The sequence below is a fragment of the Kribbella yunnanensis genome (assembly GCF_039529655.1).
Taxonomy (GTDB): Bacteria; Actinomycetota; Actinomycetes; order Propionibacteriales; family Kribbellaceae; genus Kribbella; species Kribbella yunnanensis.
Genome location: NZ_BAAANF010000004.1, coordinates 97,910 through 154,663 on the forward strand (window position 1 = coordinate 97,910; position 56,754 = coordinate 154,663).

The window sequence follows — 56,754 nt, forward strand, 5'->3', positions numbered from 1 at the left end:
GGAGGTTCGCCTGGAATCTGGGTGGCGGGTGGCGGGTGGCTGACTGGTGGCGGCGCGTGGGGGTGGCCAGGGTGTGGCGTGCAATTTGGCTTGTACAAGAGGTCTTGAGTAATTGCGGGAGGCGCGCGTTCCGTGGAGGGAAGGCGGGGAGGGCTAGTAGTAGCGGCGGACGTGGGGCCAGAGGGTGGGCCAGGGGGTGATGGGGGCGTCGCAGCGGACGAGGGTGGTGCCGTCTTCTTCGTTGGCTACGGGGTTTTGGACGGTGGTTAGCAGGTGGCAGTTGGGGAAGTTGGACTCGAGGGTGGGGGAGCGTTCTATTTGGATCAGGAGGACTGGGCCGGTGGCGGTGGCGGGTGGGTGTTCCCAGTCGGCGAAGCTCATGTGGGGGGAGTAGGCGAGGGGGAGGTTGTGGGCGGGGCCGTAGCGGCGGAGGGCGCCGGCTTCGCCGTAGTTGCCGGCGAGGATGGTGGTGGTGGCTCGTTCGGCTGGGGGGATCGCGTTCGCGACTGTGGTGGTGAGGTTTTGCCAGCCGATTTGTTCGCCTTGCTCCTGGTTGACGGGGATGACGAAGTCGACGGCTGAGGTGGGGAGGACGGGGAGGGTGAAGATGAAGGAACTGACTGCGGTGAAGGCCAGGGCGGTGGCTGCCAGGGCGCGGTGTCGGGTGAACCAGGCGAGGGTGGGTTCGGCGCCGGCTGCGAGTAGGACGTAGAGCAGGGGGAGGGCGTAGTAGGACTTGCCGCCTACGGCCAGTACGGCGATGCAGAGGAGCGGGTAGGCGAGTGCGACCGCGCGTGGCCACTGCAGCTTCCAGAGTCGGCGGAAGCCGGCTACCCACACGGGGAGCAGGAGTGGAGCGAGCTGCAGGATCTGCAGGGGGATGAACATGATGCGGTTCTCGGTACCGTCATCTTCCGCGATTCCACCGGCGATCGTCAGCTGCGGCCAGTCGTGCTGGAACTGCCAGATGACGTTGGGCAGCGCGACGAGGCCCGCGATGGCGATACCCGCGAGCAGCCACCACGAACGCAGTACTCGGCGAGGTCCGACGATCAGCAGCGCGGCAAGGAGGGCTGCGATCGGCAGTACGACGAGGTACTTGTTCTCGAGGGCGATTCCCGCGGTCAGCCCGAGTGCCAGCCACCAGCGACGGTCGTCCGTGCGCAGGAGCTTGACCGCGAACAACGCGATGAGCATCCAGGCGAGCAGGTCGTAGGTCGCGGTCGAGACCATGTGGCCCACGCCAGGCAGGAAGCCCGAGACGGCTGCGCAGACCGCGGCCACCAGCTGACCAGGGCGGTTGCTCCCGAACTCACGGGCCAGGAGCGCGACCACGATCACCGTCGCTGCGCTGGCGAGAGTCGAGATGACTCGCAAGCCCATCGGGGTATTGCCGAACAGCTCGGTGGAGACGCGGGCGATCAACGGCGTCAGTGGCGGTTGGTCGACGTACCCCCAGGCGAGGTGGTCGCCCGCGACCATGAAGTACAGCTCGTCGCGGTGATAGCCGTACCGGCCCGACAGGGCAGTCAGTACGGCGGCCAGCGCCCCGGCGACAGCGAACACGGAACGCGCAGCAAAGGCGGGGGCGGCCGGAATCATGCTCGAATGTTGACAGCACAACGAGGTCAAGACCAGGTCAATTCAGCCATCGCTCAGGCTGCCCCCGATCCAACAGCACGACGCGGCCCGCAGCACCGTCGTCGCGAACAAACCGAACCACCGCATCCGTCACCGCCTCGAGCGGCACCTGCTCCGCACCACGCTCAGCGGCTGGCAGCATCGCTCGCTCCTGGATGCCGCGCTCGGTGGCGACCCAATCCGGTACGACGCAGTTGACGCGGACGCGATGTGTCGCGGCCAGCGGGGCGAGCGTTGCCGTGAAGCGGATCAGCCCGGCCTTCGCGACGCTGTATTCAGGCGAAGAGTGTTCGTCGAACCCGAGCCCGGCGGTCGATCCGATGTTGACGATCGCGCCGCCGCCCGCCTGCTGCATCGCGTCGAGGGCGAGTTGGGTGGCGAGCATCGGTGCGCGGAGGTTGAGGTCGAGCGCGGCCGACCATCGCTCGGCGGATGCCTCGGGGAAGCACGGCGCGAGCGAAGGTCCACCGCCGGCGTTGTTGACGAGGATGTGTGGTTGGCATGACATCAGCTGTGCGACGGCCGCATCGTCGCGCATATCGACTTGGACGAAGCGGGCCGCCGGGCCGATCGACGTACAGGTTTCGACGCCGCCGGCTGGGTCGAGGTCGGCGACCACCACCTCGGCGCCCTCGGCGGCCAGGCGCTGGGCGATGGCTCGGCCGATGCCGACGGCGGCTCCGGTGACGACTGCGCGTTTGCCGTGGATGTCCATGGTTTGCAGGTTGTCACCGCGCACCGACAGTCTTCGGGGATGATTTGATATGCCAACCAGACCGGGCGGCGTGAGGAGGACGGGCGGGTGCTGCTATACGAGGAGATCTGTGCGCGGTTGCTCGACCAGATCCGGCGTGGGGTTTTGGGGCCGGGGGACCGGGTGGCGTCGGAGATGGAGCTGGCGGTGGAGTTCGACGTCAGCCGGATCACGTCGAAGCGGGCGCTCGAGGTGCTGCGGGAGGCCGGGCTGGTCGAGCGGGTCCGGGGTAAGGGCACGTTCGTGGTGCAGCAGTTGCCGGATCTGGCCGGGCTCACGATGCCGCTGCGCGGGCGGGTCGCGACGCCGCGACGGGAGGCGCGCACGATCGCGCTCGTAGTACCGGATGTGTCGGACTCCTATGGCCTCGAGCTGATGTGTGCGATCGAGGAGCGCTGTGCGGAACACGAGACGCACCTGATCGTACGGCGGACGCACGGGCGGCAGGCCGATGAGGAGAAGGCCGTGGACTCGCTGGTGGCGACCGGCGAGGTGGATGGCCTGATCGTGTTCCCGGTGCATGGGGACTTCTACAACGCGAGTCTGTTGCGGCAGGTGCTGGACGGGTACCCGATCGTGCTGGTCGACCGCCACCTGTCCGGGATTCCGGTGGCTGCGGTCCACACCGATAACGTCGCGGCCTCGCGAGCGCTCACCACGCAACTGCTCGACCAGGGGCATCAGCACATCGCGTTCGTGTCGCCGCCGCCGGTCAACACGTCGTCGATCGAGGAGCGGCTCGAGGGTTTCCGGTCGGCGTTTCAGGGGCGCGGGCAGGCCTATGAGCTGACGGATCTGCGCAGCACGCTGCCCGGTTCGATGGAGAGTGTGCAGGGGGATATCGACGCGATTCGTCAGTTCCGGGATCGGTTCCCGGAGGTGACGGCGTATTTCGCGTGTGAGTACAACCTGGCTCGGATGACGGATCACGCGCTGGGTGGCGATCGGGTCATCGCGTGTTTCGACTCGCCGGGGGACTCGATCGGCGGGCCGCCGTACCTGCATGTGCAGCAGAACCAAGGTCAGATGGGTCGTACGGCGGTGGATCTGCTGGTCGCGCGGTTGCGTGGTGAGACGGTGCCCAACCTGTCGTACGTGCCGTTCGAGATCGTTCCCGCCGCGGACCACTGACTTTCGGCAGTACTGCGGGGGCCCGGCGGCTGTGTAGCGTCGGCGGCATGAACTGGCGGCGCTTGGGAGATGTCGGCCTGTGGGCGGCCCTGAGTTTCCCGGTGGTCGCGGAGAGCGGTGCCCGGCAGGATCCGTGGGTGATGCGGCTGGCGTGTATCGCGGTGGTCGGTACGGCGGTGCTGTTGCGGCGGAGCCGGCCCTTGCTCGCGCTGGCGCTGGTTTCTTCGGCGGAGAGCGCGATCTTGGCGTTCTCACTGGGGACCCGGAATGGCGTTCCGATCGCGCTGGTGTTCGCGATGATCGTGCTGAGCTACCTGGCTGGGCGGCGGGAAACGCAGCTCCGGCATTTCGTGATGCTCTGCAGTTGGACGTTGCTCGGGATGCTGGTGCTCTCGTTGGTGGTGCGGCCGGAGGTGCAGAAAACCGAGGCGGTGCTGACCTGGTTGGTCATGCTGCTGCTCGCGTTGCTGCTGGTCGTGCTGCCGTGGCTGATCGGGCGGTACCGGGCGCAGCAGTTGTTGCTGACGTCGGCCGGCTGGGAACGGGCTGAGCGGATCGAACGTGAGCAACAGATGGCGGTCGCCCAAGAACGCCTCAGAGAGCGCTCTCGGATCGCTCAGGACATGCATGACTCGGTCGGGCACGAGTTGAGCCTGATCGCTTTGCGGGCGGCGGCTCTTGAGCTCGACCCTGCGCTTCGCGACGAGCAACGGCAGGCAGCGACCTCGCTCCGGGAGGCGGCCGCGTCGGCGACCGAGCGGTTGGGCGAGATCATCGGCGTACTGCGTGACTCCGAGGCGACGACTGTGCCGCGCGACGAGACGGTGGCGGCGCTGGTGGAGCGGGCGGCCGCGTCTGGTCTTGAGGTGCGGCTGGTCGAGGAGGGTGCGGCGGAATTGGCGCCGATGGTTGATCGGGCTGTGCATCGGGTGGTGCAGGAGTCGCTAACGAACGCGAGTAAGCACGCGCCTGGGGGAGCGGTCTCCGTGAGTGTTCTTCGCGGCGACGAGGTGATCGTGACGGTGGTCGACACGGGCGCTGCACGTCCGGTGCAGGAGCCGTCGGCGTCGGGTGGTCGCGGGCTCGACGGGCTGCGCGAGCGCGTGCGGCTGGTCGGCGGAACCCTGCAAGCGGGTCCGCGCATCGGAGGCGGATTCGAGGTACGCGCCGCGATGCCACACGCAGGAGGTCGCCCCGAACCCGAGCCCTCAGCCGGGGCAGCACCCGGTCCCGAACCGAAGGGCGAAGGCGGGGCTGCGGTTGAGCGGGATCGGGTTCGGCGGCGGGCGCGGCGGGGGTTGGTGACGGCTGTGGTGGCGCCGTTGGGGTTGGGGGCGGTGATCGGGGTGGTTGCTCTGGGCTACTACTTGGTGACTGGGTACAGCTCGATTCTGCGGCCGGCCGCGTACGACGGATTGACGCTTGGGCAGGCGGAGAACGACGTACGGAGAGCGCTCCCTGCGATGGAGATGATCGATCCGCCGTCGGAGAGTTTCACGCCACCTGGTGATTGGGCGTGCCGTTACTATCGGCCGGCTGAGCCGTTCTCGACGAACTACGTGTACCGGTTGTGTTTTGCCGGAGGGGTGTTGGTGGACAAGGCGGTTGTGCAAAGTGGTTCGGTTCCGCCAACTCCGGAGAGCACACGATGATCAGGGTCTTGCTGGCCGATGACGAGCTGATGGTTCGGGCCGGGGTGCGGGCGATTCTCGGTACCGACGACGCGATCGAGGTTGTTGCCGAGGCGGGCGATGGGGTCGAGGCGGTCGAGCTGGTTCGCCGGCATCGGCCGGATGTCGCCGTACTGGATATCCGGATGCCGCGGATGGACGGGCTGGAGGCGGGCGCCGAAATCCGGCGGCAGCACCCGGAGACGGCGGTCGTGATGCTGACGACGTTCTCCGAGGACGCTTATATCGCGCGAGCACTCGGCGACGGGGCGAGTGGGTTCCTGTTGAAGTCGGGTGATCCGCGGGAGTTGATCGCCGGGTTGAAGGCTGTGGCGGAAGGCGCGGCCTATCTGTCGCCAAGGGTGGCGCAGCGGGTGATTGCCGAGCTGAGTGGCGGATCGATGGCCAGGGCGGTCGCGGCCAAGGAGCAGGTCGAGGTGTTGAGTCCGAGAGAGCGTGAGGTGCTCGGGCTGGTCGGTGCCGGGATGTCGAATGCCGAGATCGCGCAGCGGCTGTTCCTGGTGGAAGGAACGGTGAAGGCTTACGTGAGTGCGATCCTGCTCCGGCTGGCGGTCAAGAACCGTGTCCAGGCGGCGATCGTTGCCTATGAAGCCGGTTTGGTGATGACCCCAAGAAAATAGGCACAGGTGCTGCGGGTGGCAGGAACCTGCGACGCTCCGGGTGGTGACATGGCGTGGACACCGGGTCATGGGATAGTGGGACACCTGGGGACCTCACCCCCGGATCGACAGACCAAGCCTGTGGGGCGTTTCCGCCCCTTCTCACAGAAATCGGGGACCCAGGTCGTGACCGACTCGCACAACTCCGGACAGCACAAGGACCGGGAAGCGGCGGCGGCCGAGGTCCGGAGAATGTGGCAACCGACGCCGTCCTGGACCCAGCCGGACCCGAACTCCGAGCCTGCCGCCGACCCGGCAGAGACTCCGGAGCAGACCCCGGACGCCCTGTCCGAGGAGTTCCCGGGCGACTCGTGGTCGCGGCCCGCGGGCCAGGCCGCGCCGTGGGAGAAGCAGCAGCCCCAGCCCCAGCCCGAGCCCCCGAGCCAGCCGGCCCCGTCATGGACGCAGCCGGCCGCTGAGCCGACGGCTTCCTGGACGCAGCCCGCGGCGGAGAAGCCCGACTTCGAGGACGAGAACCTCGACGAGGTCGGCGAGACCGAAGCAGCCGCCGCCACAGAGGTCGAGGAGCCGAGCACCCCGGAACCGGCCTCGCCGGTGTTCGGTGGACAGTCCTTCAACGTCACCAGCCCGCCCCACGGGCAGGGCACCGCAGGCCAGAGCTCAACAGGCCAGAGCTCGGCAGGCCAAGGCTGGGCCGGTCAGAGCTCAGCAGACCAAGGTTGGGCAAGTCAGAGCTCGGCAGGCCAAGGCGGATACCAAGGACACGAAGCCCCGCAGCACGGCGGCCACACAGCCCCCGCGCCGCAGCAGAGCCAGCCGTTGTCCCCGGCCGCCCAGCACTTCTTCCCGCAGGGCATCCCCGGGCAGAACGTTCCGCAGCAGCGCGACGTCTCCTACCGCACCGACGAGCTGATGCAGGCGCTGCCGCTGCCGCGCGAAGCTCCGGCCGAGCGTGGTGTGCGCAGCGTGCTGCGCCTGCGCCCCGGCACCACCGAGCGCACCGAGCGGATCGCTCGCATGACCGCAGCGACCGCGTTCCGCCGCCCGGTCACGATCGTCGTGGCGAACCCGAAGGGCGGCTCGGGCAAGACGCCGACCACGCTCCTGCTGGCCGGTGCGCTCGGTCAAGCGCGCGGTGGCGGGGTCGTGGCCTGGGACAACAACGAGCTGCGCGGCAACATGCACCTGCGCACCCACGACACCAACGCGCGGTCCACGGTGACCGACATGCTGCAGGCGATGGCGATGCTCACCCAGCCGGATGCACGGCTTGGCGACGTCGCGGCATACCTGCGGCACCAGGTCGCGGGGCAGTACGACGTACTGACGTCGGCGACCACGACGTATGCGCAGATCGAGGCGAAGGACTTCGACCAGATCCACCGTCTGCTGAGCCGGTTCTACAAGGTGCTCGTGATCGACACCGGGAACAACGAGGGTTCGAGCAACTGGCGTGAGGCGATGAAGGCGGCCGACGCCCTCGTCATCCCGATCAAGTGGAAGAGCCTGTCCTGCGCGGCCGCCGTACAGATGCTGGAGGAGCTGGACAACCAGGGTCCCGAGGCGCAGCGGCTGATCCGGCGCGCGATCATCGCGGTCTCGAACGGTCCGGGCGACATCAACCGCGAGGTCGAGAAGCAACTCCGCCCGTACTTCGAGTCGCGGGCGGCCGCGGTCGTCGACATCCCGACCGACCAGCACATCGCCGCCGAGGGCCCGCTCGACCACTCCGCGCTGCAGCCGGCCACCCGGCGGGCCGGTCTGGAGCTGGCAGCGAAGGTGTCCGAGCAGATCACGATCGCGCTCAACGTTCCGAGGTGACCATGAGCTCGTCCTCGACCTGAGGCTCGACCTCAGGTTGAGGGCGGCGCTTGCGGAGGTAGTGGCGGACGACCTCGACGATCAGGGTCACCGCGAGGGCGAGGCCGATCCCGAGGATGACTCCCTTGAGGGGGTTGTCCTCGAAGGCCTTGCCGCCGATGTAGCCGACCAGGCTGCAGTAGAGACCCCAGCTGACGGCGGCCAGTGCCGCGTACGGCGTGAAGCGGCGCAGCGGGTAGCGGACGCTGCCCATGGTGAGCGTGACGGCGGTGCGGCCACCGGGGATGTACCGGGCGACGATCAGGACCAGGCCACCGCGGTCGGCCAGCGCTCGGCGGGCCCACATCACCGCACTATGCCGTTTGGTACCTGGCTTGACCCGGTCGAGCATCCGGCCGCCCGCGCCCCGGCCTAGCCAGTAGGACAGATGGTCGCCGACGAAGGCGCCCAAGGCAGCGACCACGATCACGACGTACAGGTTCGGGGAACCGATCGAGGCGGCGAAGACGCCGGCGGTGACGACCAGGGTCTCGCTGGGAATGGCTGGGAAGAAGCCGTCCAGCGCGGCGAACCCCCAGACCGCGAGATAGATCCACCAGGAGGACATCAGTTCTTCGGCGAAGTGCAGCAGGGCGTCGGCCATGAAACGACGGTATGAAGAGCGGACCCTGACCCACATCGGACGACAGACCTGACTTACCCCCTACTTTCGTCAGGGGCGGCACTACGCCGATACCATTCGTGCGGGACCGGCAGTGGGCCGGTCGTACCACGAGGAGTGCACCGTGTCGGAAGTCAAGGTCCATCTGGTCGGCGTCGAGGGCGAGGCTGAGCGGAGCGTGACCGAGACGACGACGATCGGGGAGCTGTTCGCCGAGATCTTCGGCCAGGACCGCTCCGCCATCGCCGCTCGCGTCAACGGTGAGCTGCGCGATCTGTCGAAGGTCGTCGAGGACGGCGACCAGATCGAGCCGGTCAAGGCCGGGTCGGACGACGGCCGCGCGATCATCCGGCACTCGACCGCGCATGTCCTGGCGCAGGCGGTGCAGGAGCTGTTCCCGGACGCGAAGCTGGGCATCGGCCCGCCGGTCGAGAACGGTTTCTACTACGACTTCGACGTCGAGACCCCGTTCACGCCGGACGACCTCGGCAAGCTCGAGAAGAAGATGCAGCAGATCATCAAGGAGCGGCAGCGGTTCAGCCGCCGGGTGGTCTCCGACGACGATGCGCGCAGCGAGCTCGCAGCCGAGCCGTACAAGCTCGAGCTGATCGGCATCAAGGGTTCCGCGGCCGACGCCGCCGAGGGTGCGAGTGTCGAGGTCGGCGGCGGCGAGCTGACGATCTACGACAACATCCGTCGCGACGACACGGTCGCCTGGAAGGACCTGTGCCGTGGGCCGCACGTGCCGGCCACCGGGTACTTGGGCAACTTCAAGCTGATGCGGACGGCAGCGGCGTACTGGCGTGGTTCTGAGAAGAACCCGCAGCTGCAGCGGATCTACGGTACGGCGTGGGAGTCGCGCGACGAGCTCAAGGCGTACCTGACCCGCTTGGAGGAGGCCGCCAAGCGCGATCACCGCAAGCTGGGGAACGAGCTGGACCTGTTCAGCTTCCCCGACGAGATCGGCTCCGGGCTCGCGGTCTTCCACCCCAAGGGCGGCGTGCTGCGCAAGGTGATGGAGGACTACTCCCGCCAGCGGCACGTCGAGGACGGCTACGAGTTCGTCTACTCGCCGCACATCACCAAGGGCCAGCTGTTCGAGACCTCGGGCCACCTGGACTGGTACGCCGACGGCATGTACCCGCCCATGCACCTCGACGAGGAGCGTGGCGCGGACGGTCAGATCCGCAAGCAGGGTCAGGACTACTACCTGAAGCCGATGAACTGCCCGATGCACAACCTGATCTTCGCCGCGCGTGGTCGCTCGTACCGCGAGCTGCCGTTGCGGCTGTTCGAGTTCGGCACGGTCTACCGGCTGGAGAAGTCGGGCGTCATCCACGGCATGACCCGGGCTCGCGGCTTCACGCAGGACGACGCGCACATCTACTGCACGCGTGAGCAAATGCGCGACGAGCTGAAGGCGCTGCTGACCTTCGTGCTCGGTCTGCTGGCCGACTACGGCCTGGACGACTTCTACCTCGAGCTCTCCACGAAGAACCCGGAGAAGTTCGTCGGCTCCGACGAGGTCTGGGAAGAGGCGACCAACACGCTGCGCGAGGTCGCCGAGGGCTCCGGTCTCGAGCTGGTCCCGGACCCGGGCGGCGCTGCGTTCTACGGCCCGAAGATCTCCGTGCAGGCCCGCGACGCGATCGGCCGCACCTGGCAGATGTCGACGATCCAGCTGGACTTCAACCTGCCGGAGCGCTTCGAGCTGGAGTACACCGCGCCGGATGGTTCGCGCCAGCGCCCGGTGATGATCCACCGCGCACTGTTCGGTTCGATCGAGCGGTTCGTTGCGGTCCTGGTCGAGCACTACGCCGGCGTCTTCCCGCCGTGGCTGGCCCCGGTCCAGGTGATCGGGATCCCGATCACCGACGGCCACGTCGACTACCTGTACGACGTCGCCCAGCAACTGAAGTCGCAGGGCATCCGGATCGAGGTCGACGGCTCCGACGACCGGATGCAGAAGAAGATCCGCAACGCGCAGAAGTCGAAGGTCCCGTTCATGCTCATCGCGGGTGACGACGACATGGCCGCCGGATCGGTCTCGTTCCGCTACCGCGACGGCACGCAGAAGAACGGCGTACCGGTCGCGGACGCGATCGCCGAGATCGTCGAGGCCGTCGCGCGGCGTGTTCAGGTATGACGGGCGTCCAGGTATGACTGACACCCCGGAGTCGCCGTACCAGCCGGAGGAGCTGGTGCGGCAGGACGGGGTCGGGGTGGGCGATCCGTTCCTGCGGTTGTGGACGCCGCACCGGATGGCCTACATCGAGGGTGAGAACAAGCCGACGAGCAAGGATGCCGGTTCGGGGTGCCCGTTCTGCCGGCTGCCGGGGTTGCCGGATGCGGACGCGTTGATCGTGCATCGGGCCGAGGCGGCGTACGCCGTACTGAACCTGTACCCGTACAACCCGGGGCACCTGATGCTGGTGCCGTATCGGCATGTGGCCGACTACACCGAGCTGACTGCGGCCGAGGTGTCGGATATCGCGGCGCTGACGCAGCAGGCGATGCTGGCGGTTCGTGCGGTGTCGGACGCGCATGGGTTCAACATCGGGATGAATCAGGGTGAGATCGCCGGGGCCGGGATTGCCGGGCATCTGCACCAGCACGTCGTACCGCGCTGGTCGGGCGACGGGAACTTCATGCCGGTGATCGGTCACACGAAGGTGTTGCCGCAGTTGCTCGGGGACACCCGGGCACTGCTCGCCAAGTCATGGCCCACTGACTAGCGCAGGAACAGCGGCATCATCTGGTCGACGATCTCGTTCAACGCATCGAGGCTGACCTCGCGGGGCGGCGTGGTCAGGGCCGTGACCCGTACGACGCGGCGGCCGAGGCGGAAGACGAGTTCGCCTTCCTCGGGGATGTAGTAGCCGGGGCTGCCGATCGGGGCGTTCCGCGGTGGGGGAACGCGTTGCGATTCCGGGATGGTGGGTTGGTCGAACGCCTCGACGATCGAGACCGTGGCGTCGTACGTGCCCCAGATGCAGGTGAGCGCGCCGTGGACCCGATAGTCACGGCGTAGCTGGGCAGACGCCCCGATGAACTTCTCGGCGGCCGAGTTCGACAGCTGACAGGTGGGATCGGTTTGCCGAGCAGCCCGAAGCACACGCGGTACGGCGTCCTTCGCGGCCAGCGCGATCGTGACGGCCTTGGCGCGGTCGAGGCCGTTCGGGTGGCCCTGGTCGATACCGCCGGCGGGGGCAATGCGGACCGCGCGATCGCCGGTGATGAACACGATCCGGGACTCGGTGATCTGTGCTTCCGGGCCGAGTTCGGTCAGTGGCGCGATGTGCCCGGCGCCGGTGAGCAGTCGGCCGAGCGCGTCGGGCTGGCGGGGGAGAGCGCTCACTCCGACCGTGACCGGGCGGCCCTCGACGAGGAGGGTGCATAGGTCGAGGGCGGGCAGACCGCCGTCGTTCCAGGCTCCGGAGTGGGCGGCGACCGGGAGACCGAGACGGGCGGTCAGTTCGGCGGAGATCGCCGTACAGACCTGAGGGCCGTCAGCGGCCGAGCGGCCGTCGAGGCCTTCGGCCTGCGGGGGAGCGACCACGGTCGGGACGCCGGCGGGGAAGGTCGGGACGGACGGCTGGGCGCGATCGGCGGTCCGGGCGACCGAACATCCGGTCAGAACCACCGCGACGAGCACGGCGAACGGGGCGATCCGCATGCCTCACCTCCCGAGTTTCATGAGTCCAGGATCACTTGCCGAAGGGTGGCTGTCACCTGATGGTGACTTCGCTCGACTACGATCACGCACGCCATGCTTAACAGATTCCGGCATTTCTGGACCTTGGTGATCACGCCGATCGCCAACCTCCTGCTCAAACTCGGCGTGAGCGCCGACATGGTCACGCTGGTGGGCACCGTTGGGGTGTCCGCCGGAGCGCTGATCTTCTTCCCGCGCGGTGAGCTGTGGATCGGCGCGCTGGTGATCACCTGTTTCGTCTTCTCGGACCTGATCGACGGCTATATGGCCCGGACGTCGGGCACCTCGTCGAAGTGGGGTTCGTACCTGGACTCCACGCTGGACCGGATCGCCGACGGCGCGATCTTCGGCGCGCTGGTGCTCTTCTACGCCAACTCCCGCGCGGGTGACTCGACGCTGATGGCGTCGGTCGCGCTGTGGGCGCTGGTGATGGGCGCGGTCACGTCGTACGCGCGGGCCAAGGCGGAGAGCCTCGGGTACAAGGCGAGCGGCGGCCTGGCCGAGCGCGCCGACCGTCTGGTGTTCGTGCTGGTGACGGCGTTCTTCTCGGACGTCTTCAACCTGCCGATCCTGCTCGAGATCGTGATCTGGTACATCGCCGTCGCGAGCACGATCACCGTCGTCCAGCGGTCGCTGTCGGTGCGCAAGCAGGTGCTGGCCGACCCCGCCGGCGCCGGTCTCGACACCCCGCCGCCACCACCGGCCGACCCGCAGAGCTGATCAATGGAGGGTCTCCGCCAGCGGGCTGTCGACCTAGCGTTCGCTCTCGCCTGGACCGTCGTACGGCGCCTGCCGGAACGAACTGTGACGCGGTTGTTCCGGTACGCGGCGGACCGCACCTATCGCGGCAACGGTCGCGGGGTGCAGCGGCTGCGCAGCAACCTCGAGGTCGTTCGGCCGGACGCGACTCCGGCGGAGCTCGACGCGTTGACCCAGGCCGGGATGCGTTCGTACCTGCGCTACTGGCAGGAGGCGTTCCGGTTGCCGGATTGGACCGATGAGCAGATCGTCGGTCGGGTCCGGACGGTGAACGAGAAGCTCCTCCGGGACGCGCATGCGGCAGGCAACGGCGTCATCTGCGGCCTGCCGCATCTGGCGAACTACGACCACGCCGGTGCCTGGGCCGGGCGGACGGGGATGCCGGTGTGGACGGTCGCGGAGCGGCTGAAACCCGAGTCGCTCTTCGACCGTTTCATTGCCTACCGCAAGAAGCTCGGCATGGAGGTGCTCCCGCTCACCGGCAGTGATGAGGACGTCACTGCCGTTCTCGCAGAGCAACTGCGGGCCGGGCAGTTCGTCTGCCTGGTCGCCGACCGCGACCTGTCCGAGCGCGGCGTACCGGTCACGTTCTTCGGCCGCCCGTCCCGCATGCCCGTCGGGCCCGCCGCGTTGAGTCTCAAGACAGGCGCACCGCTGATCCCCGCCACCCTCCACTTCGACGGCCCGGACCTCGTGATCACCTTCCACGATCCGGTCGGCCCCGAGGGCGGTGCCGCGGCGATGACTCAGCGATGCGCCGACGCGTATGCCCGCGGGATCGCCGCGCATCCTGAGGACTGGCACATGTTGCAGCGGATTTTCCTGGACGACTAGCGCACGTGGAGCCCGAAGCCGGCCCTGCCCGTGGGCTCGAGTCCGTCCTTCAACTGCAGTGAGGGAATGGCGTAGTCGCCGAAATTCTGCGGCCGGAAGGCGATCGGCTCGGTCGAGTCCAGGGTGAGCAGGCGCTGCCGCCAAGCCTTGGCGACCTCTGGGTAGTCGGCATCGGTCATCCGGTCCGTCCCGAACCGGACGAACGGCGGAAGCACTTCGAGGCCGGGGTAGTAGAGGATGCCGTGCTGGATCGGGTACAGCAGGTCGTCGATCGGCCCGTTGATCCCGCGTGCGGCGTAGTGCGATTCCGGGCCACCCGCGGTCACCGACAGCAGCGCCCTGCGGCCGGCGAGAGTGCCTTCCCCGAAGCGTTCGCCGTATTTGGTGTCGCTGTGCTCGCCGACGCCGTACGCGAAGTGGTAGGTGAACACCCGGTCCACCCAGCCCTTGAGGATCGCGGGCATCGTGTACCACCAGAGCGGGAACTGGAAGATGATCGTGTCCGCCCACAGCAGCTTCTCCTGCTCGGCGCGGACGTCGGGAGTGAGGGTGCCGGCGTCGAAGGCCCGGCCGGAGTCGCGGGCGATCTGCAGCGGGCTGGCGGCACTGGGACCGAAGTCCGCGGCGTCCACGGTCGCCTTCCAGTTCATCGCGTACAGATCACTGACCAGTACGTCGTGCCCCGCGTTCTCCAAGGTGGCGACGGCCAGGTCCTTGAGCGAGCTGTTGAGCGACTTCGGCTCGGGGTGAGCGTGGACGATCAGGGTCTTCATGGGAACTCCTTCGGATCGGATGCCGCCAACTCTGGGCGCTCCGGCGCTCGGTGTTCAGGGGCGCGTTGTCCGTTGGACCAGGCTTCCTGGTATCGGCAGGACCACCTTCGTGGTCGTCACCGAGGGGATAATGGACGCATGGACGATCTGGCAGGCTTCCTGCGAACCCGGCGCGCCCGAGTCGTCCCCGCCGCGGCCGGTATCGCCATCGACAGCCGTCGCAGGGTCGCCGGGCTGCGGCGTGAAGAGGTCGCGCACCTGTCCGGGGTCAGCGTCGACTACTACGTGCGCCTGGAGCAGGGTCGCGCAACCCAGCCGTCCGAGCAGGTCCTCGACGCGCTGGCCCGCGTCCTCGGCCTCGACGAGACCGAACGCGAGCACCTCGACCGGCTCGCGCGCCGGCGCCGCCGCCGTACCAAGGCTCCGGCGGGTCGGGTCCGGCCGGAGCTCGTCCGGGTCCTCGACCTGGTCGCCGGCGCGCCTGCCATGATCATGGACCACCGGATGGATGTGCTCGCCGGGAACCGCCTGGCCGGGCTCCTGTTCGGCCGGCCGATGCCAGGCCTGAACACCGCCCGGCACCTCTTCCTGGAGGAGGACGAGCGCGGTCTGTACGCCGATTGGGAGACCTGCACGCTCGACGTGGTCGGGCATCTGCGCTTGTCCGCCGGCAAGTATCCGGACGACCCCCGGCTGGCCTCGCTCATCGGTGAGCTGGCGATGGGCAGCGAGCGTTTCCGCCGCCTATGGGCCCGGGCCGACGTCCGTGCCCGCACCCACGGACGCAAGTCGTACCGGCATCCTTTGGTCGGCCTGCTGGACCTGCACCAGGAGAACTTCGTGCTCCCGGACCAGACGGGCCTGGAGCTGGTCACACTGTCGGCGGCGCCCGGCACTCCCGCCGAGGACGGACTGCGGTTGCTCGCCGGTCTCGACCAGGGGTGACAATCGTGTCGTGAGGATCGGCGTGGTGTGCCCGTACTCGCTGGGCATGCCCGGCGGTGTGCAGAACCATGTCCGCGACCTGGCCGAGGCGCTGCTCGACCTCGGTCACGAGGTCTCGGTACTCGCCCCGGTCGACGACAACGAAGTCCCGCCGTACGTCGTCTCGTCCGGACGCGCGGTCGGTGTTCCGTACAACGGGTCGGTGGCGCGGGTCACCTTCGGACCGCGGACCGCGGCGCGGGTGAAGAGCTGGCTGGCCGAGGGCGACTTCGATGTCGTCCACGTGCATGAGCCGACGACACCGAGTGCGTCGATCATCGCGCTGTGGTCGGCGGACGGTCCGTTCGTGTCGACGTTCCACACCTGGCAGGTCCGGTCGCGGGCGATGAGTGCGGCGTCGAGTCTGCTGCGTCCGGCGCTGGAGAAAATCGACGCCCGGATCGCAGTCTCGGAGAACGCACGCTCGATGATGGTCCAGCACGTCGGCGGCGAAGCGGTCGTGATCCCGAACGGCCTGTACACCTCGCGCTTCAAGGGCAGTCCGCGCAACGAGTGGCAGGGTGACGGCACGATCAGCTTCCTCGGTCGCCTCGACGAGCCGCGCAAGGGGCTCGGCGTCCTGCTGAAGGCCGTCCCCGCTCTCGTCACCGCGCGACCCGGCCTGAAGGTCCTGGTGGCCGGCGCCGGACAGGCCGATGAGGCCTGGCGGTCGTTGCCGTTCTGGTGCCGCGACAACGTGCTCTTCCTCGGCATGGTCGACGACGAGGCCCGCGCCGACATGCTGGCCGGCTCAGACGTGTACGTCGCTCCACACCTCGGCGGCGAGAGTTTCGGCATCGTCCTGCTCGAGGCGATGGCCGCCGGAGCGCCAGTGCTGGCCAGCGATCTGCCTGCGTTCCGCCAGGTCCTCGAGAACGGCCGCCTCGGCGACCTGGTCGAGCCCGGTGACGTGCGGATGCTGACCGACCGGGTCCTGCACCTGCTGCGCTCACCCGAGGACCGCGAACGACTCCGGTCCGCCGGACTGACCGCCGTACAGGCTTATGACTGGTCGGTCCTGGTGCCTGAACTGCTCGCGGTCTACGAGTTGGTGGCTCGCCGCTGAAAGGCGGCCAGCAAGGCGCTGCGGGTGTCGTCGGGCAAGCCGTCGGCCGGGAGGTTGCTCAGCGCCTGCTGAGTGCGCTGCATCTGGTCGAGGTAGTTTTCGCAGCCGGTGCACAGCGGGAGGTGGTCGATGAAGGTCTGCTCGGCTTCCGGTGACAGGGCGCCTTCGAGATAGGCCGTGACCTGCTCGACGAACGTCCGGCACTCGAGTTCATTCACGGCCGTCAACCTCTCTGAAGTAGAGCCCTTCCAGCTTCCCACGCAGGAACGCCCGGGCTCGATGCAGCAGCACCCGCTGGTTCGCTGCGGTGATTCCGAGCAGTTCGCAGACTTCGTCGTACGGGTAGTCCTCGATGTCGCGCAGTACGACGACGAGCCGTTGCCGCGCGGGGAGTTCGGCCAGGGCGTCGCTCAGGCATTCGCGGACCTCGGCGGTTAGCGCGCCTTGTTCGGGCGAGGGCCAGGCGGGCGGGAACTCCCACCAATGGCCGGAATCCGGCTCGCCGGGCGGGCGGAAGCGGCTCGGATCGACGGTCGGCCCGGTGTCGTCGATGCTGCTCATCGGGACGACCTTGTGCTCTCGCGTACCGCGGCGGCGGGCGGTGTTGGTGAGGATCCGGTAGACCCAGGTCCGCAATGCCGACCGGCCCTCGAAGCGGTCGATGCCCTCGATGACCGCCAGCCAGGTCTCCTGAACCACCTCGGCCGCTGACGCATCGGTCGACACGAATGACCGCGCCACCCTCAGCATCCCGCCGGACCAGCGATCCAGTACCAGCGCGAACGTGTCCTCGTCCCCGGCGCGCAACTGCGCAACCAGTACGTCGTCCGCCGGCAGCGCAGCCATCGCGTCATCGTAGTGCTGTGCGGTGCGCATTCCGCTGTACCCAGATCAGCGCGAGCCCGGCCAGCGCGACGGCACCGGTGATCATCCAGCCCGAGGTGTAGACGCCGAAGCGCTTCGTGACTACGCCGAAGGCGAGGGCGAACGGCATGAACACCACCCACGACAGCGCGCCGATCCCGGAGGCGACGCCAGTCCGGATCGTCGACGGGATGGCGTCGTGCAGCAGGCGGCTCAGGTGGATGCCGATCACCACGAGCAGGAAGGTGACCGCGACCATCGCAGCAGTCAGTACGGCGAGGTGGTGGCTCGTCGTCATGGCGATACAAGCGGCCAGCATCGTGGCAACCACCAGCACGGTCGGGGCGAGCCGATCCAGGCGGAGCCGGTGCGCGAGCAGACCACCGAGCCCGAGTGTGCCGACCAGGAGCGCCCAGAACGGGCCGTAGTACACGGCGGAGGTTTTCAGAGCGACCAGCCACAGCGGGCCGAATTCGAACATCGCCTGCAGAATCATCGCCGCCATCAACGTGGCGGCGGCGATCGGCACGAGCCGGCCGCGGTCGGTGATCGCGTGATAGGTGACGGCGAGATGGGTGCGCAGCGTGATGCGCTCCTCCGCCCGGTGCAGAGTCGGCTCGCGGAAGCGGGTGAGCACGATCAGGTAGAGCGCCGCGAACGGCAGCGTCAGCACGTACGTCGCCCGCGCGGACAGCGCCGAGGCGATCCACCCGCCCACGAGCGCACTACCCACCAGCGCGATGCTCTCGATCAGCCGGACCCGTCCGATCTGCCGCTCGTACTCCGCGCTGTCGCCGGTCTCCTCGAGCACCACGTCGTACACGACCGCCTCGACCGTGCCCGAGTACATCGCGAAGTAGATGCCGAGAATGAGCGCGGCCACGATGTAGGTGATGACGTGGTGACTCATCGCACCGACGAACACGCTGACCAGCAACGCGACCCCGGCCACCATCAACACCCCACGCCGCGACCAGCGGTCGGCCAGCACGCCCGACACCACCTCGGCGAGCGGAACCAAAGCGGCGTACGCGGCTGCCATCACTCCGACCGTGGCCGCGTCGAAGCCGATCTCGGCCATGAACAACTTCTCCACCGGCACCCAGAACCCGACGGCCTGCACAAACGTCGCCACCCACAACGGCACCAACCGCCGTCGCAAACAGCTGGGTGCTGCACGTACTGCAGTGAGCGTCATACCCCTCAGTGTCATGAGGGGGCGCAGTCGTTACACCAGCTTCGCGCTGACCGCCTTGATCTCGTCCATGTCGCCAGCGTGCGGCTGCCAGGGCAGCACCATCGGGTCGTTCGGGTAGCGGGGGATCACGTGGAGGTGAGTGTGGAATACGGTCTGCCAGGCGTCGGGCCCGATGCAGCTGAGCAGGTTGGCGCCGGTTGCCCCGTCGAGGCGCTCGATGACGCGGCCGATCAGGGACTGCGCGAGCAGAGTGATGGCGGCGAGGTCCTCAGGAGCCGTCTCGCGCAGGTCGGTGGAATGGGCACGGGGGATCACCAGAAGGTGGCCCGGGGTGGCCGGCGCGATGTCCATGAAGGCGATCGCGCGATCGTTCTCGCCGACCTGGGTCGAGGGGATGGTTCCGGCCACGATCCCGCAGAAGAGGCAGTTCTCGCTCATTCGGACAGGCTATACACTGCGCTCGCCGAAGCTGTCACCCCGAGGAGCCCGATGCCGGACGACCTGTTGCGCCCGAGTGCGGGCTCCGACGCGGACCCGTCGGATCGGCCCTGGCCGCTGCTGAACGTCGCCTATATCGCGGTGCTCGGCGGCGTGCTGCCGATCACCTGGCTGGCGTTCGTGAACAGCCGCCGGCTCGGCGTGAGCGACGCCAAACGCGGGCTGATCGTGGTGGTCGGACTGGTCGCCGTGGTGGTCGAGTTCTTCGCCGCGGGGTTGCTGGTTGCTGGAGACGGGATGTGGTGGAAGGCGCTGCTGCCGATGCGGATCATCGCGGTGCTCTGCTACTTCGTGCAGTACCGGATCCAGCTGCAGCGCGATCGGTTGTTCCAGTTGAGCGGGCGCGAGTACGCCGTGCCGTTCGGGGCCGGCAACTTGGGGATGGTGGCGATCGGTGTGTTCACTGAGTTGATGATCGCGGTGGTGGCGAGCTCATGAGTGACGAACTGTTGCGGCCGACGATCAGTTCGGCGGTGGATCCGAAGGTGCAGCCGTGGCGGCTGAACTCGCAGGCGTACGTCGCGTTCTTCGGGGGAGTGATCGCGGCGACGATCATCGCCTGGTTGAACAGCGGCCGCCTCGGGGTCGAGCGCGGTAAGCGGTTGATGATCGTCGGCACCGGCGTACTCGGACTGGGCGCGGTGATCGCGCTCTTCGCGCTGCTGAACCCCGACGGTGAGCGTACGTCGAGTCTGCGGATCGTCGTCCGGATTATCGCGGTGCTGTGCATTCTGGTGCAGATGCGTTGGCAGCGGCCGATGGATCGGGCGTTCCAGTTGCGGGGGACCGACTATCACTCGATGTGGGTGCTGGGACCGATCCTGGTCGTCACCTGTGCAATCGCCGAAGCCCTCCTTCTAGCCCTAGTGGTGATGCTGTGAACGAGCCGACCGAGTCCCGCCTGCAGATGGCCGGGCACTGGCTGCAGATCGGTCATCCCGAGCGGACCCTGGACGAGCTCCAGGGGCTGTGGGGTGACGCGGCCGTCGACTTCCGCGCCTACCTGTTCCGCGGGGCCGCGCTGCACCAACTCGATCGGAATGCGGAAGCGATCGACGTACTGAAGGACGGGCTCGCACTGCACGGGCCGTTCCTGCCGCTGCTGCAGGTGCTCGGGTCCGCGTTGCGCTCCGAAGGGCGGCTGCCCGAGGCCGAGGCGGCGTACCTGCAGGGGTTGAGCCTGGATCCGAACGATCCGGATCTGTTGATCGGCTATGCCCGCGTGTGTCTGACCGCTGGGCAGGCCGAGAAGGCGAGCGCGCTGGTCGAGCGGGCCGCGTCGCAGGCGCCGGAGAGCGCGGTCGTGTCAGCGGCCCGGGCCGAGGTCGCGTTCGCGCTCGGCAAGGACCACGACATGCGCAAGCACAGCACCGAGGCTTTGTCGCACGATCCCGAGGACCCGCATGCGCGGGCCTTGCACGGTACGGCGTCGATGCTGACCGGCGACTCGCGTTCGGGATATAACTCGCTCGCCTCGGCCGCCGCCTCACAGCCCGGCGACGAGGACCTGCGTACGGCGGCCCGCGAGGCCAGGCTGATGAACCACCCGCTGATGCTGCCGCTGCGCCCGTTCCAGCGCTTCAACCCGCTGGTCGTGTGGATCGGCGCGGTCGCGATCATCTACGGCCTCCGTATCGCCGGCCTCAGGCCACTGTCGTTCGTGTTCGCGATGGCCTGGCTCGCCTTCTGTATCTACTCCTGGGTGGCGCCGCCGCTCCTCCGCCGCTGGCTCAACCGAGGATGGGGTTCATGAACGAGCGAATCGACGCGCTGCGCAAGGCGGTCGACGCGAATCCGGACGACGTCCTGCTGAGGCTCGTCCTCGCCGAGTCGCTGGTCGGTGCCGAGAACACCGAAGAGGCGCTCGACCAGTACGTCGTACTGCTGGACAAGGACGGTTTGCCCGAGGACCAGCTCGTACCAGTGGGGGAGTTGGCCGCGGCCAACGGTCGACTCGCGCTCCTGCGCAGCTTGCTGGAGACGGCTCGCCAGAAGGGCGTCGTCGAGGGGACCGGCCGCCTGCAGCAGCTCGTCGACGAGATGATCTCCGAGCGCAGCGGCGTGAAGATCAAGGTGGGTCCCGAGGCGGAGGAGACGCCGTTCGCGGCCGACACCGCGAAGGAGACCACGACCTTCGATCAGGTCGGCGGGATGGAGGAGATCAAGCGGGTCATCCACCGCATGGTCATCCTGCCGCTCAGCCGACCCGAACTGTACGAGAAGTACGGCCGCAAGTCCGGCGGTGGCGTGCTGCTCTACGGCCCGCCCGGTTGCGGCAAGACACTGCTGGCGCGGGCGACCGCGGGGGAGTGCGGGCTGCCGTTCATCAACGTCCGCATCGAAGACGTGATGGACCCCTACCTCGGCGTCTCCGAGCGCAACCTGCACGCCGCGTTCGAGCGCGCCCGCGCCAACGCACCGTGCGTGCTGTTCCTCGACGAGCTCGACGCACTGGCCTTCGCCCGGCACAAGCACGGTGGATCCGAGGCACGCCGGCTCGTCGACGTCCTGCTCCAGGAGATGGACGCGATCGGCTCCGAGAACGACGGCCTATTGGTGCTCGCGGCAACCAATGCCCCCTGGGATGTCGACGAAGCCATGCTGCGCCCCGGCCGCTTCGACCGCGTGATCTTCGTACCACCGCCCGACGAACCAGCCCGCGCCGACATCCTGTCCGTACTGGTGAAGGACGTACCGGCCGACGGACTCGACCTGAAGGCGATCGCCGGCCAGACACCAATGTTCAGCGGCGCCGACCTACGCGCCCTCATCGACCGCGGCGTCGACCGAGTCATCGACGAGGCCCTGGCCGGCGGCGGCGAACCCCCGCTGGCCATGCACCACCTAGCGGATGTGTTGAACACGATGAAGCCGTCCACCCTGGACTGGCTCCACCGCGTCCGCTCCTACATCGAGTTCGCAAACCAAAGCGAGCGGTACGACGACGTCGCGTCGTACCTGAAGTCCCGCGACGTCCGCCGCCGCCTCAACCGCGACTCCAAGAGCTAACCCCACCGGCCCCCACCGCATCCCGTCCCCGCCACAACGCCCGAAGAACCCGCACGCGTGGTCTCCGGATCGCCGGACGTCAACCGCAGCCCCCACCTAACGTCCGAAAGATCGGAGAGCCCGCCTCCGGTTGTTCGGACGTTAACCGCAGCCCCCACCTAACGTCCGAAAGATCGGAGAGCCCGCCTCCGGATGGTCGGACGTTAGGGGAGGTCATGGGAACGCTGCGGCCGAACCACCTTCCCCAAACCGGTTTGGGGTGGATCTGCGACGGATTCAGGGGGTGGATCCTCCCCGAATGCCCTCGGGGATGGTGCGTTTGCTCCCCGAACCGGTTTGGGGAGGAAATTGGGCCGGGCAGGGCGAATATCCACCCCAGCCTCCAGCAACGGTCACTGTCAGGCGACGGAACCTCAACTTCCCCAGCCATAGCCCGTCAGCCCCAAGCAACGTGGAACCGCGGTCGCCGGGCCTCGCCATCCACCTCGGCCACGGCGGCGGCCAGCCACGCTGTCTTTCAGATCGGCCGGTCGCGGTGATCAGCCACAGCGCACGTCCCCGGCCGAGAATCTTTCGGTCTGCACCCCCGACTCGACCGCCAAAGGCGGCCGACAAAGCAAGAGGGCTAGCGGAGCGGGTGGCTGGGCTGGATGGCGAGGTCGGCGACCGCGGTTCCACGCTGCCTGGGGCTGACGGGCTGTAGCTGGGGTGGGTGCCGCCCGAGTTCTGCGTTGTCCGATGGATTTGGGGGACTCGGTGACGAGAATCCATCGGATAACGCACCCGGGCAGCCCCGGGCCCCCGAGGTCGCGAGCGCGAGTCACCTTGAGCGCCCATCGACCACACGCGCCCGCCGAGACGGTCGAGCCGTGCTCAAGGTCGCCCCGACCACCTCACCTTGAGCACCGATCGACCACCGTCCGGGCGCGCATGTGGTTGAGCCGTGCTCAACGTCGTACTGGCTCGTGTCGAGGGCGAGTGTGGCGCGGTACGGCCGGGTTGGGGAGAGCTACCCACCCGAATCGGCAGGTAGGACTCCCCATCCCTTGGAACTAGGCCTTCACTTTCGAGGCGACGGAATCGGGCATTGGTTCGTAGCGGGCGAACTGGCGGCTGAACGTTGCCGCGCCGTGGGACAGGGATCGCAGGTCGATGGTGTAGCGGGTGATCTCCACCTGCGGCACCTCGGCCTTCACCAGGGTGCGATCGTCGCCGACCTTGTCCGTCCCGAGTAGTCGCCCGCGCCGCCCCGACAAGTCGCTCATCACCGGCCCGACCAGCTCGTCCGGTACCAGCACCGACACCAGGTCGACGGGTTCGAGCAGGCTGACCTTCGTCGCCGCCGCGGCCTCGCGCAACGCGAGCCCGCCGGCCATCTGGAAGGCCATGTCCGACGAGTCCACGCTGTGCGCCTTGCCGTCGAGCAGCGTGACCCGGATGTTGACCATCGGGAACCCGGCCGCGCAGCCCTTCTGCATCTGCGCCCGCACGCCCTTCTCGACGCTCGGGATGAACTGCCGCGGTACGGCGCCGCCGACCACCTTGTCGACGAACTCGAACTCCGACCCACCGGGCAGCGGTTCCACCTCGATGTCGCAGACGGCGTACTGACCGTGGCCACCGGATTGCTTCACATGCCGGCCGTGCCCCTTGGCCTTGCCACCGAACGTCTCCCGCAGTGGTACCCGCAACTCCACGGTGTCCACCGTCACGCCGTACCGGTTCGAGAGTGCATCCAGTACGACGTCCGAGTGCGCCTCGCCCATGCACCACAGCACGATCTGGTGAGTCTCGGGGTTCTGCTCGATCCGCAGTGTCGGATCCTCAGCCGCCAACCGCTGCAGACCGGCACCGAGTTTGTCCTCGTCGGTCTTCGCGTGCGCCTGGATCGCGATCGGCAGCAGCGGCTCGGGCATCGTCCACGGCTTGAGCAGCAGCGGGTCGGCCTTGTCCGACAGCGTGTCGCCGGTCTCGGCCCGCGTCAGCCGCCCGATCGCACACAGGTCTCCCGCGATCACCGTGCCGGCCGGTCGTTGCTGCTTGCCCTGCGGGAACGACAGCGTGCCGATCCGCTCGTCCTCGTCGTGGTCCTGATGCGAACTGCCGTCACCGAAGAAGGACGTGAAATGGCCCGACACGTGAACCGTCGTGTCGGGCCTGATGGTGCCGGAGAACACCCGCACCAGGCTCACCCTGCCGACGTACGGGTCCGAGGTCGTCTTCACCACCTCGGCGAGCAGGGGACCGCTTGGATCGCAGGCGAGCCCCTTGCGCGGCACGCCGTGTGGCGAGAACACCTCGGGCAGCGGATGCTCGGGCGGCGACGGGAACCCGCTGGTCGCGACTTCGAGCAGTTCGTGCAGGCCGACGCCGGAGCCGCTGCAGACCGGGATGACCGGGAAGAAGGAGCCGCGCGCGACCGCACGCTCGAGATCCTCGATCAGCACCTTCTGGTCGATCTCCTCGCCACCGAGGTAGCGCTCCATCAACGACTCGTCCTCGGACTCCTCGATGATCCCCTCGATCAACGTGCCCCGAAGCTCCTCGTACGACGGGTCGGGCGTCGACAGCAACCCGATCAGCCCGTCGTCGGCCGGGAGATACAGCGGCAGCACCTTGTCGCCGAAGGTGCCCTGGGCCGCGGCCAGCGCGTTGGCGAAGCTCGCCCGGGCGTGGTCGAGTTTGGTGATCACGACGGCCCGCGGCATCCCGACCTGGTCGCACTCCTGCCAGACCGCGCGGGTCGGCTCGTCGACCCCTTCGTTGGCCGCGATCACGAACAGCGCGCAATCGGCCGCTCGGAGCCCGGCCCGCAGTTCGCCGACGAAATCGGCGTACCCGGGGGTGTCGATCAGGTTCAGTTTGATGCCGTTGTACGGCAGCGAGGCCAGTGCGAGCCCGACCGACCGCTGTTGCCGGGCCTCGGCGTCGTCGAAGTCGCAGACCGTCGTTCCGTCCAGGACGGTGCCGGGTCTGGTCAGGACTCCGGAGGCCACCAGCAGGGCCTCGACGAGCATGGTCTTGCCGGAACCTGACGGTCCGACGAGCACCACGTTGCGAAGGGCGGCCGGGCTGTCCACAGCGGGCGCGGCTCCGGCGCCCGGAGAAGTCTTGTCTGCCATGACGTTTCCTCCTGGGTCATCCACCATTCCCCTATCGGTCCCTTTGCACAAGCCCCATCGGGCGGCCTCCCACTGCCAGACCCCGGCGGTCGATAGTGTCGCGGCCATGCGTAGGGCACTCGGGGTCGTCATCAGCCTGCTCGTCACCACGCTGGCTCTGGCCGGCTTCGCGCTGCCCGCGTCGGCGGCGGCCGGTGACGAGGTGCGGGCCTTCACGATCGACTACACGGTCGGCAGCGACGGCGTACTGCACGTGAAGGAGACGATCGCCTACCACTTCGGCAGCTACGGGCGGCACGGGATCTACCGCGATCTGGTGATCCGGGAGCCGTGGCTGGACGACCAGGCGAAGGACCAGAAGTACGAGGTCTCGAACATCAAGGTGGACAGTCCGACCAAGGCGCCGGACGCGTTCGACACCGAGACGACGAAGGAGAACGGTCAGCGCGACCAGATCCTCCGGATCAAGATCGGCGAAGAGGACAAGACGATCTCCGGCCAGGATGCGACGTACGTGATCACGTACGACGTCCGCGGCGCGCTGCGGCACTTCGCCGATCACAGTGAGCTGTACTGGGATGCGACCGGCTCGGCGTGGGAAGCGCCGATCAAGGCGGTCACGGTCAACGTGACGGTCCCGCAGGGCGTGCAGCAGGTGGAGTGCTTCACCGGCCGTGGCGGTTCCACCGCGAAGTGCCCGCAGAAGTCGGTCGTGGCCGGCAAGGGTGTCTTCAAGGCGGCCGGCCTCCCGCAGGGCTCGCAGCTCACGATTGTCGCCGGGATCAAGGCCGGCACGGTGCAGAACGACACCCCGATCGTGGTCGATCCGCCGGACTGGCTGGAGCGCAACGGCCTGAACATCCCGGTGCTGATCGGCTCGGGCGCTGTCAGCCTGTTCGCGCTGATCGTGGCGGCGATCTACGCGGCGACCGGGAACAAGGACCAGCGGTTCGCCGGGATGCCGCCGGGGACCTTCCCGCCGGGCGGGGTCGCCGCCGTACCGGAGAAGAACACGCTCGACGACGACCAGATCCCGGTCGCCTTCGCGCCACCGCGCATCCCGGTCGCCGAGGCCGGTCTGCTGGTCGACGCCAAGGCCAACACCACCGAGGTCGCCGCGACGCTGATCGACATGGCCGTCCGCGGCGGTGTCCGGATCGAAAACGACGGCAGCGACCGCCGAGCCGTCTTGCTGGACGGCAGCGTCGCCACTGCGCCGCACGAGCAGGCGCTGCTGCAGGGCATGTTCCCGGGCCTGGTCCCGGGCGCGTCGGTCACGCTCGAACGACGTCCGGTCGGCGACACCTCGATGGCGCAGACGGCCACCGCGATGCTGGACGCTCTGCGGGACCAGGTGGCGCAGCGGGAGTGGCACACCCGGCTGCCGTCCAAGATCGGCACCCGCGGCGGCTCAGTCTTCAAGTCCGGCACGGGCTGCGGCTGCATCACCCTGATCGCGTTCTGGGTCTTCGGCGCCGGAATCGCCGGTACGGCGCCCGCCGCCAACACAGGTGGATTCGACGGCCCGGTGGCGACCGCCGTACCGGTCCTGATCGTGATCATCGCGATCGCGACCTGGGTGCGGATCCGCGCCCGCGGCCAGCGCACCCCGGCCGGGCGTGCGGTCAGCGACCAGGTGATCGGCTTCCGGAAGTACCTGGCCACCGCCGAGGCGGAGCAGTTGCGCTTCGAGGAGGGCGAGGACATCTTCAGCAAGTACCTCCCGTGGGCGATCGCGTTCGACCTGGCCGACCGCTGGCAGAAGGTCTGCCGCAAGCTCGTCGACGCCGGCCAGTTGACGCCCGATCCCTACTGGTACGTCGGCCCGTCGTACTACACCTCTGGTTGGACCGCGGGCAACGTGAGCTCGACTGTCGCGCAGACGTTCCAGCCGCCGCCCACGCCGTCGAGCAGCGGTGGCGGCGGCGGTAGCTCGTCCGGGTTCAGCGGTGGTTCGTCAGGCGGCGGTGGCGGTGGCGGAGGCGGCGGGTCCTGGTAAGCGTCATGCGCAGAGCACTCGCGGTCCTGGCCTGCACGCTGCTGTCCGTGGTCGCCTTCGCGGCGCCCGCCTCGGCAGAACCCGGTGACCGGGTCACCCGATTCGAGATCGACTACACGGTCACCGCGGACGGCGTACTGCACGTCAAGGAGTCGATCGACTACGACTTCAGCGGCATCGACCGGCACGGGATCTACCGCGACCTGGTGATCCGCGAGCCGTACGTCACTGACCGGTCGAAGGATCAGCAGTACGACGTCTCGAACATCCAGGTGTCGTCACCGAACGCCTCGGCCGAGTTCTCCACGTCGACCACGAAGACGAACAGCGATCGCAACCAGGTCCTCCGGATCAAGATCGGCAGCTCCGGCAAGACGATCCGCCGGATGGAGGCGACGTACCAGCTGAGCTACGAGGTGCGGGGTGCACTGCGGCACTTCGCGGACCACAGCGAGCTGTACTGGGACGCGACTGGTTCCGGTTGGGACGCCGTACTGAACCAAGTCGATGTCGGCGTGACCGTCCCGCGCGGCGTCCAGCAGGTGCGTTGCCTCACCGGACCGGCAGGCTCCACGCAGCAATGCGAGACCGCACGGATCGTCGGCGGCAAGGCCCTCTACTCCGAGACTGGTGTCGGGCGTGGCGAGCAGGTCACGATCGTCGCCGCGATCCCGGCCGGAGCCGTCACCAACGATGCGCCGATCCTGGTCGATCCGCCGGGGTTCCTCGATCGCAACGGGTTGAGCGTCCCCGGGTTGATCGTGTCGGCGCTGATCACGGTCGCCGCCTTCGTCACGCGCAAGCTGTACGCCGCTCGTGGCGGTCGCGACCTCCGGTACGCCGGCCTGCCGCCAGGCACGCTGCCACCCGCGGGCGAGACGGGCCGGACCGTCAAGAACACGATCACCGATGACCAGATACCGGTCGCGTTCTCGCCGCCCCGGGTCCCAGTCGCCGAAGGTGGCCTGCTGCTCGACGCGAAATCCGACTCGACCGAGATCGCCGCGACCCTGATCGACCTCGCCGTTCGGGGCGCGCTGCGCATCGACAACAGCGACAAGAAGCGCAAAGCCGTCCTCGTCGATCCCGACCTGGCCACGACTCCGCACGAGCAGCGACTGCTCAAGGGACTATTCCCGTCGCTGAAGGTCGGCAAGGAAGCCAGACTCGAGCAGCGCGACCCCGGCGACAGCTCACTCGCGATGGCCGCGAACGGGACTGTCGACGCCATCCGCAAACAGGTCTCCGAGCGTGGCTGGTACACGCGGATGCCGGCCCCGTCGAAACTCGGCGACCCCCATGTGGGCATCTGGCTGGTGACCGGATTCTTCGCAGTCTTCGGAATCATCATCCTGATCATCACCCTGGTGCGCGACGGGCTCCCGAGCTGGACCGGCCCACTCGTCGCGATCGGCCTGCCCGCGATCGCGCTGCTCAGCCTCGGCATCACCCTGCTTCGCAAACGCCGCCAGGGCCGACGGACCGCCGCCGGACGCGCGGTGACCGATCAGGTGATCGGCTTCCGGACGTACCTCACTACCGCCGAAGCGGACCAGCTCAAGTTCGAGGAGGGCGAGGACATCTTCAGCAAGTACTTGCCCTGGGCCATCATCTTCGGCATCGCCGACCACTGGCAGCAGGTCTGCAAACAACTCGTCGCGGCCGGCCGCCTCACCCCCGATCCGGGCTGGTACGTCGGCCCGTCGTACTACGACTCAGGCTGGTCGCCGAACCTGATGACCGGCGCCGTGGCCAGCACGTTCAGCGAACCGGCCAGCCCGTCGACGAGCAGTGGTGACGGTGGCGGCTCGTCGTCGGGCTTCTCCAGCGACAGCTCGTCTGGTGGCGGTGGGGGAGGCGGAGGCGGCGGGTCCTGGTAGCGGTCAGACCCGGCTGAGCCACTCGCGGATGAGCGCGTCGAACAACTCAGGCTGCTCGATCTGCAGGTTGTGCCCAGCCACATCCAGTACGGCGAACGTCGCGCGCGGGTAGTGGGGGAGCAGCACGTACTGATCCTCGAACCCGACCACCGCGTCCTGTCGCCCACACACGATCAGCGTCGGCCGCTCATACGGCGGTCCCGATTCGGGGTCAATGGAGAGCTCGCGCTTCTTGAGGATTCGCTCGAGCGCCACGGTGTCCGCGGCCGCCAGTCCGGGCGCGATGTCCCGCCGGTACGCCGCCAACGCGGCCGCCGTCTCGACCACCGCGAGGTCGGTGAAGTCCTCGTCCGGTCCGAGTGATTCGCGCACACCAGGTTCGGACCGCAGTACGACGTGCTCCGGGACTCGGCGATCCGCGTTCTCCACCACTGTTCCGATTGGACAGATCATCGCGAGCCCGGTGACCTGCGCCGGCCGGGAACGGGCGATCGCGCGGGCGAGGTAGCCGCCGTACGACTCGCCGATCAGCAGGAACGGCTCAGCGCCGATCTGCTCGTCGATGAACGCCTCGACCGCGGCGAGGATCCCGTCGGAGCTGTCGATGTCGCCCGCCGGGCTCTGGCCCATCGCGGGCAGATCGGGGTAGATCCGCCGGTAGCCGGTCAGGCCTTTGAAGACAGGTTCCAGGCAGCCGGTCATCAACCGGTGGTCGGGAGTCCAGCCGTGCAGCGCGAGCACCGGGGTGCCCTCGCCGTGGATCACGTGATGCAGGGTCATTGCGATCGCTTTCTGTCGGGGGTGCGTGCCTATAGTCGCCTCATGTCGAGTCACGCGCCTGCTCCCGATGCTGCCATCCTGCGTTCCCGTGTCGACCGCGCCCGTACGGCGGCCGCTGGTACCGGACTGTTGATTGCCCCCGGCTCCGACTTGCGGTACCTGATCGGCCAGGGCGGCGGGTCGTTCGAGCGGCTGACCACGCTGGTGATTCCGGCCGACGGCGTACCGGCGTTGGTGGTGCCGAAGCTGGAGGCACCTGGGTATGTCGACGTACCGATGGAGGAGCTTGGGATCGAGGTCGTCACGTGGGTGGACGGCGATGATCCGTATGCGTTGGCTGCTGACCGGTTGAGCGGTGCGGACCGGGTCGCGGTCAGCGACTTCACCGCGGCGTTGCACGTGCTCGCGTTGCGGACGGTATTGCCCAAGGCTGAGCAGGTGTTGGCTGGTCCGATTCTGCGGGAGCTGCGGATGCGGAAGGACGCGGCTGAGATCGACGCGCTGCAGACGGCTGGTGCGGCGATCGACCGGGTGCACGCGCGGGTCGGTGAGTGGTTGCGGCCGGGGCGGACCGAGGCCGAGGTCGGGGCGGACATCGCGGCCGCGATCGTCGAGGAGGGGCATACGGAGGCCGACTTCGTCATCGTCGGCAGCGGGCCGAACGGCGCGAGTCCGCATCACTCGGTGTCGGATCGGGTGATCGAGTCCGGTGACGTCGTGGTGGTGGATATCGGTGGGCCGATTGCGGAGGGATACTTCTCGGACTCGACCCGGACGTATGCCGTGGGGACTCCGCGGGATGCGGACGTTGCGGCGACGTACGCCGTACTGCAGGAAGCGCAGCAGGCTGCGGTGGATGCGGTGCGGCCGGGTGTGACTGCTGAGTCGATCGACGCGGCTGCGCGTGAGGTGATCGCGGCGGCCGGGTTCGGTGAGTACTTCATCCATCGGACCGGGCACGGGATCGGGCTCGACGTTCACGAGGAGCCGTACATCGTCGCCGGGAATGAACTGCTCCTCGAACCGGGGATGGCGTTCAGCATCGAGCCGGGGATCTACCAGCCGGGCCGATGGGGCGCGCGGATCGAGGACATCGTCGTGGTCACCGCGGACGGCGTCGAGCCGATGAACCGCCGGCCGCGCGAGCTGATCGTGCTCTAGGGGGTCAGCTGGCGCGGAAGGTCTTGCGGTAGGCGAGGGGCGAGACGCCGAGCTCGGAGCGCAGGTGGTGCCGCAGGGAGGCCGCCGTACCGAGGCCGGCGGCGGTGGCGATCCGGTCGACGGACAAGTCGGTGGTCTCCAGCAGGTGGCAGGCGTGCCGGATGCGCTGCTGCATCAGCCACATGCCCGGCGACTGCCCGGTCTCGGCCTTGAACCGGCGGCTGAAGGTCCGCACGCTCATCCGGGCGTGCGCGGCCATCGCCTGCAGGCTCAGATCCCGGTCGAGGTGATGCAGCGTCCAGGCGCGGGTGGGCGACGTACCGTCGCTGCCTTCGTCCGGTACGGCGCGTTCGATGAACTGCGATTGCCCGCCATCACGCCACGGCGGGACCACGCAGGCGCGGGCCGCGCGGTTGGCGACATCGCTGCCGAAGTCGCGGCGGATCAGGTGCAGGCAGAGGTCGACCCCGGCGGCGAGACCGGCCGAGGTGAGGATGTCGCCGTCGTCGACGAACAGTTGTTCCTCGCGCAATTCGACCTGTGGGTAGCGCTCGCGGAACAACTCGGCGCGCTTCCAGTGCGTGGTCGCCGGCCGTCCGTCCAGATACCCGGCCGCGCCGAGCACGAAGGCCCCTGTGCAGATCGAGGCGACCCGCGTGCCCGGGCGGATGGTCGCGAGTGCCGTCGCGAGCGCATCCGGCAGCGTGCCCTCGTAGCGGGGCTGCGGAATGTAGGTGCCCGGGATGATCACGGTGTCGGCCTCGGCCAGGGCTTCGGGACCGTAGTCCGGGATCATGCTGAAGCCGGCCTCGACCCGGACCGGTTCGCGATCGATTCCGCAGACGCGGACGTCGTACAGCTTGGTGCCGTCCGCGGTGCTGGCGGCACCCAGAACGGTCGACGGGATGGTCATGTCGAACCCGACCACCGGCTCCAGGACGAGCACAGCGACGATATGCCTCATGGCCATATCTTGACACATGATGGCGTTCAGGCCACTGGTTCGGCGGCGGCCGAGGCCGCAAAGTAGTCGGGTGACGCAGACTGTGGAGACGAAGAAGCCTGCCCGGGTGCACTTGGCCTGGGCAGTCGCTGCGGTGGGGTTCGTGACGCTGATCGGCGCGGCCGGGTTCCGGTCGGTGCCCAGCGTGCTGCTGGATCCGCTGCATGAGGAGTTCGGTTGGTCGCACGCGACGATCTCGTCGGCGGTCTCGATCAACCTGCTGCTGTACGGCCTGATCTCGCCGTTCGCGGCCGCGCTGATGGACCGCCTCGGTCTGCGCCGGGTGGTCAGCGGTGCGCTGGTGCTGATCGCCCTCGGCAGCGGCCTGACGATCTTCATGAACTCGTCCTGGCAGCTCCTGCTCTGCTGGGGACTGCTCGTCGGCGTCGGCACCGGCTCGATGTCGATGACCTTCGTCGCGACCATCACCGGACGCTGGTTCGTCGAGCGCCGCGGTCTGGTCACCGGCCTGCTGACCGCGGCCGGGGCGACAGGCCAGCTGATCTTCCTGCCGCTCATCGCGAACCTCGCAGCGAACTACGGGTGGCGCACGCCCGCTCTGGTCGCGGCCGGTACGGCGCTGGCCGTCGTACCGCTGGTGCTGATCTTCCTGCGTGACTACCCGAGCGATGTCGGTCTGCGCGCGTACGGTGCCCCCGAGGGCAGTCTTGCCGGGCAGCGTGTGGAAGCGACCGGTAGCAGTGCGCTGCGCGCGCTGAATGCACTCCGTACGGCGGCGCGGCGGCCGGCGTTCTGGATGCTGGCGGGTGGGTTCGCCATCTGCGGTGCCTCGACGAACGGACTGATCGGGACACACTTCGTCACCGCCGCCCACGACCACGGGATGCCGATCACCACCGCGGCCTCGCTACTCGCGCTGGTAGGCGTCTTCGATGTTGGCGGCACGATCCTGTCCGGCTGGCTGACGGACCGCTGGGACCCGCGGTACCTGCTGATCGCCTACTACTCGCTGCGCGGCCTGTCCCTGCTGGTCCTGCCGTCACTGCTCGGGCCGACCGCCCAGCCGAGTGTCTGGGTGTTCATCATCTTCTACGGTCTGGACTGGGTCGCGACCGTGCCGCCGACCGTCGCGCTGTGCCGGGAGTGGTTCGGTGTCGACGGGCCGATCGTGTTCGGGTGGGTGTTCGCTTCGCATCAGATCGGTGCCGCGCTGGCGGCGACTGGCGCCGGTGCGATTCGGGACGTGCAGGGCAGCTACAACCTCGCCTGGTACCTGGCCGGCGGGCTCTGCGCAGCGGCTGCCCTAATGTCCGCAAGCATCGGACGACGAATCGTGGTACCGGCTAACCTGCCGACATGAAGCTGGGGGAGATCGACAAGATTGCTCAGGAGACCGGGTTCTCCGGTGTCGTCCAGATCGACCGGGGCGGGGAGGTCGAGTTCGCTCAGGCGTATGGGCTCGCGAACCGCGCCTATCGGGTGCCGAACACGCTGGACACGAGGTTCGGGATCGCCAGTGGCAGCAAGGGTTTCACTGCGCTGGCAGTGATCTCGCTGGTGCGCGAGGGTGCGCTGGAGTTGAGTACGACGGCTCGATCCCTGCTCGGGAAGGATCTGCCGCTGATCGCGGACGACGTGACGATCGAGCACCTGCTCACGCACACGTCCGGCATCGGCGACTACCTGGACGAAGAGGTCGAGTCCGAGATCACCGACTACTTCATCGGCGCGGCCCACGAACTGGCGACAACCGAGGCGTTCCTGCCACTGCTGGACGGGCACCCGACCAAGTTCCCGGCCGGCGAACGGTTCGCCTACTGCAACGGCGGCTTCGTCGTTCTCGCCCTGCTGGCTGAGCGCGCCAGCGGTGTCGGCTATCACGATCTCGTTCGCGAACGGGTGCTGCGCCCGGCCGGTATGACCCGCACCGATTTCCTGCGCTCCGACGAACTACCCGCCGACGCGGCTGTCGGCTATCTGCCGCTGGATGGCGTCGATCGCTCGAACGTCTTCCACCTCCCGGTGCTGTCCACCGGAGACGGCGGCATCCACACCACGGCCGCTGACATCTCGACGTTCTGGCGGGCGTTCTTCGCCGGCGACATCGTGAGTTCCGTCGAAGAGGTCGTGCGGCCGCGCTGCGACGTACCGGAGGAGTCGAGGCGCTACGGCCTCGGCTTCTGGCTGGACGGTACGACGGACGCCGTGACGCTGGTCGGGTACGACGCCGGCGAGTCGTTCAAGTCCACGCATGATCCGCACACCGGTCTCACCTGCACCGTGTTGTCCAACACTTCACCGGGGGCTTGGCCGATCGCACGTGCCTTCGTCAGCTAGCCTCGACCTAAGTTGAGGTTGTTGTCGGAGGGCGGAGCCGTGGGTGGAGTAGTGGACGTCGAGCCAGGTGAGCTGACGGTCGGACAGTTGGCGCAACGCAGCGGAGTCGCGATCTCCGCACTGCACTTCTACGAACGCCAAAACCTCATCATCAGCCGCCGAACCGCCGGCAACCAACGCCGCTACAAACGCGACACCCTCCGCCGAGTCGCCCTCATCCGCATCGCCCAACGCGTAGGCATCCCCCTGTCCGAGGTCGCCGCCATCCTCGCCCTCCTCCCGGAGAACCGCACCCCCACCCGCCAGGACTGGGAACACATCTCCGAACGCTGGCAAGCCGAACTGGACCGCCGCATCCTCCACCTGGAACAACTCCGAGACGACTTCAAAGACTGCGTAGGCTGCGGCTGCCTCTCCCTCGACCGCTGCGCCCTGGCCAACCCCCACGACGCCCTAGCCGCCAAAGGCCCCGGCCCCCAACGCCTACAAACCCCAACCGGCGCCCCCTGCCACCCCAACCGCTGCGCCTAACCCATTGGGGTTATCCACAGGTGGGTTGGTGTGAACTGGGGAATGGGGGTGGGGGCGTCTAGGGTCGGGGCATGGTTGATGGTGGTGCGGGGTTGGCTCTGAACGCGGCTCGGGCGGGGATTGCCGGTGGGGTGATCCAGGCGATCGCGGGGGAGAGCGCGCGGTTGCGGTCGGATCAGGAGACTGCGGTTGCGGCTTTGTGTGAGCCGGCGGCTCGGGTTCTGGTGGTGCAGGCGACGGGGTGGGGGAAGTCGGCGGTGTACTGGGCGGCTACGGCGATTCGCCGGGCCGAAGGGGCTGGGCCGACGCTCGTGGTGTCGCCGTTGCTTTCGTTGATGCGGGATCAGGTGGGCGCGGCCGGGCGGGCGGGGTTGCGAGCGGCGACGCTGAACTCGAACAACGTCGACGAGTGGTCGGGCATCGAGCAGGACCTGCGCTCCGGAGCGATCGACGTACTGCTGGTTTCGCCTGAGCGGCTGGCCAACCCGGGGTTCGGTCGGCGCGTGCTGGACAGTCTGGCGGGGGAGATCGGTCTGCTGGTGATCGACGAAGCGCATGCCGTCTCCGACTGGGGACACGACTTCCGACCCGACTACCGCCGCGTGTCCGACGTACTGCAGCACCTGAACCCGAAGACGCCGGTCCTCGCGACGACAGCCACGGCCAATGAGCGAGTCACTGACGACGTCGCGCACCAGTTGGGTGAGTCAACGCTTGTACTGCGGGGGCCGCTGGCTCGGTCGAGTCTGCAGCTTGCCGTGGTCGACAGGTTGTCGCCGTTGCAGCGGTTCGCGTGGGTGGTCGATCATCTGCCGAAGCTTCCGGGCTCGGGCATCGTCTACGCGTTGACGGTCGCGGATGCGCAGCGGCTGGCGGCGACGATCCACGAGATCCACGGTCGCGACGTGCCAGTGGCGGCGTACACGGGTGCTCTGGAGGCGGGGGAGCGGGAGAGCCTCGAGGACGCCCTGCGGGACAACCGCCTGAAGGCACTGATCGCAACATCCGCGCTCGGCATGGGATACGACAAACCCGACCTCGGATTCGTCGTCCATGTCGGCTCACCGCCATCGCCGGTGTCGTACTACCAGCAGGTCGGCCGCGCCGGCCGCGGCATCGACCACGCGATCGTCGCCCTGCTGCCGTCCGATGCCGATTCCGGCATCTGGGACTACTTCGCGACGGCAACCATCCCCGTACCGGAGAACGTCAACCGCCTCCTGCACGCCATGCAGGCCTACGGCCCCGACCAGCCGGCCAGCGTCCCCGCGCTCGAAGCCGAGACCGGCCTGCGCCGCACCCGCGTCGAGCTGATGCTGAAGCAGCTCGCGGTCGACGGCGTCACCGAGCGGCTCGAGCGCGGCTGGATCCGGACCGGCAAGGACTGGACGTTCGACGCGGCCCACTACGACGGCATCGTTGCGGTACGACGTCGCGAGGCCGACATCATGCGCGCCTACACCCGCGGCGAACGTTGCCTGATGCAACTACTTCAGGAGTCCCTGGACGACGCCTCCGCCGAGCCGTGCGGCCGCTGCTCAGTCTGCCTCGGTGCTCTGCCCGCCCCGCTCTCTGCGGCGCCAGACGCCGACACTGTCGCGACCGTCACCGGTCTGCTCCGCGGCGAGGTGCATGTTCTCGAACCACGCAAGATGTGGCCCGGCGGTTCGTTCGGCCCGCGCGGCAAGATCCCCGCCAACCTGATGGCCGACCCCGGCCGTTCCCTCATCTACGCCGATGCGCCCGAGTGGCGCGAGGTTCTCGCCGCCGCGTTCGCAGGCGGCCAACCACCCGCCGACGCCCTCGAAGCCCTCCAGGCCGGCGCGGTTGCCGCCCTGTCCCGCTGGCGCAGCACCTGGTCCAGCCGCCCCGAGGTAGTCGTCCCCCTCGCCGCCGCCGGCCACACCGCAGTCGCCGCTGCAGTCGCCGATCGAATCGCAACAGTCGGCCGCCTGGACCGCGCCGACCTGACCATCGATCGCTCCGGCTACACCGACGACCTGTCCTCGGCCGACGAGGCCCGTGTCTGGCGCGACGGCCTCCAGGTCGACGGCACCACCGCTCAAACCATCACCGGTCGCACAGTCCTGCTCCTGGTCGACGCGAGCTCATCGCAATGGCCAGTCACCGTCGCCGCCGCAAAACTCCGCGAGGCCGGAGCGGGTGCCGTACTGCCACTGCTACTGCACAAACGCCCATGATCAGCTGACGAGTGCTGGGGTGGTTTCGGCGAAGGACTTGAGGTCGGACAGCACTGCGGGCCAGCCCGAGCTGATCATTTCGCGGATGGTGCTGCCGGGCTCGAAGCCGCTGTGGGTGACGGTCAGCTTGACCTGACCGTCGACCGGCTCGAGATCGAACGCCACCTGCGACAACGGCTCACTGCTGATCCGCTGGAACAGATCATCCTCGATGCCCGCCTCAGCCGCGAAGTCGGGCGTCATGTGATGCCACGCGTACGCAAGCCGAGTGAAAGGCGAATGCTCCAGCACGACCTGCCCAGGACCCGCCATCGTCGCCTTCCCCATCTTCCACACGATCTCCGAGCCGACTTCCCAATCGGTCTCGAAGTGCAGACCCCAGTACTGCGTCGTGAACTCAGGCTCGGTGAGTGCGCGCCACAGCCGCTCCGGCGTGGTCTTGATATAGGTCGTGTAGACGAAGTCGTTGTCACTCATGGTCTCGGCCTCCAGAGCCGTCTTGAGGTCGGCGAACAGTTGCACCCGCCGACGGTCGTAGCGATTGATCCAGCGATCGGCGATGGCATTGATCGGCTCGGCGTTCAGGTAGTGGTGTTTCTCCCGCCCGCGCCGAACCGTGCTGACGAGGTTCGCGGCCTCCAGTACCGCGAGGTGCTTGCTGACCGACTGCCGCGCCATCGACAGCCCGGCGCACAGCTCGCGCAACGTCTGCCCGTTCTGCGCATTGAGCGCGTCCAGCAGTTGCCGCCGGCTGGGGTCGGCCAGCGCCCGGAAGACCTCGTCGTCCATCCCGCTCCGTTCCATAGGCAGCCGTCCGGCTGCCTGTCCAAAATAGGCAGCCGTACAGCTGCCTGTCAAGGAAATCCGTTGACGCATCCACGACCATGAGGGGGTGGAGATCAAGAGCCTCGGCTACCGCACCGACCTGTTCCTCCTCGGTCTCGGCGGTAGCGAACTGCAGGACAACGGCGAGTACGTCGTCATCCGGACACCCGCCAACCCGATGTTCTGGTGGGGGAACTACCTGCTGTACCGCACGCCGTTCGGCCCGGGCGACGTGCAGCGGCGCCTCGAACAGTTCCGCAAGGAGTTCCCGCACGCGGAGCACGTCTCGATCGGCGTGGACACCACCGACGGTGTGCTCGGGGTGGACGGCGTCAAGGACGAGCTGCTCGCGCTCGGTGCCACCGTGGACGGCGACACGGTGATGGCGGCGTCCACGGTCATCGCCCCGACCAGGCCGAACACGACCTCGACGTACCGCCTGCTCTCGACCGACGACGACTGGGCGCAGCAGGATGAGCTCAACCTCAAGACCGCCACCATGACGGTCGACGAGGGCTACATCGAGTACAACCGGCGCCGCGGATTGGCCGATCGAGGTCGCGTCGAGGCCGGGCACGGCGTGTGGTTCGGTGCGTTCGACGGCGACCGGCTCCAGGCGTCGCTCGGGCTGATGTTCGACGGCGCGGGACTAGCCCGGTTCCAGAACGTGCAGACGCATCCGGACGACCGCAACCAGGGCATCGCGAGCACACTCGTGCACCACGCGTCGACGTACGGGCTGAGCGAGGGTCGCGCGAGGACGCTGGTGATGGTCGCGGACCCGGACTACCTGGCGATCCGGATCTATCGCGCCCTCGGCTTCAGCGACTCGGAGACCCAGTTGGGGATCTCGATCCCGCCTTCCTCCTAAGGTGTTCCCATGACGGTTGTGTTGGTGACAGGTGGGAGCCGGGGGATCGGCGCTGCGGCAGCGGTCGCGTTGGCGGCGGATGGCTGGGATGTCGGGATCGGTTACCGGTCGCGGGACGACGAGGCCGCCAAGGTGGTGCAAGCTTGCGAGAAGCTGGGCCGGCGTGCGATCGCCGTACAGGCTGATGTCGTCGAGCCCGAAGAGATCGAGCGCCTCTTCGACTCCGTAACCACGGCGCTCGGCCCGATCAGCGCCGTCATCAACAACGCCGGCGTCGTCTCACCGTCCGGTCGCGTCGACGAGTACGACGTCGCGCGGCTCGACACCGTGTTCCGGATCAACGCGATCAGCGCGTTCTTGGTCGCCGGTGCCGCGGTGCGCCGGATGTCCACCAGGTACGGCGGCGACGGCGGTGTCATCGTCAACGTGTCGTCGCGCGCGGCCGTGCTCGGATCGGCGGGGGAGTACGTCGACTACGCGGCCAGCAAGGCGGCTGTCGACACCCTCACGGTCGGCCTCGCGAACGAGGTCGCCAAGGAAGGTATCCGCGTGCTCGGCGTCCGGCCCGGACTGATCGAGACCGACATCCACGCGCCAGGCCGACTCGACCGGCTCGGTACGACGCCGCCCGTCGGCCGGCCGGGTAAGCCCGAGGAGGTGGCCGAGGTGATCGCGTTCCTCGCCTCGAACCGGTCGTCGTACATGACCGGTACCACCATGGACGTCTCGGGCGGCCGCTGACGATGGGCTTGCGGCCGGTCGATCTGGCGCGGCGTGCGGGGGTCTCGACCCAGCTCATCCGCAACTACGAAGCAGACGGGATCCTGCCGCCGGCCCCGCGCACGGACAGCGGCTACCGCCAGTACGGCGAGGAACACGTGTCCGCGCTGCTCACCTATCGCGCCCTCGCGCCTGGCTTCGGCGCCGAGACCGCTCGCCACATCATGCAGGCGGTCCACGCGGGCAACGAGGAATCGGCGTACCGGCTGGTCGATCAGGCGCATTCCGGTCTCTACGAACAGCGCCTCGCAACCGACGCCGCCAGCGAGGCGCTGGGTGCGGCGGCGGCCGAGTTCCGCGACGAGCCGGCGCCGACCGGCCCCGCGCTGCTGGTGGGCGAGTTGGCGCATCGCCTCGGCGTCCGTACGTCGGCCCTGCGTGTCTGGGAGGCGGCCGGGCTGCTGCTGCCGACGCGCGAGCGGGTCACGAAGTACCGCCGGTACGAACCGGAGCAGATCCGGGACGCTCGCATCATCCACATGCTCCGCCAGGGCCGCTACTCGTTCGACCAGATCCGCCCCGTCCTCGAAGGCCTGCGCCAAACCGGCAGCACCGAGGCCCTCCGCGACGCGATCGCCGAACGCCGAGCCGCCCACGACCGCATCACCAAAGCGATGCTGTACGGCGCCGGCCTCCTTCACCACCTGATCGAGCAGAAGCCCCCGGCTTGAGCTGTGGGCTCGTGGTGGCGGGGTGCTACTCCGGTACGGCGAGTTGGGTCGGCTCCGAGCGGCCTCGAACCGTGACCCGATCACCCGGCCGCCAGTGCTCACCTTCGGTCGGACCCGCCTCGTCGACCGTCGACATCGACGCGATCAGCCGCTCCGGCGTGTTCTTGGCCAGCTCGCTCAGCCGCGCCGCCTCGTTCACCGGATCACCGATCACCGTGTACTCGAGCCGCCGTACGTCGCCGACCGTGCCGGCCACCACAATCCCGGCGGTCACCCCGATCCCAGCCGTTGCCTCCGGCAACTCTTCGGTGAGACGCCGGGTGAGCGCCCGCCCGGCCCGCAGCGCCGCCCCGGCCGGATCGATCAGCTCTGCCGGTGCCCCGAAGATCGCGAGCGAGGCATCACCGGCGAACTTGTTCACAAACCCGCCCTCGCGCACCACCTCGTCGACGACGATCGTGAAGAAGCGGTTCAGCAGCTGGACGACCTCCGCCGGTGGCCGGTCCGACGCAAGTTTCGTGGAGCCGACCAGGTCGACGAATAGGACGGCGACGAACCGTTCCTCGCCCCCCAACTGGTCGCTGGTCAACGCCTCGCGAACGACCTCAGGACCGACGTACCGGCCGAAGACGTCCCGGATCCGCTCCCGCTCGCGCAGACCGGCCGCCATCCGGTTGAACCCGGCCTGCAGGGAACCGAGCTCGGTCCCGTCGAAGACGGGGATCCGGATGTTCAGCTCGCCCTCACCGATCAGGGTCAGCGCGTCGCGCACCGACCGGACCGGGGCGACCACGGACTTGGCCGACAGCACGATCAGCAGCCAACCCATGCCGAGGGCAACGGTGCCGAGGACAAGGATCACCACCGACAGCCGGGTCGCGGAGACGCCGCCCTCGACCATCGCCACGATCGCGGTCAGCATCAGCCCGGCGACCGGCACCGCCGAGCCTGCCGCCCAGAACAGCACCGTGCGCGCTTTGAGGCCGAAGGCAAGGAGCCGGCGCGGGGGAGCGGAGTCGGCGAGCGCCTTCGCCGCGACCGGGCGGAGGGCGAACTCGGTCAGCAAATACGAGACCGCGCAGGTCACGATCATGCCGTCGAAGATCGTCACCGCGACCCGCAACGCGTTCTCCGGCTGGAGAACCGCCGTGACCGTGGTGGCCAGGATCACGATCCCCATCCAGAGCACGACCTCGATCAGCGTCAGCCGCAACGGCAGCCGCAGCGTGGAGATCTGCTCCTTCCTGGTGGCCGGGCGGTCCTCGTCCACCCAGGCGGTGCGGCGGGTGACGACGTGGGTGCTCCACAGAGCGCCCACGACCACGGCGAACAGGAAGTACGCCGGAACCCAGATCATCTCGAGGCGCTGGATCTGATCGGTCAGCGGCGGGCCGGGGATCACGAAGACGGCCAGTACGAAAACCACGGCCGCGCCGATCAGATGGGTGCCGATCGAGAACGTTGTCAGCAGCACCCGGAGCCGGATCCGCAGCATCCGGTTGCTCTGATCGGCGGGCCCGAGCAGCCAGGACCCGAACGGCCGCCGTTTCAGGACCAGCTCGGCACCCCCGTGCGATGTCATGGTCACAGTGTGCTCCCAGCGTTGCAGCTTGATGCAACAACCCTCGCCGTTGAGCGGGAATGACACCAGCTATTTGGCACGGTGGTGCTGGTGGCTCAGATCGGCCGCCTGAGACACGACAGCCGTGGGTAATGTTCCCCGGACGCACTCACTCGGGAGCACTCCGTGACGCACGATCGCCACTCTTACGCCGAACCACTGCTGGTTCGGACGACCCATCTCGAACTCGATCTCGAGCTGGATTTCACCGCGAAGGTGCTCACCGGCACCGCCACGCACACGCTGGATTGGTCTGGTTCCAGTGACCGGCTGATCCTGGACACGCGTGACCTGACCGTGCTCGCGGTCGAGGGTGAGACGGCCGGTGGCTGGGAGCCGCTGGAGTACAGCCTCGCGGTACCGGACAAGGAGCTGGGGTCCGCGCTGACCATCCGGACCGCGCGCCAGGAGCGGGTCCGGGTGAGCTACCGGACGGCGCCGACCGCGACCGGGCTGCAGTGGCTGGAGCCGTCGATGACGGCCGGTGGCGTGATGCCGTTCATGTTCAGCCAGTCCCAGGCGATCCACGCGCGCAGCTGGGTGCCCGTGCAGGACACCCCGGGTGTGCGGTTCAGCTACGCCGCGCACGTGACCGCGCCGCCCGAGCTGATGGTGCTGATGAGCGCCGACAACGGCACCACCTCCCGCCGTACCGGCTCGTACGACGTCGTGATGCCCGAGCCGATCCCGTCGTACCTGCTGGCGATCGCTGCCGGTGACCTCGTCTTCGAGCCGCTCGGTGAGCGCTCCGGCGTCTGGGCCGAGCCGGCGATGGCCGGGCGGGCGGCGCAGGAGTTCGCCGACACCGAAGAGATGATGCGAGTCACCGAGGCGCTCTTCGGCCCCTACCGCTGGGGCCGCTACGACATCCTCGTGCTGCCGCCGTCCTTCCCGTACGGCGGGATGGAGAACCCGCGGATGACGTTCGCGACCCCGACTGTCGTGATCGGCGACAAGTCCCTGGTCAGCGTCGTCGCCCACGAACTCGCGCACAGCTGGTCGGGCAACCTGGTCACCCAGGACAGCTGGGACGACATCTGGCTGAACGAAGGCTTCACGGCGTACGTCGAGAACCGGATCGTGGAGGCGGTCTACGGGACCGAGTTCGCGGTGATGGAGACGGCGATCAAGCAGCACGCCACCGTGGTGAAGCTCGACCCGCTCACCCCGGCCGAGCTGGCGGTCGAGCTGCCCGGGCTGAACCACCGCTCCGAGTACCACGGCACCACCGCGCTCGGGCCGCTCAAGGGCACCTGGTTCCTGGCGTGGCTGGAGGAGCGGTTCTCGCGGGACGTGTTCGACCCGTTCCTGCGCGGGTACTTCGACCGGTTCGCCTTCCGCAGCATCAACTCCGACGACTTCGTCGGCCACCTGCAGGAGCACCTGCTCGACGCCCACCCCGGCATCGTCAAGGACCACGAAGTCGCCGCCTGGCTCGAAGAGCCCGGCATCCCCGCCTTCGCCGAGCGCGCCGTCTCGGCCCGCTTCCAGGTCGTCGACGAGGCCCGCACCCTGTGGTTCACCTCCGGCGAACTCCCCGCCGGCGCCGCGAACTGGACCACCCAGGAGTGGCTCCGCTTCCTCGACGCCGCCCCCGACATGCTCAGCCCCAACCAGCTCCAGCAACTCGACCGCGCATTCGGCCTCACCGGCACCGCCAACGGCGAGATCGCCCGCCGCTGGTACCAGATCGTCGCCGCCAGCAGTTACGAACCCGCCTACGCCGAACTAGCCGCCTTCCTCACCGAAGTCGGCCGCATGAAGCTGGTCCTCCCCGTCTACCGAGCCCTGGCCGGCAGCGACCGAGCCTTCGCCTCCGAAGTCTTCGCCAAAGCCCGCCCCGGCTACCACCCCATCACCACCCTCGCAGTCCAAAAGATCCTCGGCCAGTGAGCTACGACGTAGCGGTCTGGGTCGGCGAGGTTCCCGCCGACGATGAGGCCGCCGGCGCAGTGTTCGCCGACCTGGCTGAGGAGTTTCTGGAGGGTGCGGAGCTTGAGCCGGCCGCCGAACTCGCGGCGTTCACGGAGGCAGTGAATGTCGTTCGGCCTGGATCGCCGGACGAGTCGTGGCAGGTGACCGTGTCTGGTCCGATCGCGTACTTCACACTGGCCTACGGCGAGATCGATGATGCGGTTGGCCCGATCGAACAGTTGGCCGACGCCAACGGACTGGTCTGCTTCAATCCGCAGACCGGCAGGGTCCACAACATGGCACCCCGGCGCGGCATCACCACTGCGCACGGAGCGGTCGCCGTACCGGCGCACTGGATGGCGTTCCTCGGACAGGAGTTGCGTGATCCGAACGGCTTCGTGACCCTGCAAGACGGCCAGGCGGATCACTACATCCAAGCGATGAACGCGGACGGGACCCTCCTGCTCGAATACCGTGACGGCTCACCAGAACAGCACTTCCAGACGACCGTCCGCAATCATCTGGAGATTGCCGACGCGATACAGCAATGGCTGGCCGGAGAGCGTGAGTTCGTCAGTCAGCACGCCTGGGAGCGCCTGCGGTAATCTGATGTGTTCCTGTTGTCTGGCGATGGCTTGGGCGCGCCGCTAAGCGCTCTGCGAATGATGACTTGTATGTGCGGGAGGGTCGCTCCCGCTGGCGGATGAGTGGGGCTCGGATTCGGGTGCGGAACCCGAAGGAGCTTCGAGGGCAGCGGCGGCGCCGGGCGCATGGGTGCTGGGACCACTTGCTGGTCGCGGTGTTGTGGCCGATGCACGAGGCCAATCTGGGCACGTTGCTGCGGACGTGTGATGCGGTCGGGGCTTGTCTCGCGGTACCGCGGTTGCCGTGGGTGCCGGAGGCGCTTGCCAGGGGCAACACTTTGCGGACTCGGTCGTGCGTGCACTGGACTGGTCATGATCCGGTGCGTTGGCTGATCGATCAGAAGAGCCGGTCCGAAACGACGGTGGTCGGGGTTGAGCTGGCCGATGAGTCGGTGCGGCTGGGTGACCTGAAAGCGGCGCGGAACCGGACGATCGCCGTACTGGGTCATGAGCGGACCGGGATTCCACCTGAGGCTGTGGATCAGCTGGATCTGGTGGTGGAGATTCCGATGATCGGGACCGGTTCCAGTCTCAACGTTGCGGTGGCGGGCTCGCTGGTTCTCTATCGGCTGGCTGGGCTGCTGTGAGGTCGAATACGCAGCGGTGGACGGTGTGGGTGGGGACGTAGCCGAGGGCGTCGTTGAGGTGCCGCATGGCGACGTTGGTGTCGACTGTGTCGGTCAGCAGACCGCCCAGGTCGGGGAAGGCCGTGCGCACCCAGCGGATCTGCTCGGTCTTGAGGCAGCGGGCGAGGCCGCGGCCGCGGTGGGCGGGGAGGACAGCGGTGCCGTAGTTCTGGGCATCGCCCTTCCCATCACCCGGTACGACGAGCTCGGTGAACGCGACCACCTGCCCGCTGGCCTCCTCAACCGCCGCCACCGTCATCAGGTACTCGCCGCGCTGCGCAATCACCTCAGCAGCGTTCCTGGTCCGCGCGACATCCCACTGGTCGGCCCCGTAGTCGATCGCACCGGTCGGCGCATCATCCATCCCGGTCCGCGCATCCGTGAAGCTCTGCACCAGCTCATCCGGTACGACGCCCTGCCACGTCACGATGCGGTAGCCGGCAGGCGGGTGGACCGGCTGCACGTCCGTCGCCAGATCGAGCCGGGCGAAGATCAGCGTCAGCCCGATCGTGAACCCGTGATGCACCAGGAACTCGTACGACGGGGTGTCCGCGTGAACCTCGGCCACGACCACCCGCGCGTTCTGATCGCGGGCCGCGGTGAGAGCGGCGTACAGGAGTTGGCTGCCGATGCCGCGACGGCGTTCGGCGGGATGGACGGTGATCTCGAGCTCGGCCAGATGCGCCATCGACTCACGACTGTGCAGCCGGAGGAACGCGGAACCGACCGGGTGGCCGGCGGCGTCCGCAGCCAGCCAGGCGATCCGGCGGCTGAACGGCCGGAAGTCCGGATCGGTCAGAGGAGTCAGCTTGATGCTCAAACCGGCACCATAGCTCCCCAGCGGGCCACGTGCTGTGACACGGTGAATCCGCTACGGTGCTGCGAAGCCGACCGCGGAACTCGACCGTGGCAGGCACAGTGGGGAGAGGAGCACGGGGTGCAAGAGCTGGCTGCGGACGCGATCCGGACGATCGGCGCCGACCACATCGCACTACGCGAGCAGGTGCTGGCGGAGCTGCGACGACGGATCGTCGACGGCGACTACGCACAGGGCGAGCGTCTGACCGAAACGCGGCTGGCCGACGACTTCGGCGTCTCCCGAAACCCGGTCCGCGAGGCCCTGCGAGTCGTCGAGGCCGAAGGCTTCGTCCAGATCCTGCCCCGCCGCGGCGCCGTCGTAGCCACCCTCGACGAGACCGCCGTCCGCGACCTCTTCTCAGTCCGCGAACAACTCGAAACCCTAGCCGCCGGCCTCGCCGCCGAACGCGCCAGCGAGCAAGACATCGCCCGCCTCCGCCAGCTGTGCGACGACGCCCGCACCGCCACCGAAGCACAAGACTTCGGCCGAGTCGCCGAACTGAACAGCGACTTCCACCGCGCCGTCATCGAGGTCAGCGGCAACCGCTGGCTGCACTCGATCTCAGCCGCCATGTACCACCACGTCCACTGGGTGTTCCGAGTAGGCGCCGCCCAACGAGCCCCCCACTCCTCCGAAGAACACGTCCGCCTGGTAGACGCCATAGCCGCCCGCGACCGCCCAGCCGCCACCGAAGCCGCCCGCCTCCACGTAGAAGCAGCCGCGAAGGCGGCTCTTGGTCAGCGGCCTACGGCGTAGCCTTGCATGCCTCGGGGGTTGGCGGCTGCTGATAGGAGGCCGTCGGGGTCTCGGCGTACGGCGCAGAGGCGGCCTAGGCTCCAGGGGTCGGACTCGGTGACTACGTGGCCTCGGCGTACCAGGTCGTCGCGGATCTCGGGGCCTAGGCGGCTCTCGAGGGATAGCCCACCGGGCTCGGTCGCGCGGGGGTAGAACGACGACGGGAAGCCGGTGGTGTGCCAGGCCGGCGCGTCGATTGCCTCCTGCAGGTCCATTCCGCCACCGAGGTGCCGCAGCAGGAACAGCAGTTGCCACTGATCCTGCTGATCCCCACCAGGCGAACCACACGCCACCACCGGCCGCCCATCGCGCAGCACCAGCGTCGGCGTCAAAGTCGTCCGCGGTCGCTTGCCCGGAGCAAGCGACGCGGGCAACCCTTCCTCCAGCCAGAACATCTGCGCCCGGCTCCCCAGACAGAACCCCAGCTCCGGAATCGTCGGCGACGACTGCAACCACCCACCACTCGGCGTCGCCGAGATGATGTTGCCCCAGCGATCCACCACATCCACATGACACGTGTCGCCACGCGTCACCCCGTCGCGCGCAACGGTCGGTTCCCCGACACTCGCATCGATCAGATGGTTGCCCCCAGCAAGCGATGGCATCCGCGGCGCCCGCCCGTCCGGCGACCCCGGCCGCAGCTCGAGCGTCGCCTCCGAACCAACCAGCCTCGCCCGCTCGGCGGCGTACGCGGGGGAGAGCAACGACTTCAGCGGTACGTCGCCATCGCCGTACCAGGCCTCGCGGTCCGCATACGACAGCTTCATCACCTCAACCGTCGTGTGCACCCCCTCCGCACTCGCCAGGTCCACATCACCAAGCTCAGCCAGTACGGCGAGCGATTGCAGCAAAGCCGGTCCTTGTCCCCAAGCGCCAGTCTTCGCCACCGTGTGACCGTTCCAGTCGAGCGTGGTCGCGTCCTCCCAGCTGGCCGAGAACGCCGCCAGATCATCCCCAGTGATCAACCCCGCATGATCCGAACCGCTCGAATCGCGATGCGGCAACCGCGAGAACCCGTCAATGGCCTCGGCCACGAACCCTTCCCGCCACGCCTTCCGCGCCTGCTCGACCTGCGCGACCCGATCCGCGCCGGCCGTCTCACCCTCAACCACGAGCCGCTCAAGCGTCGCCGCGTATGCCTCGTTGCGGAACAACCCGGTCGGCGGGCCGTCTTGCAACCACAGTGCCGCGGACGTCGGCCAGTGTTCCTCGAACAGCGACTGGACAGTCGCCACGGTCTCCGTCACCCGCGGTACCAGCGGATGCCCGTTGCGTGCGTAGTCGATGGCCGGTTCCAGTACGACGCGCAGCGGCAGCGTCCCGTGGTCCCGCAGCAGCAGCAACCACGCGTCGACCGCACCCGGCACAGTCGCGGCCAACGGCCCCGACCCCGGAACCAGATCGAGCCCGAGCGACCGATAGTGCTCAATGGTCGCCCCAGTCGGTGCAACCCCCTGCCCGCACAACACCCGCGGAGTCGGGTCGTCCGCCGTCGCCACGATCGCCGGCACCTCACCACCAGGCCCGTTCAGATGCGGCTCCACCACGTGCAGCACGAACCCTGCAGTCGCCGCCGCGTCGAACGCGTTCCCGCCGAGCTCCAGCATCCGCATCGCCGACTGCGACGCCAGCCAGTGTGTCGACGAGACCATGCCGAACGTGCCGCGCAACGTCGGCCGCGTGGTGAACGTCATCAAGCAACTCCTTCTGCTGTTCGTACGTCGGGACCGCTACCGTCCTCGGCCACCAAGTGACACGCAACCTGGTGTCCACCCGATCCGATCACGCGAGCCTCCGGCACAATCGTCCGGCACCGATCAACCGCCACCGGACACCGGGTGTGGAACCGGCAGCCGTCCGGCGGATCGATCGCCGACGGCAAGTCGTCACCCAGCAACACGGGCTTGCGCTCGCGCTGCGCGACCGGATCCGGCACCGGCGCGGCCGACAACAACGCCTGCGTGTACGGATGAGCCGGCGTACCGAAGATGCGTGCCCGCGGCCCCTGCTCAACCAGCTGACCCAGATACATCACCGCAACCTCATCAGCCAGGTACTCAACCGCCGACAAGTCATGCGTGATGAACAAGCACGCAAACCCGAGATCCCGCTGTAGATCCGCCAGCAGATTCAGTACGGCGGCCTGCACGGACACATCAAGCGCACTCGTCGGCTCGTCCGCCACCAACAACCGCGGCTCGGAGATGAGCGCGCGAGCGATGCTGACCCGCTGACGCTGCCCACCCGACAGTTCATGCGGTGCGCGCTGGGCGACCTCCGGACGCAGCCCGACCCGCCGCAGCGCCTCAGAGACCTGTACGGCGATGTCTTTGCGCCGCATCAACCGCAGTGGCTCCCCAACGATGTCCCCGACCGACAACCGTGGGTCGAGCGACCCCGCCGGGTCCTGGAACACGATGGAGACGTCCCGCCGGTGTGAGCGCAATTGACGCCGGTTGAGGTGCGTGATGTCCGCACCGGCGAGTCTGACCGTGCCTCCGGTCGGTTCGAGCAGTCTGACGATGCAGCGACCGACCGTGGACTTCCCAGAACCGCTCTCACCGACCAGTGCGACCACAGAGCCTTCACGGATCCGCAGCGTCACCCCGTCGACCGCACGGACCGGACCGAAGTGCATGACCAGGTCCTCGACCTCCAGCGCGTTCATGAGACCCCCACTGGGTTCCAGCACGCCAGTCCGTGCTTACTAGACGTCAGTTGCGGCTGAGACGTCGTACAGGCGTCGACTGCTTGGCCGCAGCGGTCAGCAAACGTGCAGGCATCCGGTTGCTCCGACAGCACCGGCACCAGACCGGGGATCTCATCCAGCCGTTCCGTATCCGCGTGGCGGCCGGCGGCGGGGGAGGCCCCGAGGAGACCGGTCGTGTACGGATGCTGCGGGTGGGCGAACAGCTCATGGACCTCGGCCGTCTCGACGACCCGGCCGGCGTACATGACCGCGACCCGATCCGCGAGATCCGCCACCACACCAAGGTCGTGCGTGATCAGCACGATGCTCGTCCCGAGCCGCTCGCGCAGACCCCGCAGTACGTCGAGGATGCCCGCTTGGATCGTCACGTCGAGCGCGGTGGTCGGCTCGTCGGCGATCAGTACCTTCGGATCGCACGCGACCGCCATCGCGATCATCACTCGCTGCCGCATCCCACCGGACAGCTGATGCGGATAGTCGTCGACCCGACGTTCGGCCGACGGAATCCCCACCAACTTCAGCAACTCGATCGACCTCGCCCGGGCCGCGCTCCGGCTAGACCCCAGATGGGTCCGAAGCACCTCACCGATCTGACTGCCGACCGTGAAGACCGGGTTCAGCGAGGTCATCGGCTCCTGGAAGATGTACGCGATCTCGCGCCCGCGAATCGAGCGCAGCGTCCGCTTGTCCGCCCCAATCAGCTCAACCCCATCCAGCCGAACCGACCCGTCGACGTGCGCCGACCGGGGGAGGAGCCCCGCCAAACTCATCGCCGTCACACTCTTCCCGCACCCCGACTCACCCACAATCGCCAGCACCTCGCCCGCCCCGACCTCGAGGCTGACCCGGTCCACCGCCGACAACTGACCGTCCTCCGTGCGGAAGGCCACCGACAAGTCCCGCACCTCCAGCACGCGCCGGTCACGGCCGGCTTGCGTCGAGTCGGGGCTGGGCCTCACGGTCGCGCTCATCGGCGGCTCGCTTTCGGGTCGAGGGCGTCGCGCAGGCTGTCGCCGACGATGTTGAACGCCAGCGTCAGCAACATGATCGCCAGCCCCGGCATCACTGCCGCCCACGGTGCCCGTGCCGCGAACTGCTGCGCATCCGACAACATCGTCCCCAGACTCGGCGCGGGCGGCTGAATCCCGAGCCCCAGGAACGACAACACCGCTTCACCAAGAACCGCAGCCGGGATCGCGACCGTCGCCTGCACGATGATCACCGACGCGGCGTTCGGGAGGATGTGCCTCCCAAGCACCCAAGCATCACTCGCCCCCTCGACAATCGCCGCAGCGACGAAGTCCAGCGACTTCAGCCGCAGCGTCTCCGACCGCACGATGCGGATCACCCCAGGAATCTGCGCAATCCCGATCGCGATCGCCGCGTTGCCCAGACTCGCCCCGCGGATCGCAGCCAGCCCCACCGCGAGAATCAGGAACGGAAACGCCAGCACCAGATCGGTCAACCGCGAGATCAACGCGTCGATCGCACGGAAGTACCCCGCCATCAACCCCAGCGGTACCCCGATCACCAACGAGGTCGCGACCGCCAGCAACCCGACATGCAACGAAGCCCGCAGCCCGAACATGATCCGCGACAGCACATCCCGCCCGAGATCATCGGTCCCGAGCAGATGCCCCGCCGTACCAGGTGGTGCAAAGGCCTGATCCAGTTGAGTCTGCGTCGGTTCATGCGGCGCGAGCACATTCGCGAAGACAGCCAAGATGATCGCGAGCACGAGTACGACGAGCCCGGTGATCGCGAGCGGATTGCGCAGGATCCGCCGCGCGACCTTCCGCCGATTGGTCCGGATCGGCACCGCGACCGTCGTCATGACCCACCCCTGACCCGGATCCGCGGATCGATCACCGAATACAGCAGGTCCACGAGCAGATTGATGACGATGTACGCCGTCGCCGTCACCAGCACGACCGCCTGGATCACCGGGTAATCCCGCTGAAACACCGCATCGACCGTCAGCTTCCCGAACCCAGGCAGCGCGAAGATCCGCTCAGTCACCACCGCCCCCGAGATCAACGCCCCAAGCTGCAGCCCAACGATCGTCACCACGACAATCAAGCTGTTCCGCAGCGCATGCCGCCCGATCACCGCACGCGGAGACAGCCCCTTGGCCTCCGCAGTCCGCACGTAGTCAGCGGACAACGCATCCAACATCGACGACCGAGTCTGCCGCATAATCACCGCGGCCAACCCGGTACCGAGAATCAATGCCGGCAGGACGAGATGGTGCAGATTGGCCACCGGATTCGTGAAGAACGGGACGAACCCCGACGCCGGAAAGAGGCCGAGGGCAACGGACAGGTAGAGGATCGCCATCAGCCCGAGCCAGAAGTTCGGCACCGACAGACCGAGCAGAGCGAGCGCGTTCGCCGCCCACTCGGCCGGCCGGCCTCGCCGTACGGCGGCAATCACTCCAGCACCGACGCCGATCACACCAGCCACGAGGATCGCGAGCACCGACAACTCAATCGTCACCGGCAACGCACCAGCGATCATCCCGTTGACCGGCTCACCCGTCCGGATCGACTGACCGAGATCACCGCGCGCCGCATGGCTCACGAACTGCCAGAACTGCACCAGCCACGAATCGTCCAGCCCGTACTGCTCCCGGATCGCCCGCAACGACTCCGGATCCCGATCCTCACCGGCCAACGCGAGCGCCGGATCACCCGGCAGCGCGCGGACCCCGGCGAACACCACGATCGTCGCGAGGATCAGCGTCACCGCCGACTGCCATAGCCGGTGCAGAAGGTAGCGGCTCACTTGGCGAACCCCGCGAACGCCGTGCGGATCACCCCGTCCGGATAGGTCTGCACGCCGAGCAGCTTCTTCGAAACCCCGGTCAGGTTCCGTTGCCGGTACAGGTAAATCAGCGGCTCGTCCTGCTGCAACTTGGTGACCACATCGCCGTACAACTTGATCCGCTGGGCCTTGTCCGTGGACTGCCGCGCGTCGGTGAGTAGCTTGTCGACCTCGGGGCTGCTGTAGCCGGCGACGTTCTGGCTTCCGGTCGTGCCGACGAAGTTGAAGATGTTCGCATCCGGGTCGACCCGGCCGGACCACCCGAGCTGAAGGATCTCGAAGTCGCCGCGATCCTGCTGATCGAGCAGCGAGGCGTACTCGACCGGCTTGATCACCAGCTCGAATCCACCGTCCTTGACCATCGCCTGCAGAGCCTGCGCGAGCCGCAGACTGTCGGGGTTGTTCGAAGTGATCATCGAGACCTTGTACGGCGTACTGACGCCGGCCGCGGCGAGCAGCTCCTTCGCCTTGGCCGGGTCATGGGCCGGACACGCCTGCGCCGCGTCGGACGTGAACTCGCTCTTCGGCGAAACCGGCGAACACGCAACCGTGTTGAGCCCGTTGAAGATCGACTTCACCAGTGCAGCGCGGTCGATCGACAGGTCGAGTGCCTGGCGGACGCGCGGGTCCTTCGCGATCGGGGTGTCGAGCTGCTTGAGCGGGTTGCCGACGCCGTTCGCGTTGGCGATGTTGATCGTCACGCCCTGGTAGCCGAGCGACTGAGACTGCAGGACGCTGATCGTGCTGTCCTTCTGCAGCGAAGGCGCGTCCTGGGAGGAGAGCGAGTCCGCGACCTGGGCGTCACCGGCTTTCAGGTTGGCCGAGCGGATACTCGAGTCGGTGATGATCCGGTACTCGATCGCATCCAGGTGCACCTTGGCAGCGTCGTAGTACAGGGGATCCTTGACGACCTTGATCGAGTTCTGCGCGACGCGATTGGCGAACTTGAACGGACCGACACAGGTCGGCGCGGTGGAGAAGTTCGCACCGAGCTTGGCGACCGCGGCCGGGCTGAGCACCATGCCGGCCCGATCGGCCAGCGCCGCGGTGAGCGGGGCGAACGGCTTCGACAGCTTGATCACCACGGTATTCGGGTCCGGTGTCTCGACCGCGCTGATCGGACCGAGCTCGCTCTTACGAGCCGAACCCGCCAGCGTGAGATGGCGCTCGATGGTCGTCTTTACAGCGGCCGAGTCGAAGGTGCCGCCGTCGGCGAACTTCACGCCCTGGCGCAACGGGATGGTCAGGCTGAGCCCGTCCGGTGCGATCGTCGGCAGCGCGGTCGCGAGCTGCGGGACGACCTTCGCATCCGGACCGAGGTCGTACAGCTTCTCGCACAAGGTGTGGAAGACATATCGCGAGTACAGACTGCGCGACAGCGTCGGATCGAGCTTGTCGGGATCCGCGGAGAGTGCGACCGTCAGCGTCCCGCCGGCCTTCACCTGCGCCGGATCCGTGGGCTCACCGAACACATCGCTCTGGGTCTCCGCGGTCGTCGGCCCGTCAGCGGCCGGCTGCACCGGAGAGCAGCCGGCCACGACGAGCGCGAGGGCCGTGACCATCACGGGGACAGTCGCAAACACGAACGGAAGTCGAGGAGACATCACATGCTCCCTGCATAGGCGGTTCCCCGACTGTTTCATGTATACAAGCTGCCCGCGCAAGGGATTGGGCGAGTTTCTTTCGAACTCTTTCCGGTTCTCGTCAGCCTTCGACGGAGTACGTCAACAGCCCCGCCGGTACGACGCGATCACCGAACGCGAGCGCCATCAGGTTCGGCCCGTCGTACTGCGGGTGATGGATCCCGAACTCGGTAGCCTGCCGAAACCCGAACCGCGGGTAGTAGTTGTCGTGCCCAAGCACCACAACCGCGGGTTCTTTGCGCTCGGAGCCCAAGGCAAGCACCGTCCGCACAGCCGCGTCACCAGCCCCTTGCCGCTGATACTCCGGCACCACCGCAACCGGCCCCAACGACAACACCGGCGTAGAGCCGACCGCCGCGAGGGTCAACAGTGCGTAGGCAATAGGCCGATCATCGACAGTGGCCACGCACACGAGCTCGGGGATCCAAGTCGCCGGCTCGGCACGCAAGGCGTCCAGGTAGTCGACCTCGTACTGCCGGCCGAACGCTTGCAACGTGATGTCACGCAGAACCTGCTCGTCAGCAGACGTCCCGACACGGGTGTTCCAGGTAATAGACAACTTCGAAGCCTCTCGAAAAAAGGGATGAGCCGACCGAGGTCCCGCGTCGCGCGGTCATCAACCCACCTCCTCCGAAGTCCCGCCCACCCTAAAACAGGTGATTCCGCAGATGTGCGCAATAAACCTTGCACAAGGCCTCTTGAGTAACCGCCAGAGAGCCCGGGACACAGGTCAAACGGCGAAAAACACTCCACCTGGCAGCCCCCAACGCGAGTCAATCAACGCCCACCCATGCGGCATCCCGCACCCCGCCACAACGTCCGAAGAACCCGCACACATGGTCTCCGGATCGCCGGACGTTAACCGCGGCCCGCACGTAACGTCCGAAAGACCGGAGGGCCCGTCTCCGGATCATCGGACGTTAGGAGCCTGCCGGCGAACGGGTCGCCGAATCCCCTTCCCCAACCGGTTCGGGGAGCACCTGCGCTCCACCCGCGGCGTTCTGGGGCGGATCCCCCCCGAACACAGACGGATTCGGGGGGTGGCCCCTCCCCACATCCCCTCGCTCCCGGTGCCAACCCTCCCCATACCGGTTTGGGGAGGAAATTGGGCCGGTCAGGGCGAATATCCACCCCAACCTCCCGCAACGGTCACTGTCAGGCGACGGAACCTCAACCTCCCCAGCCATCGCCCGGCAACCTCAAGCGACGTGTAGCTGCGGTCGCCGACGTTGCCATCCGGCTCAGCCACCGCGGCGCCCAGCCACCCTGTCTTCCAGTTCGGCCGGAAGCGGCGATCAACCACCGCGCACGTCCCCGGCCGAGGACTTTCGCGCCTCAACCCACTCGACCGCCAAAGACGGCCGACAAAAACCAGACGGCGAGCCGAGCGGACGGCTGGGCGGGATGGCGAGGCCGGCGACCACGGTTCCACGTTGCCTGGGGCTGACGGGCTGTGGCCGAGGTACGTGATGCCCGACATCTGCACTATCCGAGGGATTTTGGGGACTCGGTGACGAAAATCCCTCGGCTAACGCACCCGGGCAGCCCCGAGACCCCGACATCGCGGGCGCCAGCTCACCTTGGGCACCCCTCAACCACCCGAGCCCCGCCGAAACGGTCGAACCGTGCTCAAGGTCGCCCGGCCAGCTCACCTTGAGCACCGGTCAACCACTTTCCGGCCGCGCAGATGGTTGACCCGTGCACAACGTCGTACCGGCGCGGTGGAGGCCTAACTCACTGGGGCTTGGGGAGCCCCCAGAAGGAACCGCGGAGGCCGACTTCGGCGAAGTAGGTGCTGGCGGCGGCGGGGTCGCGGCGGCGGTAGCCCGCGTCCAGGCGGCCGGTGTACCAGTCGCTTGCGAAGCGCCAGAGGGTGTGGAGGTCCATCACGTAGCCGCGTTCCTGTCCTGTGTCATGCAGCCAGGTGTCGACGCAGTGGGTGGAGCAGAACAGGCGCTGGTTGGCGCACGTGTGGACCACGTCGTCCCAGACGCGGCTCATGGGGATGAGGAAGTGGGCCACCTGGCTGCCCTTCGGGGGTGCTGCTCGGTTGACGACCCACGCGTGTGGGGTGTCGCAGGCTGGGCAGCGGGTGGCGATGAGGACGTCGGGCTCGTCGCGGAGCAGGTGAGGCAGGGCGAACGAGTCCCAGGCGCAACCGCCCCACCACAGCGTGCGCGCCCCCATGACGGAGAAGCCGAGCGGCACGGACGCGAACGGGTGCGCCATCACGATCTGGTCGCCGTCCTGCGGATCCAGCACCAGATCGTGGCTAGCGTGCAGAGCCCTGAGTTCCGAGCGCACCTGGTCAGGAGTGAGCTCGGTGAGTACGGCGAGCTCCTCCACGCCCGGCGCATGTCCGCTCCGGGCGAACCCGTGGTAGACCGCCAGCCGCACCCGCTCCGTGGCGTGCACGCTCGTCGATTCGTTCTCGGTCATACCTGTGCGACAGCCTCCTCCAGCGCCAGCAGTGGATCCGGCGAGGCAGGTGCAGCCGGCGTCCAGGTCTCCTCAACCAAACGGTAGCCGTGCCAGTTGCCGCGCCGATCCAACCGCAGCTGAGCGTCATCCCCAACCGTCAGCCGGTTGCCGGCCACAACGACATCCTCGATCTCCTCCGCAACCAGATCAGTCCGAGCCCTGGCCAGCTCACCAGCCGTCGGTTCCCACGCGTGCTCAAGTACGTCGAGCCCGGCAACCCCGCCGTACCGCCAAGCCTGAACACCAAGTCCCAGCTCAGCCGGCCGCCCAGTCGCCTCGGCCAGTGGTGCCAGCAACTCAGGGAAGTCAGCCGCGAGCCGCACCGCGTCCTGCCACTCATCCAGCGCCTGCGGTTCCGCCGTCCCGTTCAGCAAGGCGATGAGCAACGAACGCGCTCGCCGCGAAGCATCCAGCACAAGCAGCGGCAGCACACCGGCTGCCATCCCCGCCGGCGGTTCAATCCCACTAACTGCCAACTCCTCAACCAACACCTTCCG

52 protein-coding genes (1 of these 52 running past the window's edge) are annotated in these 56,754 nt (G+C 68.0%); 28 read left to right on the top strand and 24 right to left on the bottom strand.

Annotated features, from left to right (window positions below):
* Positions 1-153 precede the first annotated feature (153 nt).
* Together ABD231_RS07375 and ABD231_RS07380 are read right to left on the bottom strand one after the other, a co-directional pair.
* Positions 154-1,602, bottom strand: coding sequence for an ArnT family glycosyltransferase (locus ABD231_RS07375; protein WP_344147017.1), 1,449 nt, complete (start codon positions 1,600-1,602; stop codon positions 154-156).
* Positions 1,603-1,639: 37 nt separating this feature from the next.
* Positions 1,640-2,380 (bottom strand): SDR family NAD(P)-dependent oxidoreductase, encoded by a 741-nt coding sequence (locus ABD231_RS07380; RefSeq protein WP_344147020.1) that lies wholly within the window; start codon positions 2,378-2,380, stop codon positions 1,640-1,642.
* Positions 2,381-2,443: 63 nt separating this feature from the next.
* On the opposite strand from ABD231_RS07380, the gene ABD231_RS07385 reads away from it, so the two are divergent.
* From ABD231_RS07385 to ABD231_RS07400, 4 genes are all read left to right on the top strand, one after another.
* The gene (locus ABD231_RS07385) at positions 2,444-3,526 is read left to right on the top strand and encodes a GntR family transcriptional regulator (protein ID WP_344147023.1); all 1,083 of its coding nucleotides are present in this window, start codon (positions 2,444-2,446) and stop codon (positions 3,524-3,526) included.
* Between the two features lie 47 nt (positions 3,527-3,573).
* The gene (locus tag ABD231_RS07390) at positions 3,574-5,178 is read left to right on the top strand and encodes a sensor histidine kinase (protein ID WP_344147026.1); all 1,605 of its coding nucleotides are present in this window, start codon (positions 3,574-3,576) and stop codon (positions 5,176-5,178) included.
* Positions 5,175-5,837, top strand: a complete 663-nt coding sequence (locus ABD231_RS07395; RefSeq protein WP_344147029.1) for a response regulator — start codon at positions 5,175-5,177, stop codon at positions 5,835-5,837. Before ABD231_RS07390 ends, ABD231_RS07395 begins: the two co-directional genes overlap by 4 nt.
* Before the next feature lie 165 nt (positions 5,838-6,002).
* Entirely contained in the window at positions 6,003-7,658 is a 1,656-nt protein-coding gene (locus ABD231_RS07400; protein WP_344147032.1) for a division plane positioning ATPase MipZ, read from the top strand.
* On the opposite strand, the gene ABD231_RS07405 is transcribed toward ABD231_RS07400, so the two are convergent.
* Complete coding sequence (locus ABD231_RS07405) at positions 7,642-8,301, bottom strand: DedA family protein (RefSeq protein WP_344147035.1); 660 nt, start codon at positions 8,299-8,301, stop codon at positions 7,642-7,644. The two genes, ABD231_RS07400 and ABD231_RS07405, sit on opposite strands and share 17 nt — an antisense overlap.
* Positions 8,302-8,443: 142 nt before the next feature.
* Between ABD231_RS07405 and thrS the strand changes: the two genes are divergently transcribed.
* Together thrS and ABD231_RS07415 are read left to right on the top strand one after the other, a co-directional pair.
* Positions 8,444-10,465: a threonine--tRNA ligase gene (gene thrS, locus ABD231_RS07410; protein WP_344147038.1), complete on the top strand. Its 2,022-nt coding sequence runs from the start codon at positions 8,444-8,446 to the stop codon at positions 10,463-10,465.
* Positions 10,466-10,478: 13 nt separating this feature from the next.
* Positions 10,479-11,054, top strand: a complete 576-nt coding sequence (locus ABD231_RS07415; RefSeq protein WP_344147041.1) for an HIT family protein — start codon at positions 10,479-10,481, stop codon at positions 11,052-11,054.
* Here ABD231_RS07415 and ABD231_RS07420 read toward each other — a convergent pair.
* Positions 11,051-11,995 (bottom strand): hypothetical protein, encoded by a 945-nt coding sequence (locus ABD231_RS07420; protein WP_344147044.1) that lies wholly within the window; start codon positions 11,993-11,995, stop codon positions 11,051-11,053. The genes ABD231_RS07415 and ABD231_RS07420 overlap by 4 nt on opposite strands.
* Before the next feature lie 93 nt (positions 11,996-12,088).
* Between ABD231_RS07420 and pgsA the strand changes: the two genes are divergently transcribed.
* Both pgsA and ABD231_RS07430 read left to right on the top strand, forming a co-directional pair.
* Positions 12,089-12,754: a phosphatidylinositol phosphate synthase gene (gene pgsA, locus ABD231_RS07425; RefSeq protein ID WP_344147046.1), complete on the top strand. Its 666-nt coding sequence runs from the start codon at positions 12,089-12,091 to the stop codon at positions 12,752-12,754.
* A gap of 3 nt (positions 12,755-12,757) precedes the next feature.
* Positions 12,758-13,627 (top strand): phosphatidylinositol mannoside acyltransferase, encoded by an 870-nt coding sequence (locus ABD231_RS07430; RefSeq protein ID WP_344147049.1) that lies wholly within the window; start codon positions 12,758-12,760, stop codon positions 13,625-13,627.
* On the opposite strand, the gene ABD231_RS07435 is transcribed toward ABD231_RS07430, so the two are convergent.
* Positions 13,624-14,400, bottom strand: a complete 777-nt coding sequence (locus ABD231_RS07435) for an NAD(P)H-dependent oxidoreductase (protein ID WP_344147052.1) — start codon at positions 14,398-14,400, stop codon at positions 13,624-13,626. The genes ABD231_RS07430 and ABD231_RS07435 overlap by 4 nt on opposite strands.
* Before the next feature lie 138 nt (positions 14,401-14,538).
* Here ABD231_RS07435 and ABD231_RS07440 point away from each other — a divergent pair, with 138 nt between their 5' ends.
* Both ABD231_RS07440 and ABD231_RS07445 read left to right on the top strand, forming a co-directional pair.
* Positions 14,539-15,345, top strand: coding sequence for a helix-turn-helix transcriptional regulator (locus tag ABD231_RS07440; protein ID WP_344147055.1), 807 nt, complete (start codon positions 14,539-14,541; stop codon positions 15,343-15,345).
* Between the two features lie 10 nt (positions 15,346-15,355).
* Positions 15,356-16,450 (top strand): glycosyltransferase family 4 protein, encoded by a 1,095-nt coding sequence (locus tag ABD231_RS07445; protein ID WP_344147058.1) that lies wholly within the window; start codon positions 15,356-15,358, stop codon positions 16,448-16,450.
* Here the strand turns inward: ABD231_RS07445 and ABD231_RS07450 are convergent.
* From ABD231_RS07450 to ABD231_RS07465, 4 genes are read right to left on the bottom strand one after another with little or no spacing between them, the layout of a single operon-like run.
* On the bottom strand, positions 16,426-16,668 hold the full coding sequence (locus tag ABD231_RS07450; protein ID WP_344147061.1) for an anti-sigma factor family protein: 243 nt from the start codon (positions 16,666-16,668) through the stop codon (positions 16,426-16,428). The two genes, ABD231_RS07445 and ABD231_RS07450, sit on opposite strands and share 25 nt — an antisense overlap.
* Entirely contained in the window at positions 16,661-17,296 is a 636-nt protein-coding gene (locus tag ABD231_RS07455) for an RNA polymerase sigma factor (RefSeq protein WP_344147064.1), read from the bottom strand. Before ABD231_RS07455 ends, ABD231_RS07450 begins: the two co-directional genes overlap by 8 nt.
* Positions 17,297-17,300: 4 nt before the next feature.
* A complete protein-coding gene (locus ABD231_RS07460) occupies positions 17,301-18,512 on the bottom strand; it encodes an MFS transporter (protein WP_344147067.1) in 1,212 nt (403 codons plus the stop codon).
* Between the two features lie 30 nt (positions 18,513-18,542).
* Complete coding sequence (locus ABD231_RS07465) at positions 18,543-18,950, bottom strand: HIT family protein (RefSeq protein ID WP_344147070.1); 408 nt, start codon at positions 18,948-18,950, stop codon at positions 18,543-18,545.
* Between the two features lie 51 nt (positions 18,951-19,001).
* Here ABD231_RS07465 and ABD231_RS07470 point away from each other — a divergent pair, with 51 nt between their 5' ends.
* Genes ABD231_RS07470 through ABD231_RS07485 form a run of 4 tightly spaced genes read left to right on the top strand, consistent with a single transcriptional unit; the run spans position 19,002 to position 22,019 of the window.
* Positions 19,002-19,448, top strand: coding sequence for a hypothetical protein (locus ABD231_RS07470; RefSeq protein ID WP_344147073.1), 447 nt, complete (start codon positions 19,002-19,004; stop codon positions 19,446-19,448).
* Positions 19,445-19,891, top strand: a complete 447-nt coding sequence (locus ABD231_RS07475; protein ID WP_344147076.1) for a hypothetical protein — start codon at positions 19,445-19,447, stop codon at positions 19,889-19,891. The genes ABD231_RS07470 and ABD231_RS07475 overlap by 4 nt, the downstream gene beginning before the upstream one ends.
* The gene (locus ABD231_RS07480) at positions 19,888-20,763 is read left to right on the top strand and encodes a tetratricopeptide repeat protein (RefSeq protein ID WP_344147079.1); all 876 of its coding nucleotides are present in this window, start codon (positions 19,888-19,890) and stop codon (positions 20,761-20,763) included. The genes ABD231_RS07475 and ABD231_RS07480 overlap by 4 nt, the downstream gene beginning before the upstream one ends.
* Positions 20,760-22,019 carry a tetratricopeptide repeat protein gene (locus tag ABD231_RS07485; protein ID WP_344147082.1) on the top strand — a complete coding sequence of 420 codons (1,260 nt, stop codon included), beginning with the start codon at positions 20,760-20,762 and terminating at the stop codon, positions 22,017-22,019. Before ABD231_RS07480 ends, ABD231_RS07485 begins: the two co-directional genes overlap by 4 nt.
* Before the next feature lie 1,052 nt (positions 22,020-23,071).
* Here ABD231_RS07485 and ABD231_RS07490 read toward each other — a convergent pair.
* Positions 23,072-25,141, bottom strand: coding sequence for an elongation factor G-like protein EF-G2 (locus ABD231_RS07490; RefSeq protein ID WP_344147085.1), 2,070 nt, complete (start codon positions 25,139-25,141; stop codon positions 23,072-23,074).
* Between the two features lie 106 nt (positions 25,142-25,247).
* On the opposite strand from ABD231_RS07490, the gene ABD231_RS07495 reads away from it, so the two are divergent.
* On the top strand, positions 25,248-27,140 hold the full coding sequence (locus ABD231_RS07495; protein ID WP_344147088.1) for a DUF2207 domain-containing protein: 1,893 nt from the start codon (positions 25,248-25,250) through the stop codon (positions 27,138-27,140).
* A gap of 5 nt (positions 27,141-27,145) precedes the next feature.
* The gene (locus tag ABD231_RS07500) at positions 27,146-29,020 is read left to right on the top strand and encodes a DUF2207 domain-containing protein (protein ID WP_344147091.1); all 1,875 of its coding nucleotides are present in this window, start codon (positions 27,146-27,148) and stop codon (positions 29,018-29,020) included.
* Between the two features lie 3 nt (positions 29,021-29,023).
* On the opposite strand, the gene ABD231_RS07505 is transcribed toward ABD231_RS07500, so the two are convergent.
* Complete coding sequence (locus ABD231_RS07505; RefSeq protein ID WP_344147094.1) at positions 29,024-29,800, bottom strand: alpha/beta fold hydrolase; 777 nt, start codon at positions 29,798-29,800, stop codon at positions 29,024-29,026.
* Between the two features lie 42 nt (positions 29,801-29,842).
* Between ABD231_RS07505 and ABD231_RS07510 the strand changes: the two genes are divergently transcribed.
* Positions 29,843-30,961 (top strand): M24 family metallopeptidase, encoded by a 1,119-nt coding sequence (locus ABD231_RS07510; RefSeq protein ID WP_344147097.1) that lies wholly within the window; start codon positions 29,843-29,845, stop codon positions 30,959-30,961.
* Positions 30,962-30,965: 4 nt separating this feature from the next.
* Here ABD231_RS07510 and ABD231_RS07515 read toward each other — a convergent pair whose 3' ends face one another.
* Positions 30,966-31,925: a GlxA family transcriptional regulator gene (locus tag ABD231_RS07515; RefSeq protein WP_344147100.1), complete on the bottom strand. Its 960-nt coding sequence runs from the start codon at positions 31,923-31,925 to the stop codon at positions 30,966-30,968.
* Positions 31,926-31,995: 70 nt separating this feature from the next.
* Between ABD231_RS07515 and ABD231_RS07520 the strand changes: the two genes are divergently transcribed.
* The 4 genes from ABD231_RS07520 (at position 31,996) to ABD231_RS07535 (ending at position 36,994) form a co-directional block, all read left to right on the top strand.
* Entirely contained in the window at positions 31,996-33,285 is a 1,290-nt protein-coding gene (locus ABD231_RS07520) for an MFS transporter (protein WP_344147103.1), read from the top strand.
* Positions 33,282-34,262 carry a serine hydrolase domain-containing protein gene (locus ABD231_RS07525; protein ID WP_344147106.1) on the top strand — a complete coding sequence of 327 codons (981 nt, stop codon included), beginning with the start codon at positions 33,282-33,284 and terminating at the stop codon, positions 34,260-34,262. The genes ABD231_RS07520 and ABD231_RS07525 overlap by 4 nt, the downstream gene beginning before the upstream one ends.
* 51 nt (positions 34,263-34,313) lie before the next feature.
* Positions 34,314-34,793: a redox-sensitive transcriptional activator SoxR gene (gene soxR / locus ABD231_RS07530; protein WP_344147109.1), complete on the top strand. Its 480-nt coding sequence runs from the start codon at positions 34,314-34,316 to the stop codon at positions 34,791-34,793.
* Between the two features lie 71 nt (positions 34,794-34,864).
* Positions 34,865-36,994, top strand: a complete 2,130-nt coding sequence (locus tag ABD231_RS07535; RefSeq protein WP_344147112.1) for a RecQ family ATP-dependent DNA helicase — start codon at positions 34,865-34,867, stop codon at positions 36,992-36,994.
* Here ABD231_RS07535 and ABD231_RS07540 read toward each other — a convergent pair whose 3' ends face one another.
* Positions 36,995-37,783: an ArsR/SmtB family transcription factor gene (locus tag ABD231_RS07540; protein WP_344147115.1), complete on the bottom strand. Its 789-nt coding sequence runs from the start codon at positions 37,781-37,783 to the stop codon at positions 36,995-36,997.
* A gap of 103 nt (positions 37,784-37,886) precedes the next feature.
* Between ABD231_RS07540 and ABD231_RS07545 the strand changes: the two genes are divergently transcribed.
* Genes ABD231_RS07545 through ABD231_RS07555 form a run of 3 tightly spaced genes read left to right on the top strand, consistent with a single transcriptional unit; the run spans position 37,887 to position 40,141 of the window.
* A complete protein-coding gene (locus ABD231_RS07545; RefSeq protein ID WP_344147118.1) occupies positions 37,887-38,690 on the top strand; it encodes a GNAT family N-acetyltransferase in 804 nt (267 codons plus the stop codon).
* 9 nt (positions 38,691-38,699) lie between these two features.
* On the top strand, positions 38,700-39,431 hold the full coding sequence (locus ABD231_RS07550; protein ID WP_344147121.1) for an SDR family oxidoreductase: 732 nt from the start codon (positions 38,700-38,702) through the stop codon (positions 39,429-39,431).
* Positions 39,432-39,433: 2 nt separating this feature from the next.
* Positions 39,434-40,141, top strand: coding sequence for a MerR family transcriptional regulator (locus ABD231_RS07555; RefSeq protein WP_344147123.1), 708 nt, complete (start codon positions 39,434-39,436; stop codon positions 40,139-40,141).
* A 25-nt stretch (positions 40,142-40,166) separates the two neighbouring features.
* Here the strand turns inward: ABD231_RS07555 and ABD231_RS07560 are convergent, their stop codons facing one another.
* Positions 40,167-41,723 carry an adenylate/guanylate cyclase domain-containing protein gene (locus ABD231_RS07560; RefSeq protein ID WP_344147126.1) on the bottom strand — a complete coding sequence of 519 codons (1,557 nt, stop codon included), beginning with the start codon at positions 41,721-41,723 and terminating at the stop codon, positions 40,167-40,169.
* Between the two features lie 165 nt (positions 41,724-41,888).
* Here ABD231_RS07560 and ABD231_RS07565 point away from each other — a divergent pair, with 165 nt between their 5' ends.
* The 3 genes from ABD231_RS07565 (at position 41,889) to ABD231_RS07575 (ending at position 44,907) form a co-directional block, all read left to right on the top strand.
* Positions 41,889-43,655: a M1 family metallopeptidase gene (locus ABD231_RS07565; RefSeq protein WP_344147128.1), complete on the top strand. Its 1,767-nt coding sequence runs from the start codon at positions 41,889-41,891 to the stop codon at positions 43,653-43,655.
* A complete protein-coding gene (locus ABD231_RS07570; RefSeq protein ID WP_344147131.1) occupies positions 43,652-44,281 on the top strand; it encodes a hypothetical protein in 630 nt (209 codons plus the stop codon). The genes ABD231_RS07565 and ABD231_RS07570 overlap by 4 nt, the downstream gene beginning before the upstream one ends.
* 119 nt (positions 44,282-44,400) lie before the next feature.
* Complete coding sequence (locus ABD231_RS07575; protein WP_344147134.1) at positions 44,401-44,907, top strand: TrmH family RNA methyltransferase; 507 nt, start codon at positions 44,401-44,403, stop codon at positions 44,905-44,907.
* Here the strand turns inward: ABD231_RS07575 and ABD231_RS07580 are convergent.
* A complete protein-coding gene (locus tag ABD231_RS07580) occupies positions 44,852-45,766 on the bottom strand; it encodes a GNAT family N-acetyltransferase (protein WP_344147137.1) in 915 nt (304 codons plus the stop codon). The genes ABD231_RS07575 and ABD231_RS07580 overlap by 56 nt on opposite strands.
* A gap of 117 nt (positions 45,767-45,883) precedes the next feature.
* Here ABD231_RS07580 and ABD231_RS07585 point away from each other — a divergent pair, with 117 nt between their 5' ends.
* Positions 45,884-46,561, top strand: a complete 678-nt coding sequence (locus ABD231_RS07585; protein ID WP_344147139.1) for a GntR family transcriptional regulator — start codon at positions 45,884-45,886, stop codon at positions 46,559-46,561.
* Here the strand turns inward: ABD231_RS07585 and ABD231_RS07590 are convergent.
* The 9 genes from ABD231_RS07590 to ABD231_RS07630 form a co-directional block, all read right to left on the bottom strand.
* On the bottom strand, positions 46,543-48,294 hold the full coding sequence (locus ABD231_RS07590; RefSeq protein WP_344147142.1) for a gamma-glutamyltransferase family protein: 1,752 nt from the start codon (positions 48,292-48,294) through the stop codon (positions 46,543-46,545). The two genes, ABD231_RS07585 and ABD231_RS07590, sit on opposite strands and share 19 nt — an antisense overlap.
* Positions 48,294-49,268: an ABC transporter ATP-binding protein gene (locus ABD231_RS07595; RefSeq protein WP_344147145.1), complete on the bottom strand. Its 975-nt coding sequence runs from the start codon at positions 49,266-49,268 to the stop codon at positions 48,294-48,296. Before ABD231_RS07595 ends, ABD231_RS07590 begins: the two co-directional genes overlap by 1 nt.
* Complete coding sequence (locus ABD231_RS07600) at positions 49,265-50,281, bottom strand: ABC transporter ATP-binding protein (RefSeq protein WP_344147148.1); 1,017 nt, start codon at positions 50,279-50,281, stop codon at positions 49,265-49,267. Before ABD231_RS07600 ends, ABD231_RS07595 begins: the two co-directional genes overlap by 4 nt.
* Complete coding sequence (locus tag ABD231_RS07605; RefSeq protein WP_344147151.1) at positions 50,278-51,144, bottom strand: ABC transporter permease; 867 nt, start codon at positions 51,142-51,144, stop codon at positions 50,278-50,280. Before ABD231_RS07605 ends, ABD231_RS07600 begins: the two co-directional genes overlap by 4 nt.
* Complete coding sequence (locus tag ABD231_RS07610; protein ID WP_344147154.1) at positions 51,141-52,094, bottom strand: ABC transporter permease; 954 nt, start codon at positions 52,092-52,094, stop codon at positions 51,141-51,143. Before ABD231_RS07610 ends, ABD231_RS07605 begins: the two co-directional genes overlap by 4 nt.
* Complete coding sequence (locus ABD231_RS07615; protein ID WP_344147157.1) at positions 52,091-53,737, bottom strand: ABC transporter substrate-binding protein; 1,647 nt, start codon at positions 53,735-53,737, stop codon at positions 52,091-52,093. Before ABD231_RS07615 ends, ABD231_RS07610 begins: the two co-directional genes overlap by 4 nt.
* A 100-nt stretch (positions 53,738-53,837) precedes the next feature.
* Positions 53,838-54,335: a GNAT family N-acetyltransferase gene (locus ABD231_RS07620; protein WP_344147160.1), complete on the bottom strand. Its 498-nt coding sequence runs from the start codon at positions 54,333-54,335 to the stop codon at positions 53,838-53,840.
* A 1,175-nt stretch (positions 54,336-55,510) separates the two neighbouring features.
* Complete coding sequence (gene merB / locus ABD231_RS07625; protein WP_344147163.1) at positions 55,511-56,215, bottom strand: organomercurial lyase; 705 nt, start codon at positions 56,213-56,215, stop codon at positions 55,511-55,513.
* Positions 56,212-56,754, bottom strand: the 3' end of a protein-coding gene (locus ABD231_RS07630; protein ID WP_344147166.1) for an SWIM zinc finger family protein. 732 nt of this gene lie beyond the right edge of the window; the window shows 543 of its 1,275 coding nt (coding positions 733-1,275); its start codon lies beyond the right edge, outside the window; its stop codon occupies positions 56,212-56,214. Before ABD231_RS07630 ends, merB begins: the two co-directional genes overlap by 4 nt.

What these genes read in the sequence shown, in the direction of transcription:
- ABD231_RS07375 (WP_344147017.1), bottom strand. Translation starts at nt 1,602, where the DNA reads ATGATTCCGGCCGCCCCCGCCTTTGCTGCGCGTTCCGTGTTCGCTGTC.
- ABD231_RS07390 (WP_344147026.1), top strand. Translation starts at nt 3,574, where the DNA reads ATGAACTGGCGGCGCTTGGGAGATGTCGGCCTGTGGGCGGCCCTGAGT.
- ABD231_RS07395 (WP_344147029.1), top strand. Translation starts at nt 5,175, where the DNA reads ATGATCAGGGTCTTGCTGGCCGATGACGAGCTGATGGTTCGGGCCGGG.
- ABD231_RS07405 (WP_344147035.1), bottom strand. Translation starts at nt 8,301, where the DNA reads ATGGCCGACGCCCTGCTGCACTTCGCCGAAGAACTGATGTCCTCCTGG.
- ABD231_RS07415 (WP_344147041.1), top strand. Translation starts at nt 10,479, where the DNA reads ATGACTGACACCCCGGAGTCGCCGTACCAGCCGGAGGAGCTGGTGCGG.
- ABD231_RS07420 (WP_344147044.1), bottom strand. Translation starts at nt 11,995, where the DNA reads ATGCGGATCGCCCCGTTCGCCGTGCTCGTCGCGGTGGTTCTGACCGGA.
- pgsA (WP_344147046.1), top strand. Translation starts at nt 12,089, where the DNA reads ATGCTTAACAGATTCCGGCATTTCTGGACCTTGGTGATCACGCCGATC.
- ABD231_RS07430 (WP_344147049.1), top strand. Translation starts at nt 12,758, where the DNA reads ATGGAGGGTCTCCGCCAGCGGGCTGTCGACCTAGCGTTCGCTCTCGCC.
- ABD231_RS07435 (WP_344147052.1), bottom strand. Translation starts at nt 14,400, where the DNA reads ATGAAGACCCTGATCGTCCACGCTCACCCCGAGCCGAAGTCGCTCAAC.
- ABD231_RS07440 (WP_344147055.1), top strand. Translation starts at nt 14,539, where the DNA reads ATGGACGATCTGGCAGGCTTCCTGCGAACCCGGCGCGCCCGAGTCGTC.
- ABD231_RS07455 (WP_344147064.1), bottom strand. Translation starts at nt 17,296, where the DNA reads ATGGCTGCGCTGCCGGCGGACGACGTACTGGTTGCGCAGTTGCGCGCC.
- ABD231_RS07460 (WP_344147067.1), bottom strand. Translation starts at nt 18,512, where the DNA reads ATGACGCTCACTGCAGTACGTGCAGCACCCAGCTGTTTGCGACGGCGG.
- ABD231_RS07465 (WP_344147070.1), bottom strand. Translation starts at nt 18,950, where the DNA reads ATGAGCGAGAACTGCCTCTTCTGCGGGATCGTGGCCGGAACCATCCCC.
- ABD231_RS07470 (WP_344147073.1), top strand. Translation starts at nt 19,002, where the DNA reads ATGCCGGACGACCTGTTGCGCCCGAGTGCGGGCTCCGACGCGGACCCG.
- ABD231_RS07475 (WP_344147076.1), top strand. Translation starts at nt 19,445, where the DNA reads ATGAGTGACGAACTGTTGCGGCCGACGATCAGTTCGGCGGTGGATCCG.
- ABD231_RS07485 (WP_344147082.1), top strand. Translation starts at nt 20,760, where the DNA reads ATGAACGAGCGAATCGACGCGCTGCGCAAGGCGGTCGACGCGAATCCG.
- ABD231_RS07490 (WP_344147085.1), bottom strand. Translation starts at nt 25,141, where the DNA reads ATGGCAGACAAGACTTCTCCGGGCGCCGGAGCCGCGCCCGCTGTGGAC.
- ABD231_RS07495 (WP_344147088.1), top strand. Translation starts at nt 25,248, where the DNA reads ATGCGTAGGGCACTCGGGGTCGTCATCAGCCTGCTCGTCACCACGCTG.
- ABD231_RS07500 (WP_344147091.1), top strand. Translation starts at nt 27,146, where the DNA reads ATGCGCAGAGCACTCGCGGTCCTGGCCTGCACGCTGCTGTCCGTGGTC.
- ABD231_RS07505 (WP_344147094.1), bottom strand. Translation starts at nt 29,800, where the DNA reads ATGACCCTGCATCACGTGATCCACGGCGAGGGCACCCCGGTGCTCGCG.
- ABD231_RS07510 (WP_344147097.1), top strand. Translation starts at nt 29,843, where the DNA reads ATGTCGAGTCACGCGCCTGCTCCCGATGCTGCCATCCTGCGTTCCCGT.
- ABD231_RS07515 (WP_344147100.1), bottom strand. Translation starts at nt 31,925, where the DNA reads ATGAGGCATATCGTCGCTGTGCTCGTCCTGGAGCCGGTGGTCGGGTTC.
- ABD231_RS07525 (WP_344147106.1), top strand. Translation starts at nt 33,282, where the DNA reads ATGAAGCTGGGGGAGATCGACAAGATTGCTCAGGAGACCGGGTTCTCC.
- ABD231_RS07535 (WP_344147112.1), top strand. Translation starts at nt 34,865, where the DNA reads ATGGTTGATGGTGGTGCGGGGTTGGCTCTGAACGCGGCTCGGGCGGGG.
- ABD231_RS07540 (WP_344147115.1), bottom strand. Translation starts at nt 37,783, where the DNA reads ATGGACGACGAGGTCTTCCGGGCGCTGGCCGACCCCAGCCGGCGGCAA.
- ABD231_RS07550 (WP_344147121.1), top strand. Translation starts at nt 38,700, where the DNA reads ATGACGGTTGTGTTGGTGACAGGTGGGAGCCGGGGGATCGGCGCTGCG.
- ABD231_RS07555 (WP_344147123.1), top strand. Translation starts at nt 39,434, where the DNA reads ATGGGCTTGCGGCCGGTCGATCTGGCGCGGCGTGCGGGGGTCTCGACC.
- ABD231_RS07560 (WP_344147126.1), bottom strand. Translation starts at nt 41,723, where the DNA reads ATGACATCGCACGGGGGTGCCGAGCTGGTCCTGAAACGGCGGCCGTTC.
- ABD231_RS07590 (WP_344147142.1), bottom strand. Translation starts at nt 48,294, where the DNA reads ATGACGTTCACCACGCGGCCGACGTTGCGCGGCACGTTCGGCATGGTC.
- ABD231_RS07595 (WP_344147145.1), bottom strand. Translation starts at nt 49,268, where the DNA reads ATGAACGCGCTGGAGGTCGAGGACCTGGTCATGCACTTCGGTCCGGTC.
- ABD231_RS07600 (WP_344147148.1), bottom strand. Translation starts at nt 50,281, where the DNA reads ATGAGCGCGACCGTGAGGCCCAGCCCCGACTCGACGCAAGCCGGCCGT.
- ABD231_RS07605 (WP_344147151.1), bottom strand. Translation starts at nt 51,144, where the DNA reads ATGACGACGGTCGCGGTGCCGATCCGGACCAATCGGCGGAAGGTCGCG.
- ABD231_RS07615 (WP_344147157.1), bottom strand. Translation starts at nt 53,737, where the DNA reads ATGTCTCCTCGACTTCCGTTCGTGTTTGCGACTGTCCCCGTGATGGTC.
- merB (WP_344147163.1), bottom strand. Translation starts at nt 56,215, where the DNA reads ATGACCGAGAACGAATCGACGAGCGTGCACGCCACGGAGCGGGTGCGG.